Annotated in this window: 55 protein-coding genes and 1 rRNA gene (1 of these 56 cut by a window edge); 23 read left to right on the forward strand and 33 right to left on the reverse strand. The window is 71.2% G+C overall.

Going from position 1 to position 53,737, the window contains the following annotated elements; genetic code table 11:
- Positions 1–82, forward strand: a 5S ribosomal RNA gene (gene rrf, locus ACFZDE_RS20620); the annotation flags it as partial.
- Positions 83–151: 69 nt separating this feature from the next.
- Here rrf and ACFZDE_RS20625 read toward each other — a convergent pair.
- The gene (locus tag ACFZDE_RS20625; protein WP_391000237.1) at positions 152–823 is read right to left on the reverse strand and encodes a response regulator; all 672 of its coding nucleotides are present in this window, start codon (positions 821–823) and stop codon (positions 152–154) included.
- Positions 820–2,064: a histidine kinase gene (locus tag ACFZDE_RS20630; protein WP_391201439.1), complete on the reverse strand. Its 1,245-nt coding sequence runs from the start codon at positions 2,062–2,064 to the stop codon at positions 820–822. The genes ACFZDE_RS20625 and ACFZDE_RS20630 overlap by 4 nt, the downstream gene beginning before the upstream one ends.
- Positions 2,065–2,182: 118 nt before the next feature.
- Between ACFZDE_RS20630 and ACFZDE_RS20635 the strand changes: the two genes are divergently transcribed.
- The gene (locus ACFZDE_RS20635) at positions 2,183–2,725 is read left to right on the forward strand and encodes a GNAT family N-acetyltransferase (RefSeq protein ID WP_391000243.1); all 543 of its coding nucleotides are present in this window, start codon (positions 2,183–2,185) and stop codon (positions 2,723–2,725) included.
- Positions 2,726–2,784: 59 nt separating this feature from the next.
- Here the strand turns inward: ACFZDE_RS20635 and ACFZDE_RS20640 are convergent, their stop codons facing one another.
- The 6 genes from ACFZDE_RS20640 to ACFZDE_RS20665 all read right to left on the reverse strand — a co-directional run bounded on the left by ACFZDE_RS20640 (position 2,785) and on the right by ACFZDE_RS20665 (position 9,995).
- Positions 2,785–4,332 (reverse strand): TraM recognition domain-containing protein, encoded by a 1,548-nt coding sequence (locus ACFZDE_RS20640; protein ID WP_391201442.1) that lies wholly within the window; start codon positions 4,330–4,332, stop codon positions 2,785–2,787.
- A gap of 16 nt (positions 4,333–4,348) precedes the next feature.
- Positions 4,349–5,758 (reverse strand): ATP-binding protein, encoded by a 1,410-nt coding sequence (locus ACFZDE_RS20645; protein WP_391000249.1) that lies wholly within the window; start codon positions 5,756–5,758, stop codon positions 4,349–4,351.
- 6 nt (positions 5,759–5,764) lie between these two features.
- Positions 5,765–7,321 (reverse strand): SCO6880 family protein, encoded by a 1,557-nt coding sequence (locus tag ACFZDE_RS20650; RefSeq protein ID WP_391201445.1) that lies wholly within the window; start codon positions 7,319–7,321, stop codon positions 5,765–5,767.
- On the reverse strand, positions 7,318–8,661 hold the full coding sequence (locus ACFZDE_RS20655) for a hypothetical protein (protein WP_391201447.1): 1,344 nt from the start codon (positions 8,659–8,661) through the stop codon (positions 7,318–7,320). The genes ACFZDE_RS20650 and ACFZDE_RS20655 overlap by 4 nt, the downstream gene beginning before the upstream one ends.
- On the reverse strand, positions 8,651–9,478 hold the full coding sequence (locus ACFZDE_RS20660; RefSeq protein WP_391201450.1) for a hypothetical protein: 828 nt from the start codon (positions 9,476–9,478) through the stop codon (positions 8,651–8,653). The genes ACFZDE_RS20655 and ACFZDE_RS20660 overlap by 11 nt, the downstream gene beginning before the upstream one ends.
- 208 nt (positions 9,479–9,686) lie before the next feature.
- Positions 9,687–9,995: a hypothetical protein gene (locus ACFZDE_RS20665; protein ID WP_003991275.1), complete on the reverse strand. Its 309-nt coding sequence runs from the start codon at positions 9,993–9,995 to the stop codon at positions 9,687–9,689.
- A 770-nt stretch (positions 9,996–10,765) separates the two neighbouring features.
- Between ACFZDE_RS20665 and ACFZDE_RS20670 the strand changes: the two genes are divergently transcribed.
- Both ACFZDE_RS20670 and ACFZDE_RS20675 read left to right on the forward strand, forming a co-directional pair.
- Complete coding sequence (locus ACFZDE_RS20670) at positions 10,766–11,773, forward strand: NlpC/P60 family protein (RefSeq protein ID WP_391001217.1); 1,008 nt, start codon at positions 10,766–10,768, stop codon at positions 11,771–11,773.
- 245 nt (positions 11,774–12,018) lie between these two features.
- A complete protein-coding gene (locus tag ACFZDE_RS20675; protein WP_391201453.1) occupies positions 12,019–12,723 on the forward strand; it encodes a phosphatase PAP2 family protein in 705 nt (234 codons plus the stop codon).
- Between the two features lie 170 nt (positions 12,724–12,893).
- Here ACFZDE_RS20675 and ACFZDE_RS20680 read toward each other — a convergent pair whose 3' ends face one another.
- The gene (locus tag ACFZDE_RS20680) at positions 12,894–14,447 is read right to left on the reverse strand and encodes an FAD-binding protein (protein ID WP_391201456.1); all 1,554 of its coding nucleotides are present in this window, start codon (positions 14,445–14,447) and stop codon (positions 12,894–12,896) included.
- 95 nt (positions 14,448–14,542) lie between these two features.
- Positions 14,543–14,713 carry a hypothetical protein gene (locus tag ACFZDE_RS20685; protein WP_391000261.1) on the reverse strand — a complete coding sequence of 57 codons (171 nt, stop codon included), beginning with the start codon at positions 14,711–14,713 and terminating at the stop codon, positions 14,543–14,545.
- Between the two features lie 165 nt (positions 14,714–14,878).
- Here ACFZDE_RS20685 and ACFZDE_RS20690 point away from each other — a divergent pair, with 165 nt between their 5' ends.
- Entirely contained in the window at positions 14,879–15,730 is an 852-nt protein-coding gene (locus ACFZDE_RS20690; RefSeq protein ID WP_391201459.1) for a hypothetical protein, read from the forward strand.
- A gap of 91 nt (positions 15,731–15,821) precedes the next feature.
- Positions 15,822–15,989: a hypothetical protein gene (locus tag ACFZDE_RS20695; RefSeq protein WP_391202616.1), complete on the forward strand. Its 168-nt coding sequence runs from the start codon at positions 15,822–15,824 to the stop codon at positions 15,987–15,989.
- Positions 15,990–16,010: 21 nt separating this feature from the next.
- Here ACFZDE_RS20695 and ACFZDE_RS20700 read toward each other — a convergent pair whose 3' ends face one another.
- On the reverse strand, positions 16,011–16,379 hold the full coding sequence (locus ACFZDE_RS20700) for a metal-sensing transcriptional repressor (protein ID WP_391000266.1): 369 nt from the start codon (positions 16,377–16,379) through the stop codon (positions 16,011–16,013).
- A 204-nt stretch (positions 16,380–16,583) separates the two neighbouring features.
- Between ACFZDE_RS20700 and ACFZDE_RS20705 the strand changes: the two genes are divergently transcribed.
- Together ACFZDE_RS20705 and ACFZDE_RS20710 are read left to right on the forward strand one after the other, a co-directional pair.
- Complete coding sequence (locus tag ACFZDE_RS20705; RefSeq protein ID WP_031105674.1) at positions 16,584–17,204, forward strand: DUF47 domain-containing protein; 621 nt, start codon at positions 16,584–16,586, stop codon at positions 17,202–17,204.
- Positions 17,205–17,211: 7 nt separating this feature from the next.
- Complete coding sequence (locus ACFZDE_RS20710) at positions 17,212–18,210, forward strand: inorganic phosphate transporter (RefSeq protein ID WP_391000268.1); 999 nt, start codon at positions 17,212–17,214, stop codon at positions 18,208–18,210.
- A 138-nt stretch (positions 18,211–18,348) separates the two neighbouring features.
- Here the strand turns inward: ACFZDE_RS20710 and pstB are convergent, their stop codons facing one another.
- The 11 genes from pstB to ACFZDE_RS20765 form a co-directional block, all read right to left on the reverse strand.
- A complete protein-coding gene (pstB, locus tag ACFZDE_RS20715) occupies positions 18,349–19,125 on the reverse strand; it encodes a phosphate ABC transporter ATP-binding protein PstB (protein WP_391000270.1) in 777 nt (258 codons plus the stop codon).
- Positions 19,126–19,167: 42 nt separating this feature from the next.
- Entirely contained in the window at positions 19,168–20,229 is a 1,062-nt protein-coding gene (gene pstA / locus ACFZDE_RS20720; RefSeq protein WP_391000273.1) for a phosphate ABC transporter permease PstA, read from the reverse strand.
- Positions 20,226–21,227: a phosphate ABC transporter permease subunit PstC gene (gene pstC, locus ACFZDE_RS20725; RefSeq protein WP_391201462.1), complete on the reverse strand. Its 1,002-nt coding sequence runs from the start codon at positions 21,225–21,227 to the stop codon at positions 20,226–20,228. The genes pstA and pstC overlap by 4 nt, the downstream gene beginning before the upstream one ends.
- Before the next feature lie 103 nt (positions 21,228–21,330).
- Positions 21,331–22,458, reverse strand: a complete 1,128-nt coding sequence (gene pstS / locus ACFZDE_RS20730; protein WP_391201465.1) for a phosphate ABC transporter substrate-binding protein PstS — start codon at positions 22,456–22,458, stop codon at positions 21,331–21,333.
- A gap of 403 nt (positions 22,459–22,861) precedes the next feature.
- Positions 22,862–23,284, reverse strand: a complete 423-nt coding sequence (locus tag ACFZDE_RS20735; RefSeq protein ID WP_391201468.1) for an NUDIX domain-containing protein — start codon at positions 23,282–23,284, stop codon at positions 22,862–22,864.
- The gene (locus ACFZDE_RS20740; protein WP_391201471.1) at positions 23,281–24,216 is read right to left on the reverse strand and encodes a CHAD domain-containing protein; all 936 of its coding nucleotides are present in this window, start codon (positions 24,214–24,216) and stop codon (positions 23,281–23,283) included. Before ACFZDE_RS20740 ends, ACFZDE_RS20735 begins: the two co-directional genes overlap by 4 nt.
- Positions 24,197–26,563 (reverse strand): RNA degradosome polyphosphate kinase, encoded by a 2,367-nt coding sequence (locus ACFZDE_RS20745; RefSeq protein ID WP_391201474.1) that lies wholly within the window; start codon positions 26,561–26,563, stop codon positions 24,197–24,199. Before ACFZDE_RS20745 ends, ACFZDE_RS20740 begins: the two co-directional genes overlap by 20 nt.
- Positions 26,564–26,740: 177 nt before the next feature.
- A complete protein-coding gene (locus ACFZDE_RS20750; RefSeq protein ID WP_391201477.1) occupies positions 26,741–27,655 on the reverse strand; it encodes a hypothetical protein in 915 nt (304 codons plus the stop codon).
- Positions 27,652–28,521 (reverse strand): ABC transporter permease, encoded by an 870-nt coding sequence (locus ACFZDE_RS20755; RefSeq protein ID WP_391201480.1) that lies wholly within the window; start codon positions 28,519–28,521, stop codon positions 27,652–27,654. Before ACFZDE_RS20755 ends, ACFZDE_RS20750 begins: the two co-directional genes overlap by 4 nt.
- Entirely contained in the window at positions 28,518–29,402 is an 885-nt protein-coding gene (locus ACFZDE_RS20760) for an ATP-binding cassette domain-containing protein (protein WP_391000297.1), read from the reverse strand. Before ACFZDE_RS20760 ends, ACFZDE_RS20755 begins: the two co-directional genes overlap by 4 nt.
- The gene (locus ACFZDE_RS20765) at positions 29,399–29,791 is read right to left on the reverse strand and encodes a GntR family transcriptional regulator (protein ID WP_391201483.1); all 393 of its coding nucleotides are present in this window, start codon (positions 29,789–29,791) and stop codon (positions 29,399–29,401) included. Before ACFZDE_RS20765 ends, ACFZDE_RS20760 begins: the two co-directional genes overlap by 4 nt.
- Before the next feature lie 111 nt (positions 29,792–29,902).
- Between ACFZDE_RS20765 and ACFZDE_RS20770 the strand changes: the two genes are divergently transcribed.
- From ACFZDE_RS20770 to ACFZDE_RS20795, 6 genes are all read left to right on the forward strand, one after another.
- Complete coding sequence (locus ACFZDE_RS20770; RefSeq protein ID WP_391201486.1) at positions 29,903–30,445, forward strand: sigma-70 family RNA polymerase sigma factor; 543 nt, start codon at positions 29,903–29,905, stop codon at positions 30,443–30,445.
- Positions 30,442–31,278, forward strand: a complete 837-nt coding sequence (locus tag ACFZDE_RS20775; RefSeq protein WP_391201489.1) for a zf-HC2 domain-containing protein — start codon at positions 30,442–30,444, stop codon at positions 31,276–31,278. The genes ACFZDE_RS20770 and ACFZDE_RS20775 overlap by 4 nt, the downstream gene beginning before the upstream one ends.
- Entirely contained in the window at positions 31,275–32,135 is an 861-nt protein-coding gene (locus ACFZDE_RS20780) for an ATP-binding cassette domain-containing protein (RefSeq protein ID WP_391201492.1), read from the forward strand. Before ACFZDE_RS20775 ends, ACFZDE_RS20780 begins: the two co-directional genes overlap by 4 nt.
- Positions 32,132–33,646 carry an ABC transporter permease gene (locus ACFZDE_RS20785; protein ID WP_391201495.1) on the forward strand — a complete coding sequence of 505 codons (1,515 nt, stop codon included), beginning with the start codon at positions 32,132–32,134 and terminating at the stop codon, positions 33,644–33,646. Before ACFZDE_RS20780 ends, ACFZDE_RS20785 begins: the two co-directional genes overlap by 4 nt.
- Positions 33,637–34,263 carry an ABC transporter gene (locus ACFZDE_RS20790; protein WP_391201498.1) on the forward strand — a complete coding sequence of 209 codons (627 nt, stop codon included), beginning with the start codon at positions 33,637–33,639 and terminating at the stop codon, positions 34,261–34,263. The genes ACFZDE_RS20785 and ACFZDE_RS20790 overlap by 10 nt, the downstream gene beginning before the upstream one ends.
- Before the next feature lie 112 nt (positions 34,264–34,375).
- Positions 34,376–35,317, forward strand: coding sequence for a LysR family transcriptional regulator (locus ACFZDE_RS20795; protein ID WP_391201501.1), 942 nt, complete (start codon positions 34,376–34,378; stop codon positions 35,315–35,317).
- Here the strand turns inward: ACFZDE_RS20795 and ACFZDE_RS20800 are convergent.
- Genes ACFZDE_RS20800 through ACFZDE_RS20810 form a run of 3 tightly spaced genes read right to left on the reverse strand, consistent with a single transcriptional unit; the run spans position 35,307 to position 36,568 of the window.
- Positions 35,307–35,504, reverse strand: a complete 198-nt coding sequence (locus ACFZDE_RS20800) for a DUF397 domain-containing protein (RefSeq protein WP_391201503.1) — start codon at positions 35,502–35,504, stop codon at positions 35,307–35,309. The two genes, ACFZDE_RS20795 and ACFZDE_RS20800, sit on opposite strands and share 11 nt — an antisense overlap.
- Positions 35,505–35,544: 40 nt before the next feature.
- On the reverse strand, positions 35,545–35,745 hold the full coding sequence (locus tag ACFZDE_RS20805) for a DUF397 domain-containing protein (protein WP_391201506.1): 201 nt from the start codon (positions 35,743–35,745) through the stop codon (positions 35,545–35,547).
- The gene (locus ACFZDE_RS20810) at positions 35,729–36,568 is read right to left on the reverse strand and encodes a Scr1 family TA system antitoxin-like transcriptional regulator (protein ID WP_391201509.1); all 840 of its coding nucleotides are present in this window, start codon (positions 36,566–36,568) and stop codon (positions 35,729–35,731) included. Before ACFZDE_RS20810 ends, ACFZDE_RS20805 begins: the two co-directional genes overlap by 17 nt.
- Before the next feature lie 146 nt (positions 36,569–36,714).
- Between ACFZDE_RS20810 and ACFZDE_RS20815 the strand changes: the two genes are divergently transcribed.
- Positions 36,715–36,936: a hypothetical protein gene (locus tag ACFZDE_RS20815; RefSeq protein ID WP_391201512.1), complete on the forward strand. Its 222-nt coding sequence runs from the start codon at positions 36,715–36,717 to the stop codon at positions 36,934–36,936.
- Entirely contained in the window at positions 36,933–37,280 is a 348-nt protein-coding gene (locus ACFZDE_RS20820; RefSeq protein ID WP_391201515.1) for a hypothetical protein, read from the forward strand. The genes ACFZDE_RS20815 and ACFZDE_RS20820 overlap by 4 nt, the downstream gene beginning before the upstream one ends.
- Here the strand turns inward: ACFZDE_RS20820 and mshD are convergent.
- Positions 37,237–38,163, reverse strand: coding sequence for a mycothiol synthase (gene mshD, locus ACFZDE_RS20825; protein ID WP_391201518.1), 927 nt, complete (start codon positions 38,161–38,163; stop codon positions 37,237–37,239). The two genes, ACFZDE_RS20820 and mshD, sit on opposite strands and share 44 nt — an antisense overlap.
- A 158-nt stretch (positions 38,164–38,321) precedes the next feature.
- On the opposite strand from mshD, the gene ACFZDE_RS20830 reads away from it, so the two are divergent.
- The 3 genes from ACFZDE_RS20830 (at position 38,322) to ACFZDE_RS20840 (ending at position 42,563) form a co-directional block, all read left to right on the forward strand.
- Complete coding sequence (locus ACFZDE_RS20830) at positions 38,322–40,148, forward strand: 5'-nucleotidase C-terminal domain-containing protein (protein WP_391201521.1); 1,827 nt, start codon at positions 38,322–38,324, stop codon at positions 40,146–40,148.
- Positions 40,149–40,206: 58 nt separating this feature from the next.
- A complete protein-coding gene (locus tag ACFZDE_RS20835) occupies positions 40,207–41,415 on the forward strand; it encodes an LmeA family phospholipid-binding protein (RefSeq protein WP_391201524.1) in 1,209 nt (402 codons plus the stop codon).
- A gap of 113 nt (positions 41,416–41,528) precedes the next feature.
- The gene (locus ACFZDE_RS20840) at positions 41,529–42,563 is read left to right on the forward strand and encodes a cellulase family glycosylhydrolase (RefSeq protein WP_391201526.1); all 1,035 of its coding nucleotides are present in this window, start codon (positions 41,529–41,531) and stop codon (positions 42,561–42,563) included.
- Positions 42,564–42,629: 66 nt separating this feature from the next.
- Here ACFZDE_RS20840 and ACFZDE_RS20845 read toward each other — a convergent pair whose 3' ends face one another.
- The 7 genes from ACFZDE_RS20845 to ACFZDE_RS20875 form a co-directional block, all read right to left on the reverse strand.
- Complete coding sequence (locus tag ACFZDE_RS20845; RefSeq protein ID WP_391201529.1) at positions 42,630–44,672, reverse strand: pectinesterase family protein; 2,043 nt, start codon at positions 44,670–44,672, stop codon at positions 42,630–42,632.
- 150 nt (positions 44,673–44,822) lie between these two features.
- A complete protein-coding gene (locus ACFZDE_RS20850) occupies positions 44,823–46,286 on the reverse strand; it encodes an ATP-binding protein (RefSeq protein ID WP_391201531.1) in 1,464 nt (487 codons plus the stop codon).
- Positions 46,283–47,020, reverse strand: coding sequence for a response regulator (locus ACFZDE_RS20855; protein WP_391000346.1), 738 nt, complete (start codon positions 47,018–47,020; stop codon positions 46,283–46,285). Before ACFZDE_RS20855 ends, ACFZDE_RS20850 begins: the two co-directional genes overlap by 4 nt.
- A 90-nt stretch (positions 47,021–47,110) precedes the next feature.
- Positions 47,111–47,299, reverse strand: coding sequence for a hypothetical protein (locus tag ACFZDE_RS20860; protein ID WP_391201534.1), 189 nt, complete (start codon positions 47,297–47,299; stop codon positions 47,111–47,113).
- Positions 47,300–47,338: 39 nt separating this feature from the next.
- Positions 47,339–48,355: a trypsin-like peptidase domain-containing protein gene (locus ACFZDE_RS20865; protein WP_391201537.1), complete on the reverse strand. Its 1,017-nt coding sequence runs from the start codon at positions 48,353–48,355 to the stop codon at positions 47,339–47,341.
- A gap of 110 nt (positions 48,356–48,465) precedes the next feature.
- A complete protein-coding gene (locus ACFZDE_RS20870) occupies positions 48,466–49,488 on the reverse strand; it encodes a substrate-binding domain-containing protein (RefSeq protein WP_391000355.1) in 1,023 nt (340 codons plus the stop codon).
- Positions 49,489–49,616: 128 nt separating this feature from the next.
- Positions 49,617–50,405, reverse strand: coding sequence for a winged helix-turn-helix domain-containing protein (locus tag ACFZDE_RS20875; protein ID WP_391000358.1), 789 nt, complete (start codon positions 50,403–50,405; stop codon positions 49,617–49,619).
- A 176-nt stretch (positions 50,406–50,581) separates the two neighbouring features.
- Between ACFZDE_RS20875 and ACFZDE_RS20880 the strand changes: the two genes are divergently transcribed.
- From ACFZDE_RS20880 to ACFZDE_RS20895, 4 genes are all read left to right on the forward strand, one after another.
- Entirely contained in the window at positions 50,582–51,433 is an 852-nt protein-coding gene (locus ACFZDE_RS20880) for an alpha/beta fold hydrolase (RefSeq protein ID WP_391201540.1), read from the forward strand.
- Positions 51,434–51,471: 38 nt separating this feature from the next.
- The gene (locus tag ACFZDE_RS20885) at positions 51,472–51,726 is read left to right on the forward strand and encodes a MoaD/ThiS family protein (protein WP_391000363.1); all 255 of its coding nucleotides are present in this window, start codon (positions 51,472–51,474) and stop codon (positions 51,724–51,726) included.
- Positions 51,727–51,729: 3 nt separating this feature from the next.
- The gene (locus ACFZDE_RS20890; RefSeq protein WP_391201543.1) at positions 51,730–52,887 is read left to right on the forward strand and encodes a hypothetical protein; all 1,158 of its coding nucleotides are present in this window, start codon (positions 51,730–51,732) and stop codon (positions 52,885–52,887) included.
- Between the two features lie 154 nt (positions 52,888–53,041).
- Positions 53,042–53,737, forward strand: partial view of an LmeA family phospholipid-binding protein gene (locus ACFZDE_RS20895; protein WP_391000369.1) — the 5' portion only. Its footprint extends 42 nt past the window's final position; the window shows 696 of its 738 coding nt (coding positions 1–696); it begins with the start codon at positions 53,042–53,044; the stop codon falls past the right edge of the window.

Here is a 53,737-nt window from a genome sequence, read left to right on the forward strand (position 1 = left end):
CATTCCGAACCCGGAAGCTAAGCCTTACAGCGCCGATGGTACTGCAGGGGGGACCCTGTGGGAGAGTAGGACGCCGCCGAACAATTCTTGGGAAAACCCCCGCATCTTCGGATGCGGGGGTTTTCTGCGTTTGGGCCCCCTTTCAGGGGTCTTACGACGGCTGAACCAGCTTGGTGTCGTACGCCAGAATGACCGCCTGAATGCGGTCCCGGGAACCGGTCTTCGCCAGGATGCGGCCCACGTGGGTTTTCACCGTCGACTCGGCCAGGTGGAAGCGGGCGGCGATCTCCGTGTTCGTCCAGCCCTGGCCGATGACCGTGAGGATCTCGCGTTCCCTGTCGGTCAGAGAGGCGAGGCGGGCGTCATTCGTCGGTCCGGCCTCGGCGGTGGGGTCGGCCGGGAGGTGGTGGACGTAGGCGTCCAGGAGGCGGCGGGTCAGGCTGGGGGCGACGACCGCGTCTCCCGTGGCGACCGCGCGGATGCCGGCCAGGAGTTCCTCGGGCTGGGCGTCCTTGACCAGGAAGCCCGAGGCGCCCGCGCGGAGGCCGGCGTAGGCGTACTCGTCCAGGTCGAAGGTGGTGACGATCAGGATGCGGGTGCGGTCGCCGGAGGCGGTGATGCGGCGGGTCGCCTCGATGCCGTCGAGGCCGGGCATGCGGATGTCCATGAGGACGACATCGGGGTGGAGTTCGGCGGCCATGCGGACCGCTTCACTGCCGTTCGCCGCCTCGCCGACGACCGTCATGTCGTCCTGGCTCTCCAGCAGCATGCGGGAGCCGAAGCGCTGGAGGGGCTGGTCGTCGGCTATGAGGACCGTGGTCACTGCGGGGATTCCTCCGGGAGACGTAGGCGGACGCGCCAGCCCTGCTCCGGGTGGGGGCGAGGGCCGGCCTCAAGTGTGCCGCCGTACAGGGCGGTTCGCTCGCGCATTCCGGGTAGCCCGCGCCCGTTCCGGGCGGTCCCGTCGATGGCGCGGCCGTGGCCGGTGTCGGTGATCGTGACGGTGACCGCGGCCTTCTCCTCGTAGGAGAGGTCTATGTGGGCGGTGGCGTCCGGGCCGGCGTGCTTGAGGGTGTTGGTGAGGGCTTCCTGGATGACGCGGTAGACGGTGAGTTGGCGGCCAGGGGGGAGGCTCGGGCTGCCCTGGGTGGTGGTGTTGACGGTCAGGCCCGCGGAGCGTACGCCGTCGAGGAGCGGGGCGAGGTCGGTGAGGCCGGGCTGGGGGGTGAGGTCGGCCTGGTGCTTCTCCTCCTCGCGCAGGACGTCGAGAAGGCGGCGGAGTTCGGTGAGGGCCTGGCGGCTGGTGGTGGCGATGGCGTCGAGGGCCTGGGCCGCGCGCTCGGGGGACTTGGCGGCGGCGTAGCGGCCGCCGTCGGCGAGACCGGTGATGACGGAGAGGTTGTGGCCGATGATGTCGTGCATCTCGCGGGCGATGCGGCCGCGTTCGGCAGCCGTGGCGAGCTGGGCCTGCTGGTCGCGTTCGGTCTCCAGGCGGCGGGCGCGGTCCTCCAGGGCTTCCGTGTAGGTGCGGCGGGTGCGGACCGTGACGCCGATGAGGGCGGCCACGGTGATGGACATCAGATGTGAACCGATCTGCTGGTCCCAGGTGCCCTCCCCGTGGCGGAAGGCCGACAGCAGGACCGGTCCGATCACCAGGGCCGTCGCCCACCACAGGTCGCGCAGGGGGCGGTGCAGGGCGAGGTGGTAGACGAGGACCAGCTGGAGCAGGGCTGCCTGGAGGGCGGCGCCGGTCCAGGAGTTGACGAGGGCGAAGGGCAGCATGGCGGCCAGGGCCGCTCCGGGGTGGGTGCGGCGCCACAGGAGCGGGACGGAGAGGCCGAGGCTCAGTGTGAGGAGCAGCCAGCCGGGGACGTCGAGCTGGTGGGCGTTGTGGCGCCAGCCGCCGCCGGTGTAGTCGATCAGGGCGGCCGTCACCCAGAACCCGGTGAAGGGCAGGTCCCACAGGAGGGGGCGGCGCCGGTCGAAGGCGCGCACCCGGTGGGTGAGGCGCTGGGCGTATTCGGTGAGGGGCTCCGGCGCCCGGTTGTCCGTCACGGGGTCCATCGTGCGGGATCGTGTGCCGTCGGCATGCTCACATGGTCGCGCGTGCGGGAGCCGCGGGCGTCGGACCGGCGGGGTAATCGAGGTGAGGGGTGTCGTACCCGGGTACTACGGTGGCGGCATGAGCTATGTGATCCGGTCCGTCCGTGCTGATGAGTGGGTCGCGGTGAAGGAGCTGCGGCTCGCGGCGCTGCGGGATCCGGTGGCGCACCTGGCGTTCCTGGAGACGTACGAGACGGCTGCCGCCCGGCCGGACGCCTACTGGCAGGAGCGGACCGCGGGGGCCGCCGAAGGGGTGGACAAGGCGCAGCAGATCATCGCCGAGGGGCCGGACGGGCAGTGGGTGGCGACGCTGACCGTGCTCGTGGAGGAACCCGGGACGACCGACTGGGCCGGGTTTCCGGTGGAGCGGAAGCAGGGGCATGTGGTCGGGGTGTTCGTGCGGCCCGAGGAGCGGGGGAGCGGGCTGACCGAGGTGCTGTTCGACGCGGCCCTGGAGTGGTCGTGGGCGCAGGGGCTGGAGCGGGTGCGGCTCATCGTGCACGAGGAGAACGGGCGGGCGCAGCGGTTCTACCGGCGGGTGGGGTTCCTGCCGACTGGCGTGGTCGTGCCGCTGGGGGATGCGGGGGAGCGGGAGTTGGAGTTCGTCCTTGAGCGGGAGTGAGGGCGTCCGCATCGACGCGTCTGACCCGTGCGTCTGACCCATGCGTCTGACCCATGCGTCTAGACGGGCAGTTCGTCGTGGGGCCAGCGGGCGCGGCCCTGTTCGCGGGACCGGAGCAGGGCCAGGGTCGGCATGCCCCGGTCCGCTCCGGTGGCCAGCAGCTCCGGGAGGTGGGGAAGCGGGGCCACGGCCGCGACGTCGTCGAGGACGAGCGTCATTGGTGGGTCGAGGCGACCGGCCGATGACCGTTCGGCCATGTGCCGGCCGCGCTCGACCACGCTCGAGACGAGGGCCGTCAGGAGGGGCATGGCGCCCGGGTTCGTCCTGGGGTCCTCGATGGATTCCCCCACCACATAAAGCGTGCCCGTTTCGTGGATGAAGGAATCCAAGGCGAGGGCATCAGTTCGGTTGGGAGTGCAGGCCTCACGGATGTTGACCGTGGAGAGGGCCGCGAGGGCGCGGGTGGTCAACTGCTGGGCCATGTCGCGGCGTTCGGGGTGGGCCGTGAGGGCGCCCTCTAGTTCGCCCGCGGAGCCGGGGGCGGCCTTGGGGTTGGTGCGGAGGATGCGGACGGCGTCCTGGATCTGGGTGCCCTGGGACCAGCGGTGGACGTGGCGGACGGTGCGGCCGTCGATCGCCGCGGCGTGCAGGTAGCTCCGCAGGAGTGTGGTGGCCGTGTCGGTGAGCGCCTGGTCGAGTTTGGCGGTGGGGCGTACGGGGGTGAGGAGGGCGGTGGCCCGCCGGGATGCCGTGTCCTTGTCCTCGCAGCCGGTGGTGGGGGACCAGTGGAGGCGGGACGGGGTGTCGCAGAGGTGGGTGGGGTCGTAGAGGTGGGTGGGGCCCAGTTTGGCTCTGGCGTCTTTCGTCTCCTGCCAGAGGGCGGGGTTCGATGTGACGACCAGGGTGGGGCCTTCCGCGTCGCGTACGGCCTGGGTGGCGGTGGATTGGCGGGTTTCCCTCGGGGCTACGAGGATCTTCTCCCACCCGGCCGCCTGTTCCTGGGCGAACAGAGATGCCGGGATCGTGGGCTCGGGAGCCGCGCGGCGGGGGGTGGGGACGTCGTGCTGCGGTGTGGCGGGCACCTCTTGGTGCTGGAGTGTCGCAGACGTGTCGTGCTGTACCGGTGCCTCGTGCTGTACCGCCGTCTCGTGCTGGACCGGTGCCTGTGTCCACCGCTCTGCCGGTGCCGGGCGTTCGTGGATCGGCGATCCTCCCGCCGGTGGCGCCTTCTCCTCGCGGCGTCTGGCCCGCACCGCCCGCCACCTCGCCAGCGTGCCCATGATGAACACGGTCAGGACGACCAGGATCATGAGCTGGCCGATGAACAGGCCCCAGAACAGGCCGTAGCCGGAGAGTTCGCCGGGGGGTGTGTCGGGCCAGGCGCCGGGGATGTCGTGGGGCTCGGCGATGAGGCCGCGCATGGCGAGCGGTGTGCGGGCGAAGGTGACGCCGGAGGGCCAGGAGCCGTGGGCGAACAGGGCGGCAAGGCCGGTGGCCGTCCACGCCAGCACGGTCATGCCGAGGAGGAACGCCAGTACGCCGATCAGCAGGCCGTCGGGGATGCCTCCCTGGCCGGCTCGGCGGTCGTGACGGTCGTCCGGTCTCACGCGTCCTCCCCTGTGCCTACGCCACCGTCGATTCGGAGTCGCCCAGGTGGTGTTCCACGAAGGCCGCGGCGCGTTCCTCCGCCTCCAGTTCGGCGGCGTGCAGGGCGTCGTCCGGGAGGTCGTTGGAGGACTCGGTCATCGCGCGGTCGGTGAAGACCAGGGGGCGTTCGGTCTCCGTGACCAGGTGTTTGACGACCTGGACGTTGCCGTTGACGTCCCAGACGGCGATGCCGGGGGTGAGGGTCGGGATGATCTCCACCGCCCACCTGGGCAACCCCAGGACGCGGCCCGTCGCCCTCGCCTCGTCGGCCTTCTGGGCGTAGATCGTCCTGGTCGACGCCATCTTGAGGATCGCCGCCGCTTCCTTGGCGGCTGCTCCGTCCACGACGTCCGACAGGTGGTGGACGACCGCCACGAAGGACAGGCCCAGGCGCCGGCCGAACTTCAGCAGGCGCTGGAAGAGCTGGGCGACGAAGGGGCTGTTGATGATGTGCCAGGCCTCCTCGACCAGGAAGATGCGCTTCTTCCGGTCGGGGCGGATCCAGGTGTGCTCCAGCCACACGCCGACGATCGCCATGAGGATGGGCATGGCGATGGAGTTGCGGTCGATGTGGGACAGGTCGAAGACGATGAGGGGCGCGTCCAGGTCGATGCCGACCGTCGTGGGGCCGTCGAACATGCCCCTGAGGTCACCGTCGACCAGACGGTCCAGGACCAGCGCCACGTCCAGGCCCCAGGCCCGTACGTCGTCTATGGCGACGTTCATCGCCTCGGCGGACTCGGGTTCGGGGTGGCGGAGCTGCTCGACGATGTCGGTCAGGACGGGCTGGCGGTCGACGATGGTCTCGTTGACGTAGGCGTGGGCGACCTTGAGGGCGAAGCCGGAGCGTTCGTCCAGGCCGTGGCCCATGGCGACCTCGATGATCGTGCGGAGCAGCGCGAGCTGGCCCGTGGTGGTGATCGCGGGATCGAGCGGGTTGAGGCGGATTCCCATGTCCAGGGCCGCTGTCGGGTCCAGGCGGATGGGAGTTATGCCCAGCTCCTGCGCGATGAGGTTCCACTCGCCGACGCCGTCCTCGCCCTGGGCGTCCAGGACGACGACCTGGCGGTCGCGGAAGCGGAGCTGGCGCAGGACGTACGTCTTCTCCAGCGCCGACTTGCCGTTGCCGGACTCGCCGAGGACCAGCCAGTGGGGGGCGGGGAGTTGCTGGCCGTAGAGCTGGAAGGGGTCGTAGATGTAGCCCTTTCCGGAGTACACCTCGCGGCCGATGATGACGCCGGAGTCGCCGAGGCCGGGGGCGGCGGTCGGGAGGTAGACCGCCTGGGCCTGGCCCGTGGACGTGCGCACCGGGAGCCGGGTCGTCTCGACCTTTCCGAAGAGGAAGGAGGTGAAGGCGTCGGTGAGGACGGACAGCGGGTCCCGCATCAGGTCCTACCTCCGAATGCCGGTGGCGAAGGGAAGGGTGTTCACGAAGGCGCGGTGGTGCTCGCGGTCGCACCATTCCAGCTTGAGGTACGACTTTCCGGCCGAGGCCCTTATCGTCCGCTTGTCGCGGGCGAGGGCGTCGGGGTTGCGGGAGGAGACGGTGATGTAGCCGACGAGGTTGACGCCGGCGGCGCCGCTGGCGAGGTCCTCGCCGCGCTGGTCGAGGCGGGAGTGCGCGGCGATGTCGCGGGGGTCGACGGTGCGGTTCATCTTGGCGGCGCGGGAGGCTTCGGCCTCGTCGTTTGTCTTCTCGGTGAGCATGCGCTCGATGGCGACCTCGGTGGGTTCGAGGTCCATGGTGACGGCGACGGTGCGGATGACGTCCGGGGTGTGGACGAGGAGCGGGGCGAGGAAGTTGACGCCGACGGGGGTCATCGGCCACTCCTTCACCCAGGCCGTGGCGTGGCACCAGGGGGCGCGGGTGGAGGACTCGCGGGTCTTGGCCTGGAGGTAGGTGGGCTCCATGGCGTCCAGTTCGGCCGGCCAGGCGTTGCGCTTGGTCATCGCCTGGATGTGGTCGATGGGGTGGTCCGGGTCGTACATGGAGTGGATCAGTGAGGCGAGCCGTCCCTGACCGAGCGGCTGGCGGACGCGGATGTCGGCTTCCTGGAGGCGCGAGCAGATGTCGGTGAGCTCGCGGGCCATGACGACGGCGAGTCCGGCGTCCCGGTCGACCTTGCCGCCGTGGGCGCGGGCGGCGCGGGCCATGGCGTTGGCCTCGGCGGCGAGTTCGCGCGTGTAGTGCATGCAGGCGACGAGGTAGGCGCGGTGCTGCTCGCTGCTGGTGGAGACCATCGACTGGAGCTGGTCGTAGGACTCCTGGAGCCAGGGCAGGGCCTTTTCGTCGCCGCGGACGGCGACGTCCTTGGCGTGGGCGTCCGGGTCGGCCGGGAGGGTGCGGGCGAGCATCTGGATGCGGGTGACGAAGCCGTCGCCGTTGGCGACGTGCTTGAGCAGGGTGCCGAAGCGGTCGACGAGGGCTTCCTGGTCCTCGCTGTCGCGCAGGCCGACGCCGGGGCCCTCGATCTCGATGGCGGCGGTGACGGTCTTGCGGTCGGCGTGCAGGAGCACGGCGATCTCGTCGGGGCCGAAGGGGGCGGCCAGCCAGGTGATGCGGCCGATGCCGGGGGGCGGGCCGACCTCGATCTCCTTGCCGTCCAGCCGGGTGCCCGCCTCGATGACGGCGGAGCGGTAGGCGGTGCCCTGTTTGAGGGTCCGCTTGTAGCTGCGGTTGATCTCGAACCACTTGTAGAACGTGCGGTGCTTGTACGGCACGTAGACCGCGGACAGCGCGAGCATCGGGAACCCGGCGAGCAGCACGATGCGCAGGCTCAGCACCGGGACGAGGAGCCCGCACATCATGCCGAGGAACGCGCCCATGACGATCAGGGCGATCTCGCCGGTCTCGCGGTTGCGGCCGATGATCGCGTTCGGCCGGGCGCGGCCGATCAGATATGTCCGGCGGGGCGTGACCGGATGGGACACGTGGGACTCGGTCGTCAACGCCCTTCACCTCCCGTGCGATTGGTACTGCTGTTGCGGGTGTTGCTGGCGTGGGGAGTGTTGACGGGGCTGCTCGAACGGGGGGCGGGTGCGGCGGAGGGGACAGATCCGCCGCCGCCGTTCGAGGTGCGCGCGCTGTGCGCGGCGACGCCGCCGGAGGCGGGGTTGCTGGGGCGGGGGGCGGCGGACTGGCTGCCTCCGCCGTTGTTGTCGGCGCGGGTGCTGTGGGTCTTGATGCCCTGTGCGACGAGGGAGGCGGGGGAGCTGATGACGGCGGCGGCCTTGCTTTCGGCGCCCTGCATGAGGCGGTTGTTGCGGGAGCCGGCGATCTCGTCGCCGAAGCCGGGGACGAAGCGGTAGATCATCGCGCTGGCGAAGATGGCGAGCAGGATGATGGCGAGTCCGGAGACGACGGCGGAGAAGGCGTTCGGGCCGTCGTCGGCGGAGAGTGCGCCGGCGAGGCCGAGGACGATGACGATCACCGGTTTGATGAGGATGACCGCGATCATGATGCCGGCCCAGCGGCGGACGTGGCCCCACAGGTTCTTGTCGACGAGGCCGGCGTAGACGACGGTGCCGAGGAGGGCGCCGACGTAGAGGAGCGCGGCCCTGATGACGAGCTCCAGCCAGAGGACGCCGGCGGCGAGGATGCTGACCAGGGAGACGACGATCAGCATGATCGGGCCGCCGCCGATGTCCTCGCCCTTCTTGAGGGCCTCGGAGAAGGTGCCGAAGAACGCGTCGGTCTGGTCGCCGGTGGCTTTGGCGAGGACCTCGGTGACGCCGTCGGTGGCGGAGACGACGGTGTAGAGGATGAGGGGGGTGAAGGCGGAGGCCAGGACCGTGAGCCAGAGGAAGCCGATGGCTTCGGACAGGGCGGTGGTCAGGGGGACGCCGCGGACGGCTCGCTTGGCGACGGCCAGGAGCCAGAGCAGGAGCGTGAGGATCGTCGAGGCGGCGAAGACGACGGCGTACTGCTGGAGGAACTTGGGGTTGGTGAAGTCGACGTTGGCGGTCTCCTTCACGGCCTCGCTGAGCTTGTCGACGGTCCAGGAGGCGGCGTCGGCGCAGCCCTTGGCGAGGGAGGAGAGGGGGTCGAGGGTGGAGGTGGGGTCGAGCCGAGAGGTACCGCCCCCGCCGCCGGCACTTCCGGTGTCGCCTTCGCAGATCTCCAGGGCCCTGCCGGAGAGCAGGGAGCAGTTGTCCTTGCTGGGACTGGGGCTGGGGCTGGGCGACGGTGTGGGCGCGGCTGCGGCCCGGGCGGCGAACAGGACCAGGGCGGTCTGTACGGCGGTGAGGGTTGCGGCGACCTTGACTGCGCGGTGCGGGCTACCGGGCATACGTGAACCCTCCGAACTCCTCGACGGCCTTGGAGATGTCTTCCGAGGTCGACACCCTGTTGTCACCGTTGACCGGCGCGGGGCCCTCCTTCTGGGAGAAGCTGTCGACCTTCCAGTCGCCGTCGGTCCAGCGCAGCTGGAGGGTCATCGTGAACCAGTCGTTGCTGACCGGGTTCTGCGAGCTCTCCCCCGTCATGCCGAACACGCCGGTGCACCAGACCTCGACGGTGGTGGTGCTGCCGGAGAAGTCGGTGACCTTGGTGCCGACGGGCATCGTGCGGGAGACGTAGGTGCTGCCCTTGGGCGCTTCGCCGTTCTCGTCGAGGCCGAGCTTCTCCAGGAAGGACTTGCCGTAGGCCTGGTCGAGGTTTCTTTCCAGTTCGGAGACCCGTCCGGCATCGAACACCTGCCGGATGATCTCGGGTCGGCGTGCGGGCTTGAGGATGTCGGCGGAGACGAGGACGACGGCGTAGTTCGCCGCCGCGCTCTCCGCGCCCTCCTGGTTCTGGGCGAAGCCCGACGGGATGCCGGCGGCGGACTTGGACTTGACGGGGCGTTGGCCGGAGGGGGCCGTCGCCGCCGCGTCGGGCTTGCCTGAGGAGCCGTCCGCCGAGGAGGAACCGTCGCCGCCCCCCCGGTTGGCGAATGCGATGGCTGCGATCAGTAGGACCACTACGCCGACCACCGTGACCAGGCTGCGGGACGAGGTGCGGCGGCGGGGGTCGGTGAAGGCGTCGCCGGGGTCGGGCAGGCGGGTGCGGGTCTGGCCCGTGCCGGCGTAGCCGCCGGAGGATTCGTGGTCGTCACCGAGACTCATGCCGCGTACGCCCCCTCGACGTCGTGCGGAAACACTTCGTACCGGTCGTACTTCTCATACTCCTCGTACGACGGTAGCCGTGCTGGTTCCCGCGCGGGCGCGGTGTGGTGACTCGACATCAGGGAAACGCAACCTCAGCCGGTGGGCACGACGGGCGGGTGGGATGGAGGGGGAGCCGGGCGTGCCCGGCGGGGCGGATGGTGCCCGGCTACACGGCCATGCCGTACACGATGGTGAAGAGCGTGCCGAGCGAGCCGATGATGAAGACTCCCGTCAGGCCCGCGATGATGAGGCCCTTGCCCTGCTCCGCGCTGAAGGTGTCGCGCAGTGCGGTGGCTCCGATGCGCTGCTTGGCGGCACCCCAGATGGCGATGCCGAGGCAGAGCAGGATGGCCACCGCCATCACGACCTCGATCATCACCTTCGCCTCGTTGCCCAGGCTGCCGAAGGGGCCCCAGTCCGGAGCGATCCCACCGATGATGGTGTTGATGTCTCCCTTGTCGGCCGCAAAGAGCATGTAAGTCACCGCCCCTGTTGGGTAGTTCCGCGCCCTCTGCGGTCGTGCAGAGGTCAGCCTCATTCTCGCCGACAATGATGCTGTCGTATGTCGACTTGGCGTCATTGATTGGCGGGTTTCGTACGAATACCTTGCCACCGTTCCGCTCCGGCCCCTAGGGGTGTCGGCAGGCGGCGTGCGAAGGATCGTATGGTCACTCTGTGTATCACGGCAGGTAACGCCGGGCAATGAGGCCTGAGCGGAACCTGGGGTGCGGTTCCGTCGTTGTGCTCTCTTGCGGCCTTTCTCACCTTTGGGGGCTGTTTCTGACGGCTGGTCGGGTGAGGGGTCGCGCCGGTGTTCCCCGGGTGAAGGCTACCGGGCACGGCGAAGGGGCCGGGGCTGGGTTGCCGCGGCCCCCTGTGTTCCCCGGCCGTCTCCGGGCCCCCCACAGCCCCGGACGGCGTTCCCCGGTGACGCTCTGTCACCGGGTGGGGGACGTCGCGGGTGGCCCAGCCCTGTGCGTCGGAGCCGTAGGTGTCGTACACGGAGACGGCCTGGGCGAGATGCGCGGCAACCCGACCTCGGGGCCCGGTGGTCGTGCCGGCGAGTGGCGGGCGCCCGTGACCCCGGCGTGATCCCGTGCGCCGGGTGGGGTCTTCGTGCTCTCGCCGTGCCGTCCGTGCCGTGGCGCGGTCCTCCGTCCGCCCCGACTCTCCTTCCTTTGATCGTTCCCGGGCGTGCCGGGCGCCTCTACACTGGCCGACGGACTCCTGGGCGGTGAGGGGCGGTTGACGGTGCGTAAGGCGTGGATCGTGGCGGGTGTCGCCATCAGCTCCGCCCTGGCCTTCGTGATGCTGCTGGTGGTCGGGGTCTACCTCGTCGCGGGAAACCTGGTCAACGGCGTGGGTGGTGGGGCGAGATCGCTGGCCAAGGGGTCGGTGCCCACCGCGTACGCGGCCCTCGTGGAGAAGTGGGGCAACCTCTGCCCCGCCATCAGTCCCGCCCTGCTCGCCGCCCAGCTCTACCAGGAGAGCGGCTTCAACCCCAGGGCGCAGAGCCACGCCGCCGCGCAAGGAATAGCGCAGTTCATCCCCGGCACCTGGGCCAGTCACGGCATCGACGGCGACGGCGACGGCGACCGGGACGTATGGGACCCGAAGGACGCGATTCCCTCGGCCGCCTCCTACGACTGCGAACTCGCGTCGTACGTGAAGAAGGTTGGCGGGAATCCGACCGAAAACATGCTGGCCGCCTACAACGCGGGGGCGTACGCGGTGATCAAGTACGGGGGCGTGCCGCCGTACAACGAGACCCGGAACTATGTGAAGCGGATCACCACGCTCTCGGAGAGCTTCGCGGCGCCGGTCGGGCGGGTCGATCCCTCCGAGCAGGCCGCCGCGGCGATCGAGTACGCGCAGAAGAAGCTCGGCACGCCCTACCTCTGGGGCGGTACCGGCACCGCTGAGCAGGGCGGACGCTTCGACTGCTCGGGTCTGACCCAGGCCGCCTACGAGACCGTGGGCATCAAGCTCCCGCGGGTCGCCAACGACCAGTACAACGCCGGTCCGCACCCCTCGCGGGACGAACTGCTCCCCGGTGACCTGGTGTTCTTCTCGGACGACCTCACCAATTCCCGAGCCATCCGGCATGTGGGTATTTATGTCGGAGGCGGGTACATGATCGACGCGCCCCGGACCGGTGCCGTCATCCGATTCGACCCGATCGACACCCCCGACTACTTCGGAGCCACCCGTGTCACCGAAGATGGCGCGAAAGCACTGCCCACGACGGTGTGAACCGTCCGTGAACCCACCCCCTGAGCTGCGAAGACGTGTCTCTCTTCGATAACGTCTGCGTGATCATTCGGTGGAGTGTGGAACGTATTCACGGGGACCATGCGTTCCTGTTGACGTAGCCGAGCGGACGTTCATACGGCACGTGTCACGCACGCGTGCGGCGGAAGCGGATCTACAACCACGGGGGTGGCAGTAGCGGCGCACGCACGGTTGCGCCGGAGAGACGACGAAGGGGCCGCAGCACCATGGCTGGACTCGCCGATTCCGGGTCGAACCCCGACGTCGACCTGCTGTACGACATCAATGGCCTGGCCAAGGACGCGCCGACCTGGTTCGACCGCGTCATGGAGTACGTCGGTGAGTACGGGCTGCTGCTCGCCATCGTCGCGCTCGTGGTGTGGTGCTGGTGGTCGGTGCGGCGCCGGGGCGACGAGGACGCGGCGCCCACCGTCGCGGCGTTGGCCTGGGCGCCGCTGGCCGCCGGGATCGCCGTGCTGGTGAACGTGCCGATACGGGGCTTCGTGGAGCGGCCCCGGCCCTTCCTGGACCACCAGGGGCTGGAGGTGCTCGTCCAGGGCAAGACCGACTACTCGTTCGTCAGCGACCACGCGACGATCGTCATGGCGATGGCGGTGGGCCTGTTCGTCGCCAACCGCCGGTTCGGGCTCGTCGCGCTCGTGCTGGCGCTCTTCGGCGGGTTCATCCGCGTCTACATGGGCGTGCACTACCCGACCGACGTCGTGGGCGGATTCGCGCTGGGCACGGCCGTGGCGCTGCTGCTGTCGCCGCTCGCCATGGCCCTGCTGACGCCCTTGGCGAAGGCCGTCGAGCGCTCGCCCCGGCTGGGGTGGCTCGTGCGCGCCGGAGGGCGGGCGGAGCGGGACGGCGACGGCGCGGTGATCCCCGAGGCCCGCAGTGAGCGGACCTCGGAGCGCGACCTCGCCGCGTAAGGGCCTTAGGGGTCCTTTCACTATGCCCGTCCGGGTCGCGCGGCCTGGCACCGCACCTCGCCGCGTTGCCGAAAGGCCCTAGTAGCTCCGCTACGAGGACCTTCCGGCGCCTTGCGATGCACGGCACCAGACCACGCGACCTGATCGGACGCTCATAGTGAAAGGACCCCTTACAGCGCCTGGGGGCAGGTGAAGAAGCGGTTGGGGTCGTACTGCTTCTTCAGCTTGGCCAGCCGGGTCGCCGCGTCTCCGTAGTACGCCTTGCGCCAGTCGGTCAGCGTCGGGTCCGTGTAGTTCTGGTAGGCCGCCCCCGAGGCGTACGGGCGCATGGCCTTGTGCGCCGACGCCAGCCAGGCGCGGGACGTCGCACCGCTCGTGCCCGCCCGCCACGCCCCGATGTACTGGGCCAGCATCCGCGAGCGGCGGTGGACGAACGCCGTGGCCGTGGGGGATACGCGGTTGACCGCTCCGCCCAGCGCGGTCAGCGCGATGCTGCCCGAGCCGCCGCGCACCGAGCCGATCTGGGCCAGCAGCGCGCGAATGCCGGCCGCGGACAGGGAGCGGTCGAAGAAGTCCGACGCCGCCGCGTATGTCTCACGGCCCAGCGCGCCCTTCGGTGAGCGGCCCGGAGTCGAGCCCGGCAGATGGCACTGCGCGTCCGTCGGGAACGACGAGCAGCCCGCGTACACCTCCATCGACTCCTCGTAGGAGCGGCGCTTAAGAGAGACGCTGCGGGCCGGGGCGCCGACGCGGTCGGCCAGCCGGTCGACGGCGTTCTTCAGCTCGCCGTACGTGCCGAGGGAGAACGCCGCGACCGAGACGGTCGGAGTGCCGCCCGCCGCGCTCGCCAGGTGCAGGGACGACCAGATCTCGTCGGGCTGTGACGGACCCCATTCCTGCCAGGCCTTCACCACCGCGGCCGCCTTCGACCAGGGCCAGGACAGATACGCCGAGACGCCCTGCGGGGCCGGGTGGGTCTTGAAGTGCAGCTCCGTGACCACGCCGAAGTTGCCGTTGCCGGCGCCGCGCAGGGCCCAGAAGAGGTCCTTGTTCTCCCGGGCGTCGGCGGTGAGCTGCTTGCCGTCGGCGGTGATCAGGGTGGCCCGGGTGAGGCTGTCGCAGGTCAGGCCGTAGGCGCGGGAGACCACGCCGTGGCCGCCGCCGAGGGTGAGGCCCGAGACGCCGACGGTCGGGCAGGAACCCGCGGGGATCGTGACGCCCTTCGCGGCGAGGGCGCGGTAGACGTCGATGAGTTTGGCGCCGGCGCCGACCACCGCGGTGGTGCCGGAGGCCCGGACGCGGTTGAGCTTCGAGACGTCGACGATCAGCCGCCCGTCGCCGGAGGACCAGCCGGCGTAGGAGTGGCCGCCGTTGCGGATCGCCACTCGCAGGGCGTGGGCGCGGGCGTAGGCCAGGGTGGTGCGGATGTCGTCCGGGTGGGAGACGTACGCGACCGCGGCGGGCTTCAGGTGGTCGAAGCGGGTGTTGTAGAGCTGCCGGGCCGCGGCCCAGTCGGCGTCGCCGGGGCGTATCAGGGGGCCGTCGAGGTCGCGGGCCAGGGCGGACCAGTTGGCGGCGGAGGCTCTCGACGTGGTGGTGGTGCGGGCGGCGTTCTCGGCCGTGCCCCCGGAGCGGGTGCCCGACGGGGTGCAGGCGGTGGTGAAGGGGGTCGCGGCCGCGGCGATGGCCGCCGTGCCGGCTGTGAGGATCGTGCGCCGTTCCATGGGGCCTCCCGGTGGTTCCGCCCTGGGAGACGGGGGGACAGGGGGTAGGGGTTCCACCGGTGCCGCGGTCAGCACACGCGGGTGCGCCACGGGCCTCAGCCCGTCGCGTGCCGCTCGGCGTCCGTGCGCGCCTGGCTTCTCGCCCTGCGCGCCGGGCCGCGCCAGCCGCAGACGCAGCGGGCCATGCAGAACGGTCCCTTCTCCAGGGTCGTCGTGCGGTGTTCCGGGAGGTTGGGGGGAGCGTCCGGCCCGTCCTGCTGCGCCACACCGGACACGTTACCCAGCGCGGGTGGAGCGTTCGTATCCCGGTGGGCGTATCCCGGTGGGTGTATCGCGGTCGGCGCGGGTTCGCGTGACGGGGGAACAAACCCGTCGTTAACCGGAGCAACGAGGGGCCCGTGACGGACGTACCGGCTGGGGGTAGACAGGCGATGACTGGGCGGCAGCGGGAACGGCGGCACAGGCGGGTCGGCGCGGCGGTCGCCGCGGCCGGGTTCCTGGCGGGGGCGGGGCTGGGGCTCACCGGGTGCGCCGGGGGTGACGCGGTCGCCGGGGACTCCCGCGGCGGGGGCGCGGTCCTCACCTTGCGCGAGGCGGCGGACCGGCTGGTCGGCGCGGGCAGTTCGCGGGCCCGCACGTCGATGGAGATGGCCGCCGGCGGGACCCGGGTGACCATCCGGGGCGCCGGGGTGTACGACTACCGCAAGCGACTGGGGCGGCTGAAGGTGCTGCTGCCGCAGGACCCGGCGGGGGTCGCCGAACGCCGGCCGATCACCGAACTGCTGGCGCCGGGCGCGCTGTTCATGAAGAACCGGGGCGCCGGAGTGCCGGCCGACAAATGGGTGCGGGTGGACACCCGGACCCTGTCCGACGGGAACCTCGTCACCGGCGGCGCCACCGATCCCTTCACGGCGGCCGAGGTACTGCTCGGGACGCGGACGGCGACGTATCTGGGCCGGACGCAGGTCGCGGGTTCCGGGGTGCGGCACTACCGCGGGACGGCGCACCTGGGGGACGCGGCCCGGCGGGCCACCGAGGGCAACAAGGGTCCCCTGAAGGCGGCGGCCGGGGGGTTCGCCACCGCCACGGTGCCGTTCGACGCCTACCTCGACGACGAGGGCCGCATCCGCAAGGTCAGGCACCGCTTCAGCTTCCTGAACGGGCGGCAGAAGAGCCCGGTCGCCGTCGCCTCGACCACGCTGCTCTACGACTTCGGGGCCTCGGTGCGCGTACGGTTGCCCCGGTCCGAGGACATCTACGCGGGCAAGATCGCCGAGGAGTGACCGGCGTGAACTAGCCCGTCCGTGCCATGCGCGGTGTGTAGGCCGCTCCCTACTCTAGGAAGTCGGTGACGGCAGAGACGAGGTGATGCACGTGGCTCCGGTCGGCGGTACGGCAGTTCAGGACCACGTGGCCCTCGCCGAGATCGAGCTGTGCGGGGAGCTGATCATCGCCGCTTCGGCCGCCCAGGACCGGCTCAGCCTGGAGAGCATCGACGAGGTGCTGAAGGTGGCCGAGGAGCGGGACTCCACCGGGCGCTGACCAGGGGGCGCGGGGCCGGGCTCACGTCCGCAGCATGCGGGCGATCGCCTGGGTCGCCTCCTTCACCTTCGCGTCGATCTCGTCGCCGCCCTTGAGGGCCGCGTCGGCGACGCAGTGCCGCAGGTGCTCCTCCAGCAGTTGCAGGGCGAAGGACTGCAGGGCCTTGGTGGAGGCGGAGACCTGCGTGAGTATGTCGATGCAGTAGACGTCCTCGTCGACCATGCGCTGCAGGCCGCGGATCTGGCCCTCGATACGGCGCAGCCGCTTGAGGTGTTCGTCCTTCTGCTTGTGGTACCCGTGCACGCCGTGGTCGTGATCGGTGGCCCCGTCCGCACCGGCGGTGCCGGTGGTGACATGGGCGACATCTGTTGCGTCGGTCACGTCCGTCATCGCTTCCTCCTGGTGGGCAGTGGCCCGACATATACCCCTGGTGGGTATATGGTACCGAACTTTGACGGGTATGCGGCCCTGGAAACCGCCCCCGTGCTCATCCCCGTGCCCGATGGGCGACACTGGTGGGCGGCCCGATAGCCGTGGCCGGATGTTGCGCCTAGCATCAGCCTGACCGAAACCGAAGCACCCCGAGGACCCCACGTGCGCTTTCGTCTGACCCCCAGGGAGACGAGCTTCTACGACATGTTCGCCGCCTCCGCGGACAACATCGTCACGGGCTCGAAGCTCCTGATGGAACTGCTCGGGGCGGACTCACCCGCCCGGGCCGAGATCGCAGAGCGTATGCGGGCAGCGGAACACGCAGGTGACGACGCCACGCACGCGATCTTCCACCAGCTGAACTCCTCCTTCATCACGCCGTTCGACCGCGAGGACATCTACTCCCTCGCGTCGTCCCTCGACGACATCATGGACTTCATGGAGGAGGCCGTCGACCTGGTCGTCCTCTACAACGTCGAGGAACTGCCCAAGGGCGTCGAGCAGCAGATCGAGGTCCTGGCGCGGGCCGCCGAGCTGACGGCGGAGGCCATGCCGCACCTGCGGACGATGGAGAACCTCACGGAGTACTGGATCGAGGTCAACCGGCTGGAGAACCAGGCCGACCAGATCCACCGCAAGCTGCTGGCGCACCTGTTCAACGGCAAGTACGACGCCATGGACGTGCTGAAGCTCAAGCAGATCGTGGATGTGCTGGAGGAAGCGGCGGACGCCTTCGAGCACGTGGCGAACACGGTGGAGACCATCGCCGTCAAGGAGTCCTGAGCCCTTCATGGACACCCTTGCTCTGGTCGTGACCATCGGGGTCGCGCTCTTCTTCACGTACACCAACGGCTTCCACGACTCGGCGAACGCGATCGCCACGTCCGTCTCGACGCGGGCGCTGACGCCGAGGGCCGCGCTGGCCATGGCCGCGGTGATGAACCTCGCCGGTGCGTTCATGGGCTCCGGGGTCGCCAAGACCGTCAGTGAGGGCCTGATCCAGACGCCGACCGGGTCGAAGGGGATGGGGATCCTCTTCGCCGCGCTGGTGGGCGCGATCGTCTGGAACCTCATCACCTGGTACTTCGGGCTGCCGTCCTCCTCCTCGCACGCGCTGTTCGGCGGGATGGTCGGTGCGGCTCTGGCGGGCGGGACGACCGTCTACTGGAGCGGGGTGCTGGAGAAGGTCGTCATCCCCATGTTCGTCTCCCCGGTGATCGGTCTGCTGGCCGGTTATCTGGTGATGACCGCGATCATGTGGATCTTCCGGAAGGCCAACCCGCACAAGGCGAAGCGGGGCTTTCGCATAGCGCAGACCGTCTCGGCGGCCGGTATGGCGCTGGGGCACGGTCTGCAGGACGCGCAGAAGACCATGGGCATCGTGGTGATGGCGCTGGTCATCGCCGATGTCGAGGACTACGGCGATCCGATCCCGGTGTGGGTCAAGATCGCCTGCGCGGTGATGCTGTCGCTGGGGACGTACGCCGGTGGGTGGCGGATCATGCGGACGCTGGGGCGGAAGATCATCGAGTTGGATCCGCCGCAGGGGTTCGCGGCGGAGGCGACGGGGGCGTCGATCATGTTCACCTCGGCGTTCCTGTTCAAGGCGCCGATCTCCACCACGCATGTCATCACCTCCGCGATCATGGGTGTGGGGGCGACCAAGCGGGTGAACGCCGTGCGGTGGGGTGTTGCCAAGAACATCATCCTGGGGTGGTTCATCACGATGCCGGCCGCGGCGGTTGTGGCTGCGGCGTCGTTCGGGATCGTGAAGCTGGCGTTTCTGTAGGTCGTGAACCCGGCGTTTCGTAGCTCAGCAGCATGCCCGCAGCTGGGCGTGGAAAGGCCCGCCCCTCTGGGGGCGGGCCTTTCGGCCTCGCGGTGGCACCGCCATGCAGCACCGCGAGGGGACTCGGCGGGGGGGGCGTCAGCCGAAGCGGCCGGAGATGTAGTCCTCCGTGGCCTGGACCGACGGGTTGGAGAAGATCCGCTCGGTGTCGTCGATCTCGATGAGCTTGCCGGGCTGGCCCACCGCCGCCAGGTTGAAGAACGCCGTGCGGTCGGAGACTCGGGCCGCCTGCTGCATGTTGTGCGTCACGATGACGATCGTGAAGCGCTCCTTGAGCTCACCGATCAGGTCCTCGATCGCGAGCGTGGAGATCGGGTCGAGCGCCGAGCAGGGCTCGTCCATGAGCAGGACGTTCGGCTCGACGGCGATCGCCCGCGCGATGCACAGACGCTGCTGCTGGCCGCCGGACAGGCCCGAGCCGGGCTTGTTCAGGCGGTCCTTGACCTCGTTCCAGAGGTTCGCGCCCTTGAGTGAACGCTCGACGATGTCGGAGAGCTCGCTCTTCTTGTGGGTGCCGTTCAGTCGCAGCCCCGCCGCCACGTTGTCGAAGATCGACATCGTGGGGAACGGGTTCGGCCGCTGGAACACCATGCCGACCTCACGGCGGACCGACACGGGGTCGATGTCCGTGCCGTAGAGGTCCTCGTGGTCGAGGAGCACCTTGCCCTCGACCCGGCCGCCGGACGTCACCTCGTGCATCCGGTTCAGCGTGCGCAGGAACGTGGACTTGCCGCAGCCGGACGGGCCGATGAACGCCGTCACCGACCGGGGCTCGACGGTCATCGAGATGTCCTCGATCGCCTTGTGGGAGCCGTAGTAGGCGGTCAGACCGCTCACGTCGATTCGCTTGGCCATCACTACTTCACTTCCAGATTCGGTCGGTCGCTGATGGCCGCCTCAGCGACCGGTCTTCGGGGCCTTCCAGCGGGCGATCCCGCGGGCCACCAGGTTCAGGAGCATCACGAAGGCGATCAGGGTGAGCGAGGCCGCCCAGGCGCGGTCGTACGCCGCACCGGAGCCCGCGCTGTTCGCGTACTGCTGGTAGATGTACAGCGGCAGCGAGGCCTGCGCCCCCTCGAAGGGGTTGGCGTTGATGAACGCGTTGCCCCACACCAGCAGCAGGACCGGGGCGGTCTCGCCGGTGATACGGGCGATCGCGAGCATGATGCCCGTGGTGATGCCGCCGATGGAGGTCGGCAGGACCACCTTCAGGATGGTGCGCCACTTGGGGACGCCGAGCGCCAGGGAGGCCTCGCGCAGCTCGTTCGGGACGAGCTTGAGCATCTCCTCCGTGGAGCGGACGACCACCGGCATCATCAGGATGGCCAGGGCCAGCGAGCCGGCGAAGCCGAAGGGCTGCATGTCGAACATCAGCATGAGGCTGAGGATGAACAGGCCCGCGACGATCGACGGGATGCCGGTCATGACGTCGACGAAGAACGTGATCGCCCTGGAGAGGCCGCCGCGGCCGTACTCGACGAGGTAGATGGCGGTGAGGACGCCGATCGGCGCGGCGATCACCGTGGCGAGTCCGACCTGCTCCAGGGTGCCGAGGATGGCGTGGTAGATGCCGCCGCCGGGCTCGGTGTCGGCGACGACGCCCATGGAGTGCGTCAGGAAGTAGACGTCGAGGACCTTCACGCCGCGTACGACGGTCGACCAGATCAGCGAGGCGAGCGGGACGACGGCGAGCAGGAAGGCGACCCAGACGAAGGAGGTCGCGATGCGGTCCTTCGCCTGCCGCTTGCCCTCGACGGCCGCGGCGATGGCGTACGTGCCGACGACGTAGAGGATCGCGGCGATCAGGCCCCACTGGACGCGGCTGTGCAGGCCGCCCGCCAGGCCGATGCCGATCGCGAGGGCGATCGAGCCGGCCGCGATGGCGTACGGGGACCACTTGGGCAGGCGGGCGCCGCGCAGGGTGCTGGGGCCCTTCGGGGTCAGGGTCGCGGTGCTCATGCGTTGGCCCCCGAGTACTCCTTGCGGCGGGCGATGATCGCGCGGGCCGCGCCGTTGACCAGCAGGGTGATGACGAACAGGACCAGGCCGGAGGCGATCAGCGCGTCGCGGCCGAACTCGGTGGCCTCACCGAACTTGCCGGCGATGTTCTGCGCGAAGGTGCCGCCGCCCGGGTCGAGCAGGCTGGCCTGGATGTCGAAGGTCGGGGAGAGCACGGTCGCCACGGCCATGGTCTCGCCGAGGGCGCGGCCGAGGCCGAGCATCGACGCGGAGATGACGCCGGAGCGGCCGAAGGGGATGACCGCCATGCGGATCACCTCCCAGCGGGTGGCGCCGAGCGCCAGGGCCGCCTCCTCGTGCATCTGCGGGACCTGGCGGAAGACCTCGCGGCTCACGTTGGTGATGATCGGCAGGATCATGATCGCGAGCAGGATCCCGACGGTCAGCATCGAGCGGGGGGCGCCGCCCTCCCAGGAGAAGACGCCGGTCCAGCCGAGGTAGTCGTTCAGCCAGCCGAAGAGGCCGTTCATGTGTGGCACCAGGACCAGGGCGCCCCAGAGGCCGTAGACGATGGACGGCACGGCGGCGAGCAGGTCGATCACGTACGCGATGGGGCCGCGCAGCCGGCGCGGGGCGTAGTGCGTGAGGAACAGCGCGATGGCGACGGCGACCGGGACCGCGATGACCATGGCGACGATCGAGGAGACGACCGTGCCGAAGGCCAGGACGGCGATGCCGAACTTCGGCGGGACGAGGCCGGTGTCCCACTGGAAGGTCGTGAGGAAGTTGCCCTCGTCCTTGCTGATCGCGAGGGAGGCGCGGTAGGTGAGGAAGACCGCGATCGCGGCCATGATCACCAGCAGCAGGATGCCCGAGCCGCGGGAGAGGCCGAGGAAGACGCGGTCTCCGGGCCTTGTGGCCCCGCGCGCGGCGCGCTTCTCGATGGTCCGCTGCTGAGCGGGGGGTGGTGTGTCGGCTATCTGTGTGGGTGTGCCCATCGGGTTCTCCGGTCTGCGGAGCCGTACGCGGGGTACGGCCACTGGCGGCGGTGCACCGGACGGTGCGGCCCGGTTCCGGGGAGGGAACCGGGCCGCACGTGGGTCAGCTCAGGCCCTCGATGGTGGTGCGGACCTTGGAGATGATCTCGGCGGGGATCGGCGCGTAGTCGTTCTCGGCGAGGATCTTCTGGCCGTCCTCGGAGGCGATGTAGCGCAGGAACGCCTTGGTGCCGGGCAGGGTGTCGGACTTGTTGCCCTTGTCGCAGACGACCTCGTAGGTGACGAGGACCATCGGGTAGGCGCCGTCGGCCTTGGTGCCGTAGTTCAGCTCCAGGGAGAGGTCCTTGCCCGTGCCGACGACCTTGGCCTCGGAGATCGCCTTGGTGGCGTTGTCCACGGTGGCCTCGACGGGCTGGGCGGCGCCCGTGTCGAGGGCGACCGTCTTCAGGCCGTCCTTGGCGTACGACAGCTCGAAGTAGCCGATGGCGCCGTTGGTCTGCTTCACCTGCTGGGCGACGCCGGAGGAGCCGGAGGCGGACTGGCCGCCCTTGGCCTGCCAGGTCTTGCCGCCGTCGTAGGGCCAGTCACCCTTGGCGGTGGCGATCAGGTACTTGGTGAAATTGTCCGTGGTGCCGGAGTCGTCCGAGCGGTGGAACGCCTGGATCTTGAGGTCCGGGAGCTTCGCGTCGGGGTTCAGCTTCTGGATCGCCTTGTCGTTCCAGTTGGTGATCTGGTTGTTGAAGATCTTCGCCAGGGTCGGGGCGTCCAGGACCAGGTTGTCCACGCCGTTGACGTTGTAGCCGACGGCGATCGGGCCGCCGACCATCGGCAGGTCGATGCCCTGGCCGCCGGTGCAGACCTTCTTGGAGGCGGCGACCTCGTCGGGCTTCAGCGCGGAGTCGGAACCGGCGAAGGCGACCTGGCCCTGCGTGAACGCGGTGACGCCGGCGCCGGAGCCGCCGCCCTTGTAGTTGATCTGGACGCCCTGGCAGGCTGCGGTGAACTGCTTCACCCAGGCGTCGATCGCGTTCTTCTGCGCGGAGGAGCCGTCGGCGAGCAGCTGGCCCTTGGCGTCGTCGCACTTGACGTCGCTCGGGGCGGCGGCGTTGCTGGAACCGCCGCTGTCGCCGTTGCCGGTGTCGTCGGAGCCGCACGCCGTGAGGGCCAGGGCGCCGGAGACGGCGAGAGCACCGAGAGCGAGGGCCCGCCGGTTCATGCGCTGAAGCTTCACTTGAGTTCCTTCCAGGAGCCGCCGTCCTGATCGGCGGCGTGCGAAGTCTGAGTGTCGGTAAGGCCGAAATTAGGCAGATCAGGTGACGGCGCCGATGGTCGCGCATGAACTGGGGGTGAACCCCTGACTAAGGCGTGGTGAGGTCGCCGGGTGCGGGTGCCGCGTTCGGGTTTGAGGGGGCGCGTGTCCTTCGCGTGATGCCGGGTGGGGGTTCGCGTCCGCGCCATCTCGCCGGGTGGGGGGCGGGGCCGCGCCGGGGGGTGTCCGTCCTCGGAACGGCGCGATGGGGCTTCATACCGACTCACTGTCCGTTGACGCGCCAACCGCTGCGGGCGGACACCCCCCGACACGGCCCCTTACGTGGTCCGGCGGGTGCGGGCCGTACGGGTGCGGGTGCCGTCCGTCAGTGGGGTGGGTGGTGGAGGACGGTGAGCAGTTCGTCCACCAGGGGGCGGTCCTGGGCGTGGGTGAGGTGGGTGCGGGCTGCTGTGGGGGGCAGCCACAGGACCTGGTCGACCTCGTCTGTCGGGGAGAACGCGCAGGACACGGCCTCGGCCGCCCAGTAGCGGACCTGCTTGGGGCGGCCGTTCGCCTCGTAGTGCTGGGTGGACAGTTCGGGGCCCGGCTCGGCCCGGCAGCCCGTTTCCTCCGCCACCTCGCGCAGTGCGCCGTCCAGGGCGGCCTCGCCGCGCTTCAGCTTTCCCTTCGGCCATGACCAGTCGTCGTATTTCGGCCGGTGTACGAGGCAGAGTTCGGGCTCGCCGGGGGTGGGGGCGGGGCGCCACAGGACGCAGCCGGCCGCTTGGACGGTGGTGTCGGGGGTCATCGGGCGGTCACCTTCTGCCAGCACTGCTGGAACGCGTGGCGCGCCGCCTCCACCTCGTGTCGCTGGTCGGCGTGGAGCACGCCCAGGACGTATGCCGTGGCCGGGGCGATGCGGGGGGTGTGGGCTGCCTGGGCCGCTGCTGCCGCCGCTTCCGAGGCGTCCCGGTGGCGGTCGAGGGCCCGGCTCGCGGCCAGCAGGGGCAGGTCGACCACGGCGTTGCCCTTCGGGCCGCTGATGGCCTCGCGTGCGTAGCGGTGCAGGCGCAGGAGGAGGCGGACCTGGTGCCACGGGGCGTCCTGGGGGTGGGGGGCGGTGTCCGGGGCGGGCAGGGGGAGGGTGGCCACCGCGTCGCAGAGGCGGTCCTGGGCGGCCGTGGCCAGGGGGCGCAGGTCGGTGTCGGCGGCGGTCTTGGTGAGGGGGACCTCGCTGGCCAGGACGGCGACCTTGTCGGCGAGGGCGTGGAAGCGGCTGCTGCCCAGGGCCTGGAGGGCGGTGGAGTGGGCTCTGGCGCGGGCCAGGGTGAGCCGGCGGTCCAGTAGGGCGCCTGCTTTCGCGGTGCCCAGTGTCAGGTTGGCGCCTGGGGTGGCCGGGTCCGTTGCCGACAAGCGTTGCAGGGCGGTCAGCAGGCGGTCCAGGCGGGCGGTGCAGGACTGTTCCATGGCCAGGGTTCCTGAGAGCCAGGCCAGTTCGGGGCGCAGGGACTCGGACCAGGCCGGGTCCAGGAGGGGCTGGAAGGTGTGCAGGGCGGCGCTGATGCGGCGGGCCGAGCGGCGCAGGGCGTGGGTCGCGTCGGTGGACCCCTCCGAGGCGTTCGCGCTGCGCAGCGCTCGGAGGAACTCCGTGGCCTGGGCCCGCAGATGGCCCGCGAGGGCGTCACCGGTGGGGACGGGCCCGGCCAGGGGGTTCGTGGGGTCAAGGTGTCGCTGTGCCACGCCGGCGCCTCCGGGCGTCTATGAGCATCTCCTGGACGTTGCGCAGGGGCTGTCCGTCCGCGTCGGTCGCATGCCGGGTCCAGTCGCCGTCCGGGCCGAGGTGCCAGGAGGCGGTGGAGTCGGACATGCCGGTCTCCAGCAGCCGGTTCAGGGCTGCCCGGTGGGCCGGGTCGGTGACCCGTACCAGGGCCTCTATCCGGCGGTCGAGGTTGCGGTGCATCATGTCGGCGCTGCCGATCCAGACCTCGGGCTCGCCGCCGTTGCCGAAGCCGAACACCCGGGAGTGCTCCAGGAAGCGGCCGAGGATCGAGCGGACCCGGATGTTCTCCGACAGTCCGGCCACGCCCGGGCGTACCGCGCAGATGCCGCGCACCCAGATGTCCACCGGCACGCCCGCCTGGGAGGCCCGGTAGCAGGCGTCGATGACGGCCTCGTCGACCATCGAGTTGACCTTGATGCGGACGTGCGCGGGGCGCCCCGCGCGGTGGTGCTGGACCTCCTTGGCGATCCGCGAGACCAGGCCGTCGCGCAGCGACTTGGGGGCGACCAGGAGGCGGCGGTAGGTCTCCCGGCGGGAGTAGCCGGAGAGGCGGTTGAAGAGGTCCGAGAGGTCCGCGCCGACCTGTGGGTCCGCGGTGAGCAGGCCGAGGTCCTCGTAGAGGCGGGCCGTCTTCGGGTGGTAGTTGCCGGTGCCCACGTGGCTGTAGCGGCGGAGGGTCTCGCCCTCCTGGCGGACCACGAGCGACAGCTTGCAGTGGGTCTTCAGGCCGACCAGGCCGTAGACGACGTGGCAGCCGGCCTCCTCCAGCTTGCGTGCCCACTTGATGTTGGCGTGCTCGTCGAAGCGGGCCTTGATCTCGACCAGGACCAGGACCTGCTTGCCGGTCTCGGCGGCCTCGATGAGGGCGTCGACTATCGGGGAGTCGCCGGAGGTGCGGTACAGGGTCTGCTTGATGGCGAGGACGTCCGGGTCGCCCGCCGCCTGCTCCAGGAAGGCCTGGACGGAGGTGGAGAAGGAGTCGTACGGGTGGTGCAGCAGCACGTCCCGCTCGCGCAGCGCGGCGAAGATGTCCGGCGCGGACGCCGACTCGACCTCGGCGAGGTCGCGGTGGGTGCCGGCGACGAACTTGCGGTACTTCAGCTCCGGCCGGTCCAGGGAGGCGATCCGGAACAGGCCCGTCAGGTCCAGCGGGCCCGGCAGCGGGTACACCTCGGCCTCGCTGATCTTCAGCTCGCGCACCAGCAGGTCCAGGACCTCGCGGTCGATGGACTCCTCGACCTCCAGGCGCACCGGCGGCCCGAAGCGGCGCCGCATGAGCTCCTTCTCCAGGGCCTGGAGGAGGTTCTCCGCGTCGTCCTCCTCGACCTCCAGGTCCTCGTTGCGGGTGAGGCGGAAGGCGTGGTGCTCCAGGACCTCCATGCCCGGGAACAGCTCCTCCAGGTGGGCGGCGATGACGTCCTCGATGGGGACGTAGCGGCCCGGGGAGCTCTCCAGGAAGCGGGACAGCAGCGGCGGCACCTTCACCCGGGCGAAGTGCTTGTGGCCGGTGACGGGGTTGCGTACGACGACGGCCAGGTTCAGGGACAGGCCGGAGATGTACGGGAAGGGGTGCGCCGGGTCGACCGCCAGCGGGGTCAGCACGGGGAAGATCTGGTGCCGGAACAGGGTGAACAGGCGGGCCTGCTCCTTCTCCTGGAGTTCGTTCCAGCGGACCAGGTGGATGCCCTCCTCCGCGAGTGCGGGGGCGACGTCCTCGTGGTAGCAGGCGGCGTGCCGGGCCATGAGCTCGCGGGAGCGGGCCCAGATCATCTCCAGCACCTCGCGGGGCTGGAGCCCGGAGGCGGAGCGGGTGGCCACGCCGGTGGCGATGCGGCGCTTGAGACCGGCCACCCGGACCATGAAGAACTCGTCCAGGTTGCTGGCGAAGATCGCGAGGAAGTTGGCCCGCTCCAGCAGGGGCGTGTTCGGGTCCTCGGCGAGTTCGAGCACGCGCTCGTTGAACGCGAGCCAGCTGCGCTCCCGGTCGAGGAAACGGCCCTGCGGCAGCTGGGGCCCGTCGTACGGCGACTCCTCGTAGGCGTCGAGGTCGGCGTCGATGTCCGGTTCCAGATCGGAGACGGCCGCCGCCACCGTGTGCGGGCGGTGGGCCGCGATGGAGCCCACGGAGGGCTGCGGGTGCTGGACCTGTGCCTGGGTGTTCGGCTGGCTCATGGACCCATTCTTCCGCGCCGCGAGCATCACGGGCGCGTCGGACAGCGCGGGCGGGAGCGGCGGTGTCACATGAGTGCTCCCGTTTCCCTCGGGACCCTCACGGGGCGGGGAGGGCTCTGGCACGGCGGGATTCATTGGCCGAGCTTCGCAAGCCCGTCTGAATCGGTGGTTACGGGCGGGTGACGTGCGGGACAGCGGGGAGCGGCTCGCGGGCGTCCACGGGCCGGGAGGAGTGGCCGGCGGGCTTCCACGGGCCGGGGAAATGCCGGGTCGCGCGTCCATCCCCCCGTGGAAGGACGCGCGGACCCGGGTTCAGGGGAGGCGGCGGGCCAGGAGGAGGAAGGCGGCGGCCGTCGCGGTGCCGGCCACGGCCAGCAGCAGGCCCGTTTCCACGTACTGGAGCGGCCAGAAGTGTGACTCGGGGTGGAAGGTCGCGCGGCTGGGCCCGGCGCCCTGCCGGGCGGGGTCGGACCAGGTGACCTGGAAGGCCGAGCGGGGCAGTTCGAGCGCGCCGGCCTCGGTGCGGGTCACGGTCGGCCAGAGGTACTCCCGGAAGCGCTCCAGGAGGCCGTGCAGCAGCAGGGAGGCGGCGAGGGCCACGCCCGCGGCGGGCAGGGCGCGGCGCCACACCAGTCCGGCCAGGGCGCCGAGGGCGAGACCGGCCAGGGCGTAGCCGACGGCCACCGGGCCCGTCGAGACGAAGGCGTCCGGGTGGTACCAGTCGCCGACCAGGTCGGGGTCGCCGTCGCCGCGCGCCCAGGTGTTCAGCAGGAGGAGTCCGCTCGTGCCGGCGGTGAGCAGGGCGGCCGGGACGGCCAGTTTCACCGCCAGCCAGCGGACCGGGGTGACGGACTGGGTCCAGGCCAGCTGGGCGGTGCCGTGCTCCAGCTCGCGGCCGATCAGGGCGCCGCCCGCCCAGGCGGCCACGGGGAACATCAACAGAGACAGGGCGGTCGCCACAGCGGACATGCCGTCCCGGTACGTCGCGTCGGCGGTGATCGCGTCGACCGCCGCGCAGGAGGGGAGCCCGCCGCTGGGGGGTGTGGCGCAGGCGCTCGATCCCGCCCGGGCCTCGTCCCCGAGGGAGTGCAGCCAGACGAGGGCGAGCGCCGCGAGCGCCAGGGCCGGCAGCGACAGGGCGAGGGCGGCGCGGTGTGTCCGGCCGACGGCCCGGAGCAGGCCGCCCGGCCGGGCGGCAGGGGCGGCGGCCGTGGTGAGGGCGGTCATACGGCGGCTCCGGTGCGGCGGCGCAGGACGAGGAAGGCGGCCGCGGTGGCCAGGGCGGCGACGGCCAGCACGATGCCGGTCTCGACGAGCTGGAGGGGCCAGAAGTGGGACGAGGGGTGCTTGTGCATGAGAGAGGGCGTCCCGGGCGGGGTGGGCCACAGGTGCGGGCGCAGCTCGTCGAGTTCCCAGATCAGGAACGACACGGCCAGGACCGCGACGCCGAGGGCGGGCAGCGCGCGGCGCAGGAGCACGCCCGCCAGGACGCCGAGGGCCAGGGCGGCCAGGGGGTGGACGGTGGCGAGGATGCCGTTGGCCTCGAAGATGCTGTCGTCGTGCCATGCGCGCCAGCCCATGGCGCGGGACAGATCGCTGTGCGAGGACCACAGAGCGCGGTGCACCAGGGTCACCGCGAGGGTGCCCGGGACCAGCAGCAGTGCCGGGACGGCCAGCTTGGCGGTGAGCCAGCGGGCCGGGGTGACCGACTGGGTCCAGGCCAGCTGGGCGGTGCCGTTCTCCAGCTCGCGTCCGATGAGTGCCCCGCCCGCCCAGGCGCCGGTGAGGACCGGCACCAGGGAGAGGAGGCCGACGGCGAGCGTGGCGACCGTCTCGTACCGGAGCATCGCGGGCCCGGGCATGTCGCAGCCCAGGTTCGGGATGCCACTGTGGCAGCCCATCGCCCGGTGCTCGGCCCATGCGGCATTCGCGCCCGGGCCGAGTGCCCAGAGCAGTGCCACGGAGGCCACCGCCACCAGCCCGATCCAGAAGAGCAGCGCCGAGCGGTGCACCCGCAGCATGGCGAGGCACAGGCCACGCGGCCCCGGGAACCGGCGGGCGGCGACGGGCGCCACGCCTGTCACGGCGGTCATACGGCGGCCTCCCGCGCGTCGAGCAGCAGCGGCGGGGCGTCGGGGGAGCGCAGGTGGCCCAGGACGACCTCCTCCAGGGAGGGCCGCTCGCCCCGCAGCCCGTCGCCGAGGGGGCCCGAGGGGCGGACCAGGGCGGTCAGCTGGCGGCCGGTGGTGCGGGACTCGACGACGGTGTGCGGGTCCAGGACGTCGTCCGCCCGGCCGGTGACCAGGGTGTGCGCGGCGAGCAGGTCGTCCAGCGGCCCGGCGAGCCGGACGCGGCCCGAGCCGAGCAGCAGTAGGTGGTCGCAGGAGCCCTCCAGCTCCGATACGACGTGCGAGGACATGACCACGGTGGTGCCGTGCTCGGCTGCGTCGGCCATCAGCGTGGCCGTGAGCTGGTGCCGTGCGAGAGGGTCGAGGTCGGCCATCGGCTCGTCCAGGAGCAGCAGTTCGGGGCGTTTGCCGAGGGCGAGGGCGAGTGCGACGCGGGTGCGCTGGCCGCCGGAGAGCGCGCGGATCTTCGTGTCCGGGTCGAGGTCGCCCTCGGCGACGATCCGCCCGGCGGTCCGGGCGTCCCAGCGGCGGGGGTTGAGGTCGCGGCCCAGGAGCAGGGTGCCGGCGATGGTGAGCTGGGGGTGCAGGGGCTTGTTCTGGGCGACGTACGCGAGCCGCTCGCGGGCCGCGGCCGGGGTGGTGCCGAGCACGGTGAGGGTGCCCTCGGTGGGGCGCAGCAGCCCGGCCGCGAGGGCGAGCAGGGTCGACTTGCCGGCGCCGTTCGGGCCGGTGAGCGCGCAGACGCTGCCCACGGGGAGCCGGAAGGCGCAGCCGTCCAGGGCGGGCCCGCGGCGTGGCCGGAACCTCTTGCCCAGTCCGGCCGCCTCGATGGCGGTGTCGGTCATGCGTCCCCCTCGGATGCCGCGAAGTGTGTGTCGAGTACGGAAGTGAAGAGGGCGGCCACGTCCTCGCGCTCCAGGCCCGCCTCGCGCGCCCGGCGTGCCCAGGCGTCCAGTTCCGCGCGGAGCGGGGAGTCGGCGGGGGCGGTGCTCAGGGACTTGCGGACGAAGGTGCCCAGTCCCCGGCGGGCCTCCACCAGGCCCTCGCGCTCCAGCTCCCGGTAGGCCTTGAGGACCGTGTTCGGGTTGATGGCGGTGGCCGCCACGGCCTCGCGGGCGGTGGGGAGGCGGTCGCCCGGCTCCAGGAGGCCCAGGCGCAGGGCCTGTTTGGTCTGCTGGACGATCTGGACGTAGGTGGCCACGCCGCTGCGCCGGTCGATGCGGTATTCGACCACTGCTTGAACCACCCTTTCACTAATTGAGTAGTGAAAGGGTGGTGGAAGGGGAGCCGAAAAGTCAAGCGTGGTTTCGTGAACCGTTCGGCCCGGGCTGTCCGATGAGGAGATGTGAGCGATACGAGAAGCGACGGGGAGCTGCTGCGGGCCATCACCGCGGACGCCGACCGGCGCGCCTTCGAGGAGCTGTACCGGCGCTACGCGCCCTGGCTCCGGGCCCGGTTGCGGGGGCGGTGCGCCGATCTCGGGGTCGTCGACGACGTCGTGCAGGAGACGTTCCTCGCGGTGTGGCGGGGCAAGGCCCGCTACCGGGAGGACGGCGACGCGGCCGGATGGCTGTGGCGCGTCGGGTCGCGGCTGCTGGTGGACGCGCTGCGCGGCGACGGGGCGCGCGGGCGGCTGCGGCAGGCCCTGGCCCGGCTGCGGCACCGGGACGAGGTGTCGGCGGAGGAACGCGTGCTCGCGGGGGTGGAGCACGGGGACCTCGCCGGGGCCCTGGTCCGGCTGTCGCCGGAGCTGCGGGCGGTGTTGCAGGCGACGGTCATCGACGGGCTGACGACCCGCGAGGCGGCCGTACTGCTCGGGATTCCGCCCGGGACGGTCAAGACGCGGGCCATGCGGGCCCGCAAGCAGCTGCGGGAGGCGTTGGCATGAGCTGGCACGTGTCCGATGAGGATCTGCGCGCCTACGCGCGGGGGGAGTTGGCGGCCCCCCTGCTCTGGTCCGCCGACACGCACCTGACCTCCTGCGCCCGGTGCCGCGCCGCCCTGGCCGAGGCCGGCGACCCGGCCGTCCTCGACGCCGGGTGGGAGCGGCTCGACGCCGAGCTGGACGCACCCCGCACGGGGCTGCTGGAGCGGCTGCTGGTGCGGATCGGGGTGGCAGGGCACACCGCGCGGCTGCTGGCGGCGACGCCCGTGCTGCGCCGGTCCTGGCTCGGGGCCGTCGTCGCCGTGCTGCTGCTGAGCGTGGGGGCCGGGCACGTGGTGCGCGGCGGGGAGTTCCCCACCCTGTTCCTGGCCCTCGCGCCGCTGCTGCCGCTGGCCGGGGTGGCGTTGTCGTACGGGCCCGCGCTGGACCCCACGTACGAGATGGCCGTCGTCGCGCCGATGCACGGGTTCAGGCTGCTGATGATCCGGACGGTGGCCGTGCTGGGCGTGGCGCTGGGGCTGAACGGCCTGGCGACCCTCGCCCTGCCCGCCTACGGCTTGCGCGCACTGGCCTGGCTGCTGCCCGCGCTGGCGCTCACCGCGACCGGGCTCGCGCTCACCCCCCGGCTCGGGCCGGTGGTCGCACCGTCCCTGGTCGGCGGGGCCTGGGTCGGGCTGCTGCTGACCGCCGACGCGGTGCGCACCGGCGCGGACGTGCCGCTCGCGCCCTTCACCCCGGCCGGGCAGGGCGTGGCGGCGCTGGTCGCCGCGCTCGCCGCCGGGCTGCTCTTCCTGCTCCGTGACCGATTCGACCTCTTCCAGGGACGTGCCGTATGACCCCGACCGTGTCCGCCTCCGGGCTGAGCCTCCGCTACGGCGGCACCCGGGCCCTCGACGACGTGTCGCTGCGCCTGACCGCCGGCGTCACCGGGCTGCTCGGCCCCAACGGCGCCGGCAAGACCACACTGCTGCGGGTGCTCGCCACGGCCCTGCCCGCCGACCGGGGCGCCTTCACCGTCCTCGGGCTCGACCCGGGCACCGCCCGCGGCCGTCAGGAGGTACGGCGCCGGCTGGGCTACCTGCCGCAGACGCCCGGCTTCCACCCGGACTTCACCGCCTTCGAGTTCGTCGACTACGTGGCGATCCTGAAGGAGATGACCGACCGCCCCGCCCGGCACCGGGAGGTGCGCCGGGTGCTCGGCGAGGTCGGCCTCACGGACGTGCGCGGCAAGCGGATCCGCAAGCTGTCCGGCGGCATGCGGCAGCGCGTCGCCCTGGGCGCCGCCCTGGTCGGTGAGCCCGGATTCCTGGTCCTCGACGAGCCGACCGTCGGGCTCGATCCCGAACAGCGCATGCGGTTCCGGGAGTTGATCGCCCAGGCCGGGGAGGGGCGGACGGTCCTGCTGTCCACCCACCAGACGGAGGACGTGGCGATGCTCTGCCACCGCGTCGTCGTCATGGCCGGGGGCCGGGTGCGCTTCGAGGGCACCCCGGCCGAACTGACCGCGCGGGCCGCCGGGCACGTGTGGAGCAGCACCGAGCGCGACCCGGGCGCGAAGGCGGGCTGGCGCACCGGCACCGGGACCTTCCGCAACGTCGGGGACCCGCCGGCCGGCGCCGACCTGCTCGAACCCACCCTGGAGGACGGCTACCTGCTCACCCTCGACGACGCCGTAGCGGAGGTGGCCGCGTGACCACGCTCGTGGAGAAGCCGCTCGCCCCCGGGACCCGGAGCGAGTCCGGCGGGCCCTTCAAGGCCGTACTCGCCCTCGCCCTGTTCGAGTCCCGCCGGCTGCTGACCCGGATCCCGGTGCTGCTCGCCTTCGCCGGGTACCTCGGCTGGACCGTGTGGCGCGCCGGGAAGGCCTGGGGCGACCACCCCGCCCTCCAGGACGCCGACCGCGCCACCCAGAACGCCCCGCTGCTGGTCGGCCTCGCGGTCCTGCTGTCCGTCAACCACGCCGCGCTGCGCTCCCGGCGGTACGGCACCGAGCAACACTTCGCGGTGCTGCCGCTCCCGCAGTGGTGCCGTACGGTCGCCCACGCCCTGTCGGTCGTGGCCGTGGCCCTGGTCACCGCCGTGTGCGTGGCCGGGCAGTTCGGCCGGGAGGCACTGCGGCCCGGGGCGATCGGGCACGGCTCGCCGGCCGAACTCCTCGTCGGGCCGCTGACCGTGCTGCTGTCGGGGCTGGCCGGGCTGCTCCTGGCCGTGCTGGTCAGGTCGGTCCTCGCGGCCCCGCTGCTGGTCGTGTTCGGGCTCTTCCTGTTCGCCTTCCTCTCGGGCACGGGCGACGGCGCCGGCCGCTGGCTGATGCCGGCCGTCGCCGAGTCCACGAGCAACACCCTGCCCTCCGACCTGCTGGGCCGGCCCGCCGCCTGGCACGCCCTGTACCTCGTCGGACTGGCCCTGACCCTGGGCCTGGTGGCGGTCCTGGCCGCCGGTGGCCGCAAGCCGGCCGTCCTGGCCGGTACCGCTGCGGCGCTCGCCATGACGCTGACCGGCGCGGTGGCCCAGTCGGGCGGCGATTCGCCCGGGCTGGTCAAGGCCCGCGAACGCGCCACGGTGCACCCCGAGCAGACGCAGACCTGCGCCCGCCGGGACGGCTCCACCTACTGCGCGTTCCCCGAGTGGGGCCCACGGGTCGCGGACTGGGCCACGGTGGTGGACCGGGTCCGCTCCCTGGCCGGGGGCACCGCCCACGAGCAGGACATCGTCGTACGGCAGCGGGTCGAGGCGCGCTACGGCCTCTCCGGTGACGGCGCGCTGGCACCGCTGGAGCGTCCGCACGAGGTGACGGTGGGCACCCGGTGGGGCGGCAACCGCGTCCCCGAGTTCGCCGCGGCCGTGGCCGGTGTGCTGATCGCGGGCGACGAGAAGGCGTCCACCTCGATCTGCGACGCCCGTGTCGTCCCCCTCATGTGGCTGGCCGTGGGCTGGGAGTCCGACCCCCTCGACGCGCTGCGCCACGTCCGGCTCGACGACAGCATCAGCGGCTCCGCCATGGTGCTCCAGCCCACGGACGGGCTGTCCATGACCACGGCCCAGACCGAGGTGCTGCGCGCCCTGCTCGACCTGCCCCGCGACGAGGCCGGTGCCCGGGTCAAGGACCACTGGCGTGAACTGACCGCGCCGAAGCTCACTGCGGCCCGGGCCGCCGAGCTGCTGGACCTGCCCGCGCCCGACGGGGAGGACAAGTGCTCCTGACCCATCACCTGGTGCTCCCCGTCCACCGGACACTGCCCTGGGGGACGGTCGGCGCGGCCGGGGCGCTGGGGCTGCTGTTCACCGCCTTGGCCCGGACCGGCGAGAGCGCGGAACGGCTCTCCCTGTATCTGCTGCGGGCCGCGATCCTCGCCTTCGCGGTGGGCCTGGCCTTCCTCCTGGACGACCCGGCCCGGCACACCACCGCAGCCGTGCCGACCCCGCGCCCGGTCCGGTTCGGCATGCGCGTCGCCCTGGCCGTCCCGGCCGCGGCGGCCTGGTGGACGGCGGCCCTGCTGCTCGTGCCGCCGGGCGCACGGCCCCCGGTGGGCGACATCACCCTGGAGGCCGGGGCGGCCTGCGCCCTGGCCGTGACCGGCGCGGCGGCCGCGGTGCGCTTCAGCGAGGTCACCCGCCCCGGACCGCCGGTCGCGGGCGGGCTGCTGACCACGGCCGTCCTGGTGATGCTGCTCTGGCCCGGGCGCTGGGCGCTGTTCGTGCCCGTGGAGGACGCGCGGTGGGCCGCCGCCCACGACCGGTGGGGCGTGGTGCTGACCGGGGCGGTGCTGCTGGGCGCGGTGTGCGCGGTGGAGCCGCTGCGGCGGCGGGTGCGGTTCTAGGCCGGGGCCGGGCACATCTGTCGGTTGTGTGATGCACCTGTGGCGCGCCCATCGAGACGGGAGTCCTACGGCTCGCCGGACAACTACTTGTTGTGTGGCTAGGCTGCCCGCCGTGGACCTCAAAGCCGTACGCGCCTTCGTCGCGATCGCCGACTCCGGGCAGTTCCAGAAGGCCGCCGTGGACCTCGCCCTCACCCAACAGGCCGTGTCCAAGCGGATCGCCGCGCTGGAGAAGGACCTCGGGGTGCGGCTGCTGGTCCGCACGCCGCGCGGGGCGGAACTCACCATCGACGGGCAGGCCCTGCTGCCCCACGCCCGCGCCCTGCTCCAGGCGGAGGAACGGGCGGTGGCCGCCGTGCGGCCCGGCGACCGGGCGCTGCGGGTGGACGTCGTGGGGCGCCGGGTCGCCACGGCGGGACTGGTACGGGACTTCCACCGGGCGCACCCGGAGATCACGCTGGACGTCGTCACCCTGTATGGAGTCGACACGGCGGTCGCCGCCGTGCGGGACGGGTCCGTCGACGCCACGTTCCGGGCCGTCACCATGCCCGGGCACCGGCTCCCCGACGGCATCACGGCGACCCCGGTCCTCGACGAGCCGATGCGGCTCTGCGTCGGCCCCGGCCACGCCTTCGCCCGGGCCGACTGGGTGACGCCGGCTCAGCTGGCCGGACACCGGATCTGGATGCCGGGCAACGAGCCGGGCACGGAGTGGGCCGCCTACTACGACGAACTCGCCGCGACCTTCGGCCCGACCATCGACACCATCGGCCCCAACTTCGGCATCGAGGCCCTCCTCGACACCATCGCGGAGTCCCCGACCCTGGCGACCTTCCTCAGCGAACGCACCCCGCTGGTCTGGCCGACCGGCCACGACCTGCGCCTGGTCCCGCTGCGGGACCCGACCCCGGTCTACCCGCACTCCCTGCTCTGGCGCCCGGAAAACCTCCACCCGGGCCTGACCGCCCTGCGCGCCCACCTGGCGGCCCAACCCCGACTCACCGACGACGAGACCTGGCGCCCGTCCTGGGCGACCCCGGCAGTCAGTCGGTGACGTACGTAAGGAACGACGCCCAGGGGCTCGCGCCGAACACGAGTATCGGGCCTTGGGGCTGCTTGCTGTCGCGGACCGGGATGATGCCGGGGCAGTGGTCGGCGACCTCGACGCAGTCGTTGGCTCCGCCCTCGCTGTAACTCGACTTGCGCCACTGCGCGGTGCTGAGGTTGGAGGCCTCGCTCATACTCTGCACTCCTCCAGCTGCCGAACTGTCGGGGCCGGTGTCATCGACTCCTGACGTCCGCCAGGAACGACGTCCACGAGGTCGTGGCGAACACGAGTATTGGGCCCTGGGGCTGCTTGCTGTCGCGGACCGGGATGATGCCGGCACAGTTGTCGGCGACCTCGACGCAGTCGTTGGCTCCGCCACCGCTGTAGCTCGACTTGCGCCACACTGCGGCGGTCAGGTCAGGGGTGTGCTTCATGATGCCGGTGCTCCTTCAGTACGGCACTGATGAACGTCAGCGAGTCCGACGGGGGCAACGCCGGGTCGCGCAGCCGATCGTAGGACAATCGCTCCCGGAGGACCTCGTCCGGATCCTCGATCAGCCGACTGCATTCGTTGCCTTCCTTGTAGGCAACGGCACTTGCGTCCCGCTGCCACAGCAACGTCAGCGAACCGGTCATATGGTGATGCACCCCTGCGGAGAAGGGGAGTACCTGGAGCGCCATGTTGTGCTCCAGCGCGGCTTCTTCCAGACGGACCAGCTGATCAAGCCAGGTCTGGTGGCTGGCGGCGGGACGCCGGAGTGCGGTCTCGTCCAGGATGATGCGGACATCCGGCTGCGGTTGTCGCCGCAGCAGGTACTGCCGCCCCATCCGCGCCGCCACCTGTTCCTCCACCCAGTCGTCGCCGTCGGCTGTTGTCTGGGCCCCAGACAACACCTCCCGCGCGAAGTCCTCGGTCTGCAACAGCCCAGGCACACCTGGCGTGAACAACCACATGATCCGCGCCGTCGCCTCCAGCTCCATGAACCGCTTGTACTGGTCATGGAACGCGTCCAACCGCGCGGCGCGCCAGTGCCGAACCAGCAGGTCACCGGCCCCGTAGTACCCGTCCAGGTCCTCCATGACGGTCACCTTGGAGAGCCGCTGGCCCGACTCCAGCCGGCTCAGATAGCTCTTCTCGTAGCCGGTGTCCTCAGCCAACTGCCCCAGGGACTTTCCGGCCTTCTCCCGCAGGACCCTCAGCGTCTGCCCGAGCATCGCCCGCCCGGAAACCGGCTCCGCGTCAACCTTCTCGCCCATGTCACCCCTCCCCGTTGCCTGCGCCGCCAGACAACGCCAGACCTCTTCCGCAGCGTACGGGTCATCAGTGACGATCAGGGCACGAACGGTAATCACCGCTCGTCAACCCCGCCTTCCCTCCCCCTGCCCTGAGAAGGGACGCTCCCGTGCGCCTGCTTATCGCCGAACTCTGCGAGTCCCTGCTGCTCGCCCTCCTGCGGAGCCTGCTGCCCGCGCGAGGGCGGCATCGAACGGCGACGGTGTCGGCCCGGCGGCCCCCGGCGCTGCCCGAGAGCCCGCCGGTCCCCTGCCCCCGGTACCCGGAACCCCCGCTCATGGACAGCCCGCTCGTCCGGCCGTACCTACGCGCCGAGAAGGTGTTCGTATGAGGCTGCTCCCCTGGACCGGGACCGACGGACGGCCCTGTTACCTCAGCACCGACGACCCCGACAGCCTGCTCTCCCGGCTCGCCGATGACATCGAGGCCGCTCAACTGGCCTCCGCCGAGCAGGTGCTCGGCGGTGCCAGGGCCGTGCCCGGCGACACCGGGGCCGGTGAGCGCGCGCTGCGTTTCGCACTGGTCAGGGCGGTGGAGTCGCTGGGGGAGGTACTGCGCGTCGCCGCGAGCCGAGGTGAGCGAGTCGCCCGCCCGCGATGCCCTGGCCCGGAATCCTCCGGCCCCTCCTCCGTCACGTCTCCGTCCGGTACATCAGGTCCGCCTCGTGCGTGGTGAAGCCCAGTCGTTCGTACACCGACACCGCCGCCTTGTTGTCGGCGTCGACGTAGAGCATCGCGGTCGGCAGGCCCTGCCCCGCGAGGTGCCGCAGGCCGATCGTGGTCAGGGACTTGCCGAGGCCGCCGCCCTGCGCGCCGGGGGCGACGCCGAGGACGTAGACCTCGCCCAGGCCCTCCTCGGCGTGCACCTTGGTCCAGTGGAAGCCCACGAGTTCGTCGCCGCGGAAGGCGAGGAAGAAGCCCTCGGGGTCGAACCACGGCTCGGCCTTGCGGTCGTCGAGGTCGCGCTGGGTGAGGGAGCCCTGCTCGGGGTGGTGGGCGAAGGCGGCGGCGTTCACCGCGAGCCAGGCCGCGTCGTCCTTGCCGGGGACGAAGGTGCGGACCGTGACACCCTCGGGGAGGACCGGCTCGGGTGCGTCGAAGTCGGTCAACGGCCGTCGCATCTGACGCAGTTCGCGGAACAGGGTGAGGCCGAGGACCTGCGCGAGATGCCGGGCGGCGGAGTGCCCGCCGTGCGCCCACACCCGCAGCCGCTTGCCGGAGGCCGCCAGCAGGGCCGAGCCGAGTGCCCGCCCGTGCCCGTGCCCGCGGTGCCCGGGGTGCACGACCAGCTCGGCGGCCGGCGGCTCCACCAGGTCCGTGTCCTCCAACTGGGCATAACCGACAAGCTCCCCGCCGACGGTCAGCAGCAGATGGGACACGCCCTCCCGCTCCCCGCCGCGCAACTGCAACCGGCCCTGTTCGGACACCGCCTGTTGCCCGTCGGTCCCGGCCGCCTCGTCGAGCAGTCCGAGTACGGCCTCGGTCTGCTCCGCGGAGAGCGCGGCAAGGGTCTCGATCGAGCGGGGGCGTCCGGGCCGTACGGTGTCGTCGCTGGTCATGCGTACGAGGGTACGGGGCCGCACCGGCAAAACGGCGGCAAAGAAGCAACCCAGCCGTAACCACGAAACACCTGTTGCGCTACGCGCGTTGACTCTAGGCTGCGCCGGACGGCAACACCGTCCGAGCAGAACCGACAGCAGACCCACAGGGGGGGCGTATGCCAGCCACTTCACCGGCGTCGGCGCACCAGGAGCGCAGACGTCGTACCAACCGTTTCGTCGCTCTCACCGCCGGTGTCGTCACCGTCGGCGCGCTGGCCGCCGCGGCGCTGCCCGGTTCGGCCAGTGCCGGAGAGAAGCACCGCAAGGGCGGGCACGGACACGGGCACGGCCGCTACCAGGACGTGCAGCTGCTGTCCTTCAACGACCTGCACGGCAACCTGGAGCCGCCGGCCGGTTCCTCCGGGCGGGTCACCGAGCAGCAGCCCGACGGGACGACGAAGACCATCGACGCCGGTGGTGTCGAGTACCTCGCCACGCATCTGCGGCAGGCCCGCAAGGGCGAGAAGTACTCCATCACGGCCGCCGGCGGCGACATGGTCGGCGCCTCCCCGCTGATCTCCGGCCTCTTCCACGACGAGCCGACCATCGAGGCGCTGAACAAGCTCGACCTCGACGTCACCTCCGTCGGCAACCACGAGTTCGACGAGGGCGCCAAGGAGCTGGCCCGTCTCCAGAAGGGCGGCTGCCACCCCAAGGACGGCTGCTACACGGACAAGAAGTTCAAGGGCGCCGACTTCCCCTACCTGGCCGCCAACGTCCTCGACGAGAAGACGAGGAAGCCGATCCTCAAGCCCTACTGGGTGTGGAAGAAGAACGGCGTCAAGGTCGGCTTCATCGGAGTGACCCTGGAGGGCACCCCGGACATCGTCTCCGCCGAGGGCGTCAAGGGCCTGTCCTTCAAGGACGAGGTCGAGACGATCAACAAGTACGCCAAGGTGCTCCAGAAGCAGGGCGTGAAGTCGATCGTCGCGCTCCTGCACGAGGGTGGTTTCCCGGCGTCGACGTCGTACAACTACGACTGTGACTCCCCGGGCGCGGGCGACGGCATCTCCGGCCCGATCGTCGACATCGCCAAGAACGTCACGCCGCAGGTGGACGCGCTGGTCACCGGCCACACCCACAACGCGTACGTGTGCAGCATCGACGACCCGGCGGGCAAGCCCCGCATGGTCACCTCGGCCGCGTCCTTCGGCCGCCTCTACACCGACACCACGCTGACCTACGACCGGAAGACCGGCGACATCGCCCGTACGGCCGTGAAGTCGGCGAACCGCGTGGTCACCCGGGACGTCCCCAAGGCGCCCGACATGACCCGGCTGATCAGCAAGTGGAACACCCTGGCCGCGCCCATCGGCAACAAGCCGATCGGCTACATCTCCGGCGACATCGGCAACACCGGCAGCGAGTCCCCGCTCGGCGACCTCATCGCCGACGCCCAGCTCGCCCACGGCAAGCAGCTCGACCCGGAGACCGACCTGGCGCTGATGAACCCGGGCGGCATCCGCGCCCCGCTGACCTACGCGGCCAAGGCCGGTGAGGGCGACGGGGTCGTCACCTACGCCGAGGGCTTCACGGTCCAGCCGTTCGCCAACACCGTGAACCTCCAGGACTTCACGGGCGCGCAGGTCGTCCAGGCGCTCAAGGAGCAGGTGTCCGGCCCGAACGAGGCATCCCCGAAGATCCTCCAGGTCTCCTCCGGCCTGACGTACACGCTGGACCTCACCAAGTCCGGCGCCGACCGGGTGGTCACCGACAGCATCAGGCTGAACGGCGCGCCCATCGACCCGGCGGCCACCTACCGCGTCGCGACGAACAGCTTCCTCGCGGGCGGCGGCGACGGCTTCCCGACCCTCGGACAGGGCACGAACGACGTGGTCGGCAGCGACGACCTGACGGCCCTGGAGCAGTACCTGACCGCCAACTCCTCGGCCACCAGCCCGATCGCGCCGCCGAAGGCGGACCGCATCACCATCGTGAAGTAAGTCGCATACCCGGGGTTCAGGTTGCGGGTGGGGGAGGTACGCATGATCGGATGGATCGATGCGTACCCCCCACCACCTAGATGCGCATCCCCGACCGAACCCGTACGAGGAGCTCGCCGCCCTCGATGACGGGCCTTTGGAGGAGACCCCTCTGGAGGAGTTCCTCACGGAGGAACGCGACGCGGGCGCCGAGGACGCCTGGACCCCGCCGGACCACCGCCGCGGCGGCAGGCGACGCAGGAAGAATCGTTTCGCGGGCCTGCCGCTCGCGGTGAAGGCGGTGGTCGGCCTGGCCGTCCTCGCCTCCTTCACCGCCCTCGGCGACCGCTGGGCCGTGCTCTACGCCGAGCACCGGGCCGCCGGCACCCTCAAGGACCGCCTCGACCTGGCCGCGGCGCCCGAGGTGGAGATCGGCGGCTTCCCCTTCCTCACCCAGCTCGCCGACAAGCGGCTGGACTCGGTGAAGGTGACCGTCCCGGACGTCGCCGCCGACCGGGTCTCCCTGGCCAAGGTGTCGGCGACGGCCCACGACGTGACGCTGAACGCCGACGGCCTCACCTCCGTGCGCGGCGCCCACGTGCCCCGCTTCGACGGGGACGTCCAGCTCACCTTCGCCGATCTCAACCGTGAACTCGGCGCCTCCCAGGTGACGTTCACCGGCGAGGGCCGCGACCGGGTCCGGGCCGACGGCACCCTGCCGGTCGCCGGGCACAACCTGCGGGTGCGCGCCGAGGCGCGGATCCGGCGGCAGGGCGAGCGGGGCATCGCCACGGAGATCGGCAAGATGCGCCTGGACATCGGCGAACTGGCCACCTACCGCCCCGGCACCCGCGCCTCGGAGGGCCTGCACCTGACGGCCAAGGGCACCGCCGACCTCGCCCGGGAGACCCGCAAGGCCAAGGCACTGCTGTCGGTCCCGGCCATCGTGCGGCGGATGGGTGTGCCCGAGGCTACGGTGCGCGAGGCGCTGGCCGACGACGGCAAGCTCGCCGAGCTGACCGGCTCCCCGCGCTTCGCCCGCCAGGCCGCCGGCCTCAACCTCATCGACCTGGCCCTGGACAACCCCGAGGTCATGCGCCGTCTGGGCCTCGACCCCAACCTGCTCGACTCCCTGGCGGGCCTGACCCGCCCGGTCCTCGCCGACCGCCTCTCCCTGGCCTTCGAACTGCCCGAACCGGACCAGGGGAACGTGCGGTTGCAGGACGTACGGGTGGAGGAGAACGGAATCCGGGTGCGGGTGTCGGGGTCGGGGCTGACGGTGGGATGAAACTTTGTGTTCTGATGTGTTGACCTCTGTTCGAGTCTCCTTCTAGTTTCGTGCTCCCATGAGCGGTCCGTCCGCGGGCCGCTCACCTTCGCACCTGCTCAGAAGGGGATGTCGTGTCTCAGAGGAACCATCGCGGGACAGCTTGCGTGGGGGCGCTGCTGGCCTGCGTCACGGCATTCGGTGGAGCCCTCGCCTCCCCCGCCGCCGCCGCACCCGCCCACCGTCCCGCAACCCCGCCGCCGGTCAGCGACTTCAAGGGCGTCAACTGGGCCGACCCGCGCGACAACTACGCCCATGACGCGGTCGTCCCCTCGGGCCTGTCCACGTCGGACAGCTACGCCACCACCTACGCCAAGTCCAAGGCGATCATCGGCGGATTCTCCGGGCTGGGCGCCAACACCGTCCGCCTGCCGGTCAACCCGACCTCCGTCAACGGCCCCTTCTGGAAGTCGTACCGGGGCGCGATCGACGCCGCCACCGCCAAGGGCTTCAAGGTCATCCTGGGCTACTGGGAGGCCGACGACGCCAAGGACGGCAGGATCGACGACCAGGCCTCCTGGGACCGGATGTGGAAGCGGATCACCACCGCCTACTCCCACAACTCCCGCGTGTACTTCGAGCCGATGAACGAACCGTTCGGCTACACCGCCCAGGAGTGGACGGACGTCGCCGCGAAGTGGGTGAACACCTACCGCACGGTGCCGCGCGACCGCGTCCTGATCGGCGGCTACAAGTACAGCGAGGACGTCAAGCCGGTCTGCGCCGACCCGCGCCTGAAGGGCACCCGCCTCGCCCTGCACAACTACGGCTTCTGGCACACCGACTGGACCAGCGTCGACCAGTGGAAGGCCGACTTCAAGAGCCGTATCGGGGACTGCGCCTCGCGCACGATCCTCGACGAGTTCGGCGCCTCCATGACCACCGGCCTGGACTACAACGGCCCGGTGGGCACCTCCAACGAGATCGCGTACATCCAGGCCGCGACCGACACGATCCGGGAACTGGGCCTGGGCTCGGTCTACTGGCCCGGCCTGCGCAGCGGTGACACCTACTCCCTCACCACGCTGCACGGCACGGGCACCCGGCTCAGCCTGACGGTGAACAACCAGAGCGGTCTGGACCGGCTGCACCACGCCTGGAAGCAGTAGCGACAGCGGGGATGGTGGCCCTTCCGGGCCCGGCGCCGCTCGTCAGCCGGACCCGGAAGGGAGTCTTCAGGACGCCGAAGGCGTCCAGCCCGCGAGCCAGTCCGCGACCTCCTGGTTCGCGGCCTGCGCGTCGGTCAGATGCGGCCGATTCGAGCTCGCCGGGCCCGCCCCGGCGCCGTAGTTGCCGTACTCGGCGAACCGGTCGTCCTTCCAGGAGAAATCGCCCATGTTGGTCCACGGGGCCGACTTGATCGCGTTGCTCAGGTTGGTGTTGCGGACCGTGGCCTGCGGATCGAGGGACGCGTCTCCACCCGCGTGCCAGGGCCGGCCGAGGTAGAAGGTCCCGGCCGAGACGTCACCGTTCACCGTGGAGTTGGCGATCAGGAACCCCTTGCGGTTCGCGGCGGTGCTCGGCGCGGCGATGTACCCGCCCGAGCTGCCGTCCCAGCGCTTCTTCAGCGTGATGACGGACTTGTCGACGACGGCCGTGGCCCGGCCGAAGATGAAGTCGACGTTGCCGATGACGTAGGAGTTGGCGACGTAGACCCGGCCCAGCCGGTCCTTCGACGCGGTGTCGAGCAGCAGGGTGTCCTGGTCACCGGTGACGATGATCCCGTCCAGGAACACCTTGTCGGCGGCGGTCCGCAGCGCGACGGCCTGCTGGTCCTTGATGTGCCGGTTGGCCTTCTCGTCGAAGTCGTTGGAGATGGTCAGGTTGCGCGCCTGGAAGTCGTCGGCCTCGACGGCGACGGTGGCGCTGCCGCCCGTGCCGTACGTGCCGCCGCCGGGCTTCGGCGTACCGGAGGCGTTGTTGTAGACGATCGTGGTGTCCTTACGGCTGCCGCCGGTGCCCTGGATGGTGACGTGCGGCTTGTTGGACGGCACCTTCACCAGTTCCCGGTACGTCCCCGGCTTCACGGCGATCACCACGCGCGAGGGGTTGTTCGCCGGGACGGCGTTCACCGCGGCCTGCACGGTCCGGTACTGGCCGCTGCCGTCCTGGGCGACCGTGAGGGTGGTGGCCGCGGCGGCCCTGGTGGAGGCGGACGTCGTACCGAGGGAGGCGCGGGGCCCGGCACCGGCCTTGAGCACGGAGGGCAGATCGGTGGCCTTGTCGAGGGTGTAGGAGTAGTACGCCTTGGGATCGAAGGCGCTCCCGCCGCTCTCGTTGCGCCCGCTGGTGCCGGAGAACACGTTGCCGCGCTGGACGACGGAGGCGCCGCTGTCCTTGATGACGGGATTCTTGACGCCCTGGAAGAGGGAGTTCTCCAGGACCATCTTCGTGCCGCCGCGCGAGTAGTTCCCGTACGACGACTTGATGGTGGTGCCCGGGGCGTCCTCCAGGAAGTTGTTGTAGAGGTGCGCGTGGGCGGCGTTGTCCGTGGAGGGGTTGCGCTGCTCGGTCTCGCGGATCCAGTTGTGGTGGATCGTGATGTCGGTCTTGACGTTCTCGGTCCAGCCGATGCCGAAGGTCTTGTTGTTGTCGCTCAGCTTGTTCCAGGAGACGGTGACGTTCGTCGAGTCCTTGCGGACGTCGATGAGCCCGTCGGCCATGTGCCGCAGGTCGTTGTGGTCGATCCAGACGTGGTGGGCGCCGTCCATCTGGATCGCGTCGAAGTCATGGTCCTTGTCGTTCCAGACGCCCTGGTAGGCGTCCCGGATGGTCAGGTTCCTGATGATGACGTTATGAACCCCCTGGCCGAGGAAGAACCCGCCGCCGACGATGTGACCGGCGGTTCCCTGACCCACGATGGTCTTGTCGGACCGCACCTTGATCTCTTTGCCGACCGGGTTCATGGCGATGGTCCCGGCGACGACGATGACGTACGGCTGACTCGCGGTGGCGTACTTCTCCAACTCGGCCTGCGTCTTCACGGTCACGACCTGGCCGTCACGCCCGCCGTACGTCCCGTTCTGCCCGAGGGAGTTGACGGAGGCGAACCCGTCGGCGGTGTCGCCGACCCAGCCGGGGGCGGCGGCGGAGGCCTGCTGGAAGTCGGTGCCGTAGGTGAAGACACCCGCGGCGGTCAGGGCCAGGGGGACCCCGACCGCGAGGGCGGTGCGGCTTCTGCGGCGACGGTGCGGGGCGGTGCTGCGCGGCTCACTCATACGGCGATCCGTTCCGTGTGGGGGAATGACCACCGACCAGTCGCCACCCCGCACGGAAAGGTTGCCGGGCATCTGCCCTACTTCACCCGCCAGGCTCGTCGGTGTCCCCGGGACCATCGGGTGTCAGTCCAGGACTGCGACTGACGTCGGTCACGGCAAAGGCACCTCGGGCGGCGGCGCAGCCGCCCCCGGCAGTCGTACCGTCGCCACCGTGCCGCCGTCCTCCGCCGGGGACAAGGAGACCTCGCCCCCGCCCTGCTGCACCGTACGCGCCACGATCGACAGGCCCAGGCCCGAGCCGGGGAGCGACCGTGCGGTCGGGGAGCGCCAGAAGCGGTCGAAGACGTGGGGGAGTTCGTCGGCGGGGATGCCCGGTCCGTGGTCGCGGACCGTGAGGACACCGTCGACCAGGCGGACCTCGATCGTGCCGTTCTCCGGGCTGAACTTCACCGCGTTGTCCAGGATGTTGACCACCGCCCGTTCCAGAGCGGAGGGTTCCGCGCGGACGTACCAGGGCTCGATGTCCGCCATGATCGTCAGCTCCGGCCCCCGCAGCCGGGCCCGCCGCAGCGCCGACTCGACCGTGTCCTGCCACGCCACGATCTGCGTCCGGTCCGCGTGCTGGCCGGTGTCGGGGCGGGACAGTTCCTGGAGGTCGCCGATGAGCGCGGCCAGTTCCGTCATCTGCGCCTTCACCGAGGCGAGCAGCGCCTTGCGGTCGGCCTCCGGGATCGGGCGGCCCGTCTCTTCGCTGCGGGTGAGGAGTTCGATGTTGGTGCGGAGGGAGGTGAGGGGGGTGCGCAGTTCGTGGCCGGCGTCCGCGATCAGCTGCTGTTGCAGCTCCTGGGAGCTGGCCAGCGCCGACGTCATCGAGTTGAAGGACCGGGAAAGCCGGGCGATCTCGTCCTCGCTGTCGTCCGCCACGGGGATGCGGATGTGCAGATCCTCCGTACGGGCCACGTGCTCGACGGCCTCGGTCAGCTCGTCGACGGGACGCAGCCCCGCCCGGGCGACGGCCAGACCGGCGGCCCCGGCGCCGAGCACGCCCACGCCGGAGACGAGAAGGAGGATCAGGGCCAGCTCGTTGAGCGTGGACTGGGTTCCCTTCAGCGGCAGGGCGACCACGAGGGAGTAGTCCGCGGCCACCCCCTGCGTCAGGGGCCCGTCCTTGATGACGACCGCCGTGGCCAGGACGCGCAGCCTGTTGCCGTCGTTGTCCGTGCCGTCGCGGATCCGGCCCTGGTCGGGGACGGGGTTCTTGGCCACGTCCTTGTCCTCGCCGCGGACCTCCACCTGGGCCGTGGAACTCGGGAAGAGGCACACCTTGCCGTCGGCCCGGACCAGCTGCCCGTAGCTCTTGGGCCGCGTCCCCATGCCCAGCGCGTCGGACGGCGTCTGGCGGCAGTTGTCCGTGAGGTTCTGGAAGTCGTCCGAGCGCATCGTCCCGATCGACGACCTCAGATCGTTGTCGATCTCGTCGTACAGCTTCCCCTGCACGATGAACCAGCACGTCACCGACACCGCCGCCACCGCGAACGCCACCGCCGCCGCCACCAGCAGCGCCAGCCGGGAGCGGATCGGCAGCGACCGGAACCGGCGTACGAGCCTCGTCACTCCGCGCCGCCCTGCCGCAGCACATAGCCGACACCCCTGACCGTGTGGACCAGGCGCGGCTCGCCCCCGGCCTCGGTCTTGCGCCGCAGGTACATCACGTACACGTCCAGGGAGTTCGACGACGGCTCGAAGTCGAAGCCCCAGACCGCCTTGAGGATCTGCTCCCGCGTGAGGACCTGGCGCGGGTGTGCCATGAACATCTCCAGGAGGGTGAACTCCGTGCGGGTCAGCTCCACTTGGCGCCCGCCCCGGGTCACCTCCCGGGTCGCGAGATCCATGCGCAGGTCGGCGAAGGTCAGCGCGTCCTCGTCGGCCGGGCCTGCCGCGCCCATCGCGGCGGCGTAGGAGCTGCGGCGCAGCAGGGCGCGGATACGGGCGAAGAGTTCGTCCAGCTCGAAGGGTTTGACCAGGTAGTCGTCGGCGCCCGCGTCGAGGCCGGTGACCCGGTCGCCGACGGTGTCGCGGGCCGTGAGCATCAGGATCGGCGTGGTGTCGCCGGTGGCGCGGATGCGGCGCGCCGCCGTCAGGCCGTCCATGCGCGGCATCTGGATGTCGAGGACGACCAGGTCGGGCCGGTAGGCCGCCGCCTTCTCGAGCGCGTCGGCACCGTCGACGGCGACCTCGGTCCCGTACCCCTCGAACGCGAGGCTGCGCTGGAGTGCTTCGCGTACGGCCGGCTCGTCGTCGACGATCAGGATGCGCTGCGGGTCACGGTCGCCGTCTGCGGGGCTCATGGGTCGGGGGTCCTCGGGGGTGAAGGGGGACGGGGGTGCTGCTCTGACGGTCTCAGCGTCGCACGTCGGCGGGCGGTGCCGGGAGGAGCGTCAGCCGCGCGGCGCCCGGCGGCGCCGGGCCTTCGCGGACCGGCCCGTCCGCCGGGTTGTCGTGCCCGGTGCCGGCGCCACCTCCGGCGCCCGGCCCGCCGGAGCGTGCAGCTCGTGCGCCACCGCCAGGGCCAGCCCGACTCCTGCCGGGTCCCCGCCCGGTTCCGCGTGTGCGATCTGCTGGATCATCGCCGTACTCCTCGCTCGGTGGAACGCGTTCGGTGGAACTCAGTCCGTCGACCCCGCCCGCAGCTTCGCGAGGTCGGCCTTGACGGTGTTGATCGGGATGGCGAAGCCCAGGCCGACGCTGCCCGCGTCGGAGGACGAGGAGGCCTGGCTCGTCGGCGAGTACATCGCGGAGTTGATCCCGATGATGTTGCCGTTCATGTCGATCAGCGCGCCGCCGGAGTTGCCCGGGTTGAGGGACGCGTCGGTCTGGAGCGCCTTGTACGTCGTCGTGTCGGAGCCGGTGTCGCCGTTGAACTGGCGCCCGCCGAACTCGAACGGCCACTCGTCGCCCTGGCCCTGGCCCTGCCCCCACTGCTGGCCCTGGCCCTGGTCCCCCTCGGTGGGGACGGTGACGTCACGGTCGAGGGCCGAGATGATGCCGCTGGTGACGGTGCCGGTCAGCCCCTCGGGGGAACCGATGGCCACGACCTGGTCGCCGACCTGGATCCCGTCCGAGTCGCCGAGGGTGGCCGCCTTCAGGCCGGAGGCGTTCTCCAGCTTGATCAGCGCCAGGTCCTTCTTGCTGTCGGTGCCGACGACCTTCGCGGTGTACGACTTGCCGTCGCTGGTCGTCACCTTGACCTCGGCGGCACCGGCGATGACGTGGTTGTTGGTGATGATCTCGCCGCCACTGGTGATGATCACTCCGGAGCCGGTGGAGGACCCGGCGTTGGAGGTGGCGTTGACCTCGACGATGCTCGGGCTGACCGCCTTCGCGACGCCGGCCGTAGTGCCCTTCTGGCTGGAGGGGACCACGTTGGTGCTGGTGGAGCTGGAGGCGACGGTGTCGTTGCCGGTCAGCTCCTGGATGCCGTAGGCGGTGCCGCCGCCTATCGCCGCCGCCACGATCGCCACGGCGGCGATCAGGGCCAGGGGGCCACGGCCGCGCTTCTTCGGTTGCGGAGCGTGCGCCGGGGCGTACGCCGGCGGGGGCGGCCACTCGGGGTTCACCGGGGCCTGCTGCTGACCCTCGTAAGGGTTCTGGTACTCGCCACTGCGGTGGAAGCTCTCGGTCATGGAACAGAGCTTGTCGCCCGACCATGAGAGCTTCCTGAGGGCTCCCTGAGAAGCCCGACAGAACCTCGTATGCCCGATATAAAGAGGCCCGCCGCCTCAACCGCCGGAGGCTATCCGCAGCCGCAGGAGCTCCGGGTCACCAGCCGCGACGGGAACACCTTCAGCCGCTCCCGCCGGGCCCCCGCGACCCGCAGCCCGTCGTCGAGGACGAGGTCCACCGCCGCCCGGGCCATCGCGGGGCGGTCGGAGGCGACCGTCGTGAGGGGCGGGTCCGTGAGCGCCGCCTCCTTGATGTCGTCGAAGCCGACCACCGCCAGCTCGCCGGGGACGTCGATGCGCAGTTCGCGCGCCGCGCGCAGCAGGCCGATCGCCTGGTCGTCGGTGGAGCAGAAGATCGCCGGCGGGCGCTCGGGGCCGGAGAGGATCTTCAGCGCGGCCTGGTAGGCGTCGTAGCGGTTGTACAGGGCCTCGAAGAGGCGGCCCTCCGTGGAGATCCCGGCCTCGTCCATCGCGCGGCGCCAGCCCTCGACGTGGTCGGAGACCGGGTCGCCGACCGCGGGGGTCTCGGCTATGCCGCCCATACAGGCGACGTACTCGTGGCCGTGCTCCAGCAGGTGCCGGACGGCGAGCTCGGCGCCGCCCAGGTCGTCGGTGGTGACGGCGACGTCGTCGATGGCCTCGGGCCGCTCGTGCAGCAGCACGACCCGGGCGTCCCAGGCCTCGATCTCGGCGGCGGCGAGGTCGTTGAGCGCGTGGCTGACGAGGATGAGTCCGGAAACCCGCATCCCCAGGAAGGCGCGCAGGTAGTGGACCTCGCGTTCGCCGACGTAGTCGGTGTTGCCGACGAGGACCATCTTTCCGCGCTCGGAGGCGGCCTGCTCGACCGCGTGCGCCATCTCCCCGAAGAAGGGCTGGCGGGCGTCCGGGATGATCAGGCCTATGAGGTCCGTGCGCCGGGACGCCATGGCCTGGGCCACCCGGTCGGGCCGGTACCCCAGTTCCTTGATCGCGGCGAGGACACGCTCGCGCGTGGCCGGGGCGACCGGCCGGGGTCCGTTGTTGATGACATAGCTGACCACGGCAGTGGAAGTCCCTGCCAGCCGCGCCACATCATCCCGAGTCACCTTGGCCACGCGCGGAGTCTACGCGGATATACCGGCTCTGGGCAGGGCGTAAAGGAGGTTCCGTACGATATGCCAACCGCCGTCCGGGCTACCCCGTGCGGGAAGCGATGCCCAGGTCGGCGGCGCAATACGCCTCTTTACGCCTTCGCGCGGGCCTCGGCCGCGTCCAGGGCGGCCGACTTGTCCGCGCTGTCCGGCTTTGCCTTGGCTGCCTTGGCCTTGGCCTCCTCGGCGGCGCGCTCCATCTTCTCCGGCTTCTCCGGCGTAACGAATCGATAACCGACGTTCCGGACGGTGCCGATCAGCGACTCGTGCTCGGGGCCGAGCTTGGCGCGCAGCCGCCGTACGTGCACGTCGACCGTGCGCGTACCGCCGAAGTAGTCGTAGCCCCAGACCTCCTGGAGCAGCTGGGCGCGGGTGAAGACGCGGCCGGGGTGCTGCGCGAGGTACTTCAGGAGCTCGAACTCCTTGAAGGTGAGGTCCAGGACGCGGCCCTTGAGCTTGGCCGAGTAGGTCGCCTCGTCGACCGACAGGTCGCCGTTGCGGATCTCCATGGGGGAGTCGTCGCTGACGATCTGCTGCCGTCCCATGGCCAGCCGCAGCCGGGCCTCGACCTCGGCGGGGCCGGCGGTGTCGAGCAGGACGTCGTCGATGCCCCAGTCGGCGGTGACGGCGGCGAGGCCGCCCTCGGTGACGACGAGGACGAGCGGGCAGCCGGGCCCGGTGGAGCGCAGCAGCTGACAGAGGCTGCGGACCTGCGGCAGATCGCGGCGGCCGTCGACGAGGATGACGTCGGCGCCGGGGGTGTCGACGAGGGCGGGGCCCTCGGCGGGGGCCACACGCACGTTGTGCAGGAGCAGGCCGAGGGCGGGGAGCACCTCCGTCGACGGCTGGAGGGCGTTGGTCAGGAGCAGCAGAGAACTCATACGTCTGGTTCCTCCTCGGTCCCTGCGAGGACGCTTGTTGGTACAGCACCGCTCTGTCTGCGATCCCGAAGGCCCCGTACACCTGCGGTTTCCCGCGTCGTATACAACGCTTCCGAAAGCACAAAAGGACCCGGGGGCTTCGCTGCCCGAGTCCTCTGCCCAGCAGAATAGCCCACATGAGCTCTCGTCCGGCAGGTCATGTGGCGCGTTCCACCGATCGTCCACACTCCGAGACGCCCGTGGGAACGCCGCTGCGGAGGCCGTCGCGGACGTTTCTGCGTACGGCCGACGGGGTGACGATCGACGCCCTGTACGACCCCGGTACCGCGGTGCGCGACGCCCCGCGGACGCCTTCCGGACACCCCGTGTTCGTCGTCGCCCACGGCTTCACCGGGGCCGTGGACCGGCCACACGTACGAAGGGTGGCGGAGGCCTTCGCGCGTTACGGGGCGGTCGTCACCTTCTCCTTCCGGGGGCACGGCGCCTCCGGCGGGCGCTCCACGGTCGGGGACCGGGAGGTGCTCGACCTGGCGGCGGCGGTGCGGTGGGCACGGGAGCTGGGGCACGCGCGCGTGGGGACGGTCGGGTTCTCGATGGGCGGTTCGGTGGTGCTGCGGCACGCGGCACTGCACCCCCGGGAGAGCGACGCGGTGGTCTCGGTCAGCGCCCCGGCCCGCTGGTACTACCGGGGCACCGCCCCGATGCGGCGGCTGCACTGGATGGTGACGCGGCCGGAGGGGCGGATCGTCGGCCGCTACGGCTTCGGGACGCGCATCCACCACCGGGACTGGGACCCGGTCCCGCTCTCCCCGGTCCAGGCGGTGCCGAGGATCGCCCCCACCCCGCTGCTGATCGTGCACGGCGACGCCGACGGCTACTTCCCCGTCGACCACCCCCGGATGCTGGCCGCTGCCGCCGGTGACCAGGGGGAACTGTGGCTGGAGCCGGGGATGGGGCATGCCGAGCACGCGGCCGGCGACGAGCTGCTGGACCGGATCGGGGCGTGGGTGGCGGGCCGGGCGGGCTAGCCTGACGGGGTTCACAGCCGAATTCATTGAGGAAGCAGATGCCAAAGGTCACGGTGCGCTACTGGGCCGCCGCCAAGGCCGCGGCCGGGGTGGCCGAGGAGCCGTACGAGGCGGCCACCCTCGCCGAGGCGCTCGACGCGGTGCGCGAGCGGCACGCCGGCGAGCTCGAGCGCGTCCTGCGCCGGTGCTCGTTCCTGGTGGACGGCGACCCCGTGGGCACCCGCGGACATGAGACGGTACGGCTGGCCGACGGCGGCACGGTCGAGGTGCTCCCGCCGTTCGCAGGAGGATGAGCGATGACCGACCAGCCGAACCAGGCGAACCAGCAGCATCGGCAAAACCCGCCGTACGACCCCTACGGGCAGCAGCCGCAGGCGTGGCCCGGGCAGGGGTACCAGGGGTACGACGACCCGCACGACCCGCATGCCGCGCAGCAGTACACGCAGCAGTGGCAGGGGCAGACCTGGGAGACGCGGAACCACCGGACGGTGTCCGCGCAGGCGCAGGCGCCGGATCCGGAGACGGCGATCCTGACACCGCAGTCGCCTCAGCCTCAGCCGCCACAGCCACAGCCGCACCAACCGCACCAGGCTCACCAGTCCCCGCAGCCACCGGCGCCGCAGGGGCACGCTGCCCCGGTGGGAACTGACGCCGACGCCTCCGCGCCCGGCTACGGCCCCGCCACCGTCGGCGGGAACGCGCGCGTCACCGACGCGCAGCGGGCCCGCGCCGAGGGGCGGTCCCCGATCATCGAGCCCGGCATGCAGCCGGCCGCGCTGACGGCGCTGCTCGGACTGCTGCTGGCCGGTGCCGCGGCGGTCGGTACGTACGCGCTGCTCGTGCCGCTGGTGATCCTCCAGGCCGTCACCGCGGCGGGCTGGTTCCGGCTGAACGGCATGTGGCCGGCCCGGCAGGGCATCGCGCTGGGCTTCGCTGGCGCGCTGGCCGCGGACGCCGCGCTGCTGGTCTCGGACCGCTCGCCGGCGGCGATCCTCGGCACCATCGGGGTGTGGGTGCTGCTCGCGCTGGTCCTGCAACTGCGGTCGCACGCCGACCCGGACGAGCGGATGTACGGCCTGATGGCGACGGTCGCGGCGTCGGCGCTGGCGATCGTGGCCGGCGGGTACCTCGCGGCCGCCTCGGACGCGGTCACGGTGGGTGCGGTGGCCGTCGCGGTCGCCGTCCTGGCCCGTGCCCTGCCGCTGCCGACCCCGGTCTCGGTGGTGGTGTCGCTGCTCGCCGCGGCGGGTGCGGGCATCGCGATGGGCTCGGTGACGGACTTCGGTACGTCGGGTGCCGTTCTCGGCGCGGGCGCCGCCGTCTGCGCCCTGATCGGCCACCGGGTCGCGAGCTACGACTACCCGTCCCGTTTCGTCCACTTCACGGCGGGCGTGGCCCTGCCGCTGGCCGCCGCGGCCCCGGTGGTCTACGTCCTGGGCCGGGCGCTGGCGTAGCCGGGGCACAGGCCGGGGCACCGCGCCCCGGCCCTGTCACAGATGATCAACAATCCCGCGGTCCCCCTTCCCCGCGGGGTTACTCTCACGCAAGGGACGGCCACCCGGTCGTCGGGCACCGCCGTCTAAGCCGACTGGGTGGGGGACACACCGCATGCGCGCACTGCGAATACTGCTGATCTTCGTCGTGATCCTGGGCGGGCTCTTCGTGATCGCCGACCGCCTCGCGGTCAACTTCGCCGAGGACGAGGCCGCCGACCGGCTGAAGACGACGGAGAACCTGTCAGCGACGCCGGACGTGTCGATCAAGGGCTTCCCGTTCCTCACCCAGGTCGCCGGCGGTTCCCTGGACGACGTCGAGATCGGCATCAAGGACTACGAGGCCGCCGCGGGCAACGGCGGCCAGAAGATCCGTATCGACGACCTCCAGGCCGACATGAAGGGCGTCGAGTTCTCCGGCGACTACAGCTCCGCCACCGCCGCCACCGCCACCGGCACCGCGACCATCGCCTACGACGAGCTGCTGAAGACGGCGAAGTCCGAGCCCACCCAGGTCGCCCCGGGCGTCACAGCCAACGTCGTCGGCCTCTCCGACGGCGGCAACGGCAAGATCAAGGTCACCGTCGAGGCCACGGTGCTCGGCACCAAGCTCCCGGAGCCGGTCTCGGTGCTCAGCTCGGTGAAGGTGGACAACGGCACCGTCCGTGTGCACGCCGACGGCCTGCCCAAGTTCGGCGGCGTCGACATCGCCGAGAACCGCGTCCGGGCGATCACCGACTTCCAGCAGAAGATCGACGGTCTGCCCGGCGGCATCGAGCTGGACACCGTCCAGGCCGCCCCGGACGGTGTC

This window comes from Streptomyces sp. NPDC007929 (assembly GCF_042959065.1).
Taxonomy (GTDB): domain Bacteria; phylum Actinomycetota; class Actinomycetes; order Streptomycetales; family Streptomycetaceae; genus Streptomyces.

Coding starts and splice junctions, on each gene's coding strand:
- ACFZDE_RS20630 (WP_391201439.1), bottom strand. CDS start 2,064: ATGGACCCCGTGACGGACAACCGGGCGCCGGAGCCCCTCACCGAATAC.
- ACFZDE_RS20635 (WP_391000243.1), top strand. CDS start 2,183: ATGAGCTATGTGATCCGGTCCGTCCGTGCTGATGAGTGGGTCGCGGTG.
- ACFZDE_RS20645 (WP_391000249.1), bottom strand. CDS start 5,758: ATGCGGGACCCGCTGTCCGTCCTCACCGACGCCTTCACCTCCTTCCTC.
- ACFZDE_RS20655 (WP_391201447.1), bottom strand. CDS start 8,661: ATGCCCGGTAGCCCGCACCGCGCAGTCAAGGTCGCCGCAACCCTCACC.
- ACFZDE_RS20660 (WP_391201450.1), bottom strand. CDS start 9,478: ATGAGTCTCGGTGACGACCACGAATCCTCCGGCGGCTACGCCGGCACG.
- ACFZDE_RS20665 (WP_003991275.1), bottom strand. CDS start 9,995: ATGCTCTTTGCGGCCGACAAGGGAGACATCAACACCATCATCGGTGGG.
- ACFZDE_RS20675 (WP_391201453.1), top strand. CDS start 12,019: ATGGCTGGACTCGCCGATTCCGGGTCGAACCCCGACGTCGACCTGCTG.
- ACFZDE_RS20680 (WP_391201456.1), bottom strand. CDS start 14,447: ATGGAACGGCGCACGATCCTCACAGCCGGCACGGCGGCCATCGCCGCG.
- ACFZDE_RS20690 (WP_391201459.1), top strand. CDS start 14,879: ATGACTGGGCGGCAGCGGGAACGGCGGCACAGGCGGGTCGGCGCGGCG.
- ACFZDE_RS20700 (WP_391000266.1), bottom strand. CDS start 16,379: ATGACGGACGTGACCGACGCAACAGATGTCGCCCATGTCACCACCGGC.
- ACFZDE_RS20710 (WP_391000268.1), top strand. CDS start 17,212: ATGGACACCCTTGCTCTGGTCGTGACCATCGGGGTCGCGCTCTTCTTC.
- pstB (WP_391000270.1), bottom strand. CDS start 19,125: ATGGCCAAGCGAATCGACGTGAGCGGTCTGACCGCCTACTACGGCTCC.
- pstA (WP_391000273.1), bottom strand. CDS start 20,229: ATGAGCACCGCGACCCTGACCCCGAAGGGCCCCAGCACCCTGCGCGGC.
- pstC (WP_391201462.1), bottom strand. CDS start 21,227: ATGGGCACACCCACACAGATAGCCGACACACCACCCCCCGCTCAGCAG.
- ACFZDE_RS20735 (WP_391201468.1), bottom strand. CDS start 23,284: ATGACCCCCGACACCACCGTCCAAGCGGCCGGCTGCGTCCTGTGGCGC.
- ACFZDE_RS20745 (WP_391201474.1), bottom strand. CDS start 26,563: ATGAATCCCGCCGTGCCAGAGCCCTCCCCGCCCCGTGAGGGTCCCGAG.
- ACFZDE_RS20750 (WP_391201477.1), bottom strand. CDS start 27,655: ATGACCGCCCTCACCACGGCCGCCGCCCCTGCCGCCCGGCCGGGCGGC.
- ACFZDE_RS20755 (WP_391201480.1), bottom strand. CDS start 28,521: ATGACCGCCGTGACAGGCGTGGCGCCCGTCGCCGCCCGCCGGTTCCCG.
- ACFZDE_RS20760 (WP_391000297.1), bottom strand. CDS start 29,402: ATGACCGACACCGCCATCGAGGCGGCCGGACTGGGCAAGAGGTTCCGG.
- ACFZDE_RS20775 (WP_391201489.1), top strand. CDS start 30,442: ATGAGCTGGCACGTGTCCGATGAGGATCTGCGCGCCTACGCGCGGGGG.
- ACFZDE_RS20780 (WP_391201492.1), top strand. CDS start 31,275: ATGACCCCGACCGTGTCCGCCTCCGGGCTGAGCCTCCGCTACGGCGGC.
- ACFZDE_RS20800 (WP_391201503.1), bottom strand. CDS start 35,504: ATGAGCGAGGCCTCCAACCTCAGCACCGCGCAGTGGCGCAAGTCGAGT.
- ACFZDE_RS20805 (WP_391201506.1), bottom strand. CDS start 35,745: ATGAAGCACACCCCTGACCTGACCGCCGCAGTGTGGCGCAAGTCGAGC.
- ACFZDE_RS20810 (WP_391201509.1), bottom strand. CDS start 36,568: ATGGGCGAGAAGGTTGACGCGGAGCCGGTTTCCGGGCGGGCGATGCTC.
- ACFZDE_RS20820 (WP_391201515.1), top strand. CDS start 36,933: ATGAGGCTGCTCCCCTGGACCGGGACCGACGGACGGCCCTGTTACCTC.
- mshD (WP_391201518.1), bottom strand. CDS start 38,163: ATGACCAGCGACGACACCGTACGGCCCGGACGCCCCCGCTCGATCGAG.
- ACFZDE_RS20830 (WP_391201521.1), top strand. CDS start 38,322: ATGCCAGCCACTTCACCGGCGTCGGCGCACCAGGAGCGCAGACGTCGT.
- ACFZDE_RS20835 (WP_391201524.1), top strand. CDS start 40,207: ATGCGTACCCCCCACCACCTAGATGCGCATCCCCGACCGAACCCGTAC.
- ACFZDE_RS20845 (WP_391201529.1), bottom strand. CDS start 44,672: ATGAGTGAGCCGCGCAGCACCGCCCCGCACCGTCGCCGCAGAAGCCGC.
- ACFZDE_RS20855 (WP_391000346.1), bottom strand. CDS start 47,020: ATGAGCCCCGCAGACGGCGACCGTGACCCGCAGCGCATCCTGATCGTC.
- ACFZDE_RS20860 (WP_391201534.1), bottom strand. CDS start 47,299: ATGATCCAGCAGATCGCACACGCGGAACCGGGCGGGGACCCGGCAGGA.
- ACFZDE_RS20865 (WP_391201537.1), bottom strand. CDS start 48,355: ATGACCGAGAGCTTCCACCGCAGTGGCGAGTACCAGAACCCTTACGAG.
- ACFZDE_RS20875 (WP_391000358.1), bottom strand. CDS start 50,405: ATGAGTTCTCTGCTGCTCCTGACCAACGCCCTCCAGCCGTCGACGGAG.
- ACFZDE_RS20880 (WP_391201540.1), top strand. CDS start 50,582: ATGAGCTCTCGTCCGGCAGGTCATGTGGCGCGTTCCACCGATCGTCCA.
- ACFZDE_RS20885 (WP_391000363.1), top strand. CDS start 51,472: ATGCCAAAGGTCACGGTGCGCTACTGGGCCGCCGCCAAGGCCGCGGCC.
- ACFZDE_RS20890 (WP_391201543.1), top strand. CDS start 51,730: ATGACCGACCAGCCGAACCAGGCGAACCAGCAGCATCGGCAAAACCCG.